The following is a 57,671-nucleotide window of genomic DNA, read 5'->3' as shown; positions in this document are numbered from 1 at the left end:
TCGACAAACGCAGCGCATTCAAACCGGATGGCCAAGCGGCCGCAAGCCGGAGCGACTCTGCATGAATATGCGCCGAAAGCGGTAACAGAAAATCCGATCGTTCCGCCGTTGCAAACAGAACACCGGCACCCAAGGCCCCATGTTCAGGATGGGTCCACCGCGCCAACGCCTCCACTCCCAGAAGCTCGTCATTACCCGTCGCATATTGTGGCTGGAAAACGATATCGATTTCGCCACGGTCGAGTGCGAGCCGCAGGTCTGCTTCCAGACGATCCGGGTCAACCTCCCGGCTATGCCTCTGGCGGGTAAATATGCGAATGCCCTCACCATCGGACTGTCGCGCATCGGCCAGAGCCATCGCCGCATGCCGCAACAATCGGACAGCATCGTCGCCCTTCCTCGCCCCGGCAATCCCGCATCGGCCGGTAAGCCTGATCAGATGATCGCCTGCATTAAATGGCTGACTGATGGTAGCGACCAGCCGTCGCGCCAAGAATTTCGCACGCTCCATCCCGGCTTCACTGCCTACCTCTCCCGATAATCCGATCAGGAACTCCGTGCCGGTGATGCGCGCAAGCAACGCTCCGGTTCCGACTAGTTCGTCAACCAAACGCTCCATTCTGCGCGCAAGCCGTCCCAGCAAGGCGTCACCCGCCATCTGTCCATAGGCAGTATTTACCCGATCAAGCTGACTGACTGAGAGGAGCAATATGATTGGCGGGGTTTTCGCCTCCATCAACGCCTCATCCAACCACGACAGAGCTTCCGCGCGATTGCTGAGGCCGGTCAGATAGTCACGTTGCCCACGCTTGCGCCATATCGTAGCGCCGGGCAGCAATTCCACTTCTCCAACGATGCTATCTTTGTCAGCGTGCAGATGATGCGCTACGCGCTTACGTCCATCCTCAGCCATGTCATGGGCGAATGCAGCAGTTCCTCCACTGTAGGCCACCATACGGATCGCTGCGATTGCAGCAACACGGTCCGATCTGGACAGCGATTTAAGCAAGGAGCGCGGCGTTGGCGCGCAATGGCCTGCTATTTCGGCTGCAAGCGCCTCGCTGAGTTCGACTTCCCCGGTCTCCCGATCAAAGCGCCAGCGCAGCGCGTCGCTTCTCCTGATGGCGCGGCTATCACCAGCCCGCTTCACATCGCCACCCAGCCGTTCGACCAGCCGCTGGGCGGAAGAAAGTGTCGCGGCAAATGCATCCAAGCCAAAAGGCGCTGCAAGATAATGTGTCGCCCCCGCCGCCATGATTTGCGGAACGGCACTCTCAGCGCCCTCTCCCACAAGCGCGATAAGCGCGCCGCCGGTCGCCTCCACCGCTCCAGCAAATGGCTCAACCAACAGCTCGGGTGAAGTGGATCGGCGAGCATCGATCACTACTATCTGGACGTCGCTTGCCAAAAATCTCTGTTCGGCCTCCATCGGACGCCTTGACGCAATGACCCGCCACCCCGCCTCTCCAGCAAAGCCCGCCAATCCATCCCGATCATGCTGGGACAGAATAAACACCCCCGGCCGGCTTTCGTCATGTTGGTCTCTGCGCGTCAATCGGATACCTTCTTACTTTCCGGTCCTGTCCAGGCCGTAGCGCGGCGGTTTAGCACGAGGAGGTTACCGCGGCCTTGCGAACAGCATGCCGGAAAAGACCCGCATGCTTGCGCCCTGCCTTGCCATGCCCTAGCTAAACATGATGCAAAGTACGGAAAAGATGCTGGATCGCGCGATGACCGACGGCTTTGGCCGGCGCATCGATTATCTGCGCATTTCCGTGACCGATCGTTGTGATCTTCGATGCCGTTACTGCATGTCGGAAAAGATGCAATTCCTGCAGCGCAAAGATGTCCTGACGCTAGAGGAAACGGCGATCATCGCGGACAGGTTCATTGCGCGCGGGGTTCGCCACATCCGCCTGACCGGCGGTGAACCGCTGGTGCGCCGCGATTTCCCTGAGCTGGCCCACCGGATCGGACGCCATTTGCGGACCGGAGCGCTCAAAGAACTGACATTGACCACTAACGGCACCCACCTTGCAGAACATGTTGATGCACTTGCAAGTGCGGGCATTCGGCGGATCAACGTCAGCCTCGACAGTCTGGATGCCGAAAAATACGCTTTCATCACGCGCGGCGGCGCGATTGATAAGGTGCTGGATGGGCTCGCGGCAGCGCGCTCAGCCGGGATAGCTATCAAGATCAACATGGTCGCGCTCCGCGGCATTAATGACAGCGAATTTGTACCGATGCTTGAGTGGTGTTCTGTTCAAGGGCATGATCTGACGCTGATCGAGACAATGCCGCTTGGCGAAGTCGGCGAGGATCGGTTTGATCGTTATATGCCTTTGCATGAAGCGGTGGCGGCCATAGGCAAGCACTACGAATTGCTTCCAATGAAATACCGGACTGGAGGACCCGCCCGCTATTTCGCAGTTGACGGCACTGACGTAAAATTGGGTCTTATCACGCCGCTGACGGATAATTTCTGCGCGGGTTGCAATCGCATGCGTCTCACATGTCAGGGTAAGATTTTCATGTGTCTTGGCCATGAGGATCATATCGATTTAAAGGCCGCCTTTCGTGAAAATGGGGCAAGCGCCATCGACGCTCTGCTCGACAGGGCATTGGCCGCCAAGCCGGAACGGCATGGTTTCGCCATCACGCAGGGTAGCACGCAGGGTGCGACCAGGCGTCACATGAACGTGACAGGCGGATGATCGCCGAACCAAAGCGAGCCCTTGTTGCTTCGCCCGCGCCTGCAGCCCGCGCTGCGGAGGAACGGCTGCGCGCTTCCTATGATTTTGTGGAACCGCACGAAGCCGACATGATCATCGCTCTGGGCGGCGATGGCTTCATGCTGCAGACCCTTCACGCAATGCTGGAGGCACGCCGGATAGTACCCGTATTCGGTATGAATTTGGGGACCGTCGGCTTCCTAATGAATGAATGGCGGCTGGAGCGGCTTGAACAGCGGCTCGCAGCCGCCAAGCCGTTCAAGGTGCTTCCCCTGCGCATGACGGTGGACACTGTCGACGGCGAACAATTTTCCATACCGGCAATCAACGAGGTCTCTCTGCTGCGCGAGACACGCCAGACCGCCAAGCTGGAGGTTCACGTCGATAGCCGGGTGGTTCTGCCGGAGTTGGTCTGTGACGGCGTGCTTGTTGCAACGCCTGCAGGATCGACGGCCTATAATCTATCGGCCCACGGCCCTATCCTGCCCCTGGGTTCGGGATTGATGGCCCTGACACCCATCAGCCCGTTCCGCCCGCGGCGCTGGCGTGGTGCAATCCTGCCTGATGCTACGGTTGTGCGCTTCACGGTTCTTGATCCTGTAAAACGCCCCGTTAGCGCTGTTGGTGATCAGCGCGAAGTCCGCGATGTCGCCGCCGTTGAAGTAAAGATTGACCGCACAACGCCGCTCATCCTGCTTTTCGATCCTGAGCACACATTGGACGACCGGATAGCGGCGGAGCAATTTATCGCCTGACGGGACTTGCCTTCGCGCGAAAGCCGCTGCTATAGGCGCGGCCTGCCCAGCGGAAGCCGGGCTGCTCCCCGATAGCTCAGCGGTAGAGCATTCGACTGTTAATCGAATGGCCGTAGGTTCGAATCCTACTCGGGGAGCCAACACCACCCAAAATCAACAATAAATCCTTATATTCCAAAGGTTTATATCGGATTTTCGCTCTCTTTTACTGAGAGGCGCTGAGCCGGGTAAATATCATAACTATTTGGATTATTGAGATAATTTATCTCTCTCCAAGCTTGAATCCGATTCGGACTTTATCGATTGCAGGTCTGAGATACGCTAATATGACCAAGTCATGTCCGCGCTCCAAAGGCCGTTCAGTGACCGATCTAGACTTCTCAACAACGGTCATTCATTCATCTGGCTCTGCGCAGAGAGAGAGAGGACCGGCGACCTTAGATTTCAATTCTGCTTTGCCTAAATCTGGCAAATGGCCGAATTGCTGGCGACCGCCGCAACCGATGACTGCATATCCGCCTGGGTCACTGCTTCGCCGATAAGGATCAGCGTGGGCCGATCATCGGCAAAGGCTTCGGCGACCAACGGCAGCAGATCGAGCCGCGTTCGCAATCGCTGTTCCTGCGGCAGCGACGCGTCGCAAGCGATGAGTGCCGGCGTCATCCCTGGCAGCCCCGCAGCGATCAGCGCCCGACTAAGCTCGGGTGCCGCCTCGCGCCCCATATAGACTGCTAGCGTGCAGGCGGGATCAGCCAGCGCCTTCCAGTCGAGGTCGAGCGCCTGCCCCCTACGGCTGTGTGCCGTGATGAACTGGACCCGGCGCGCAACGCCACGCAGCGATAATGAGAGACCAGCCGAAGCGGCGACCGCACTGGCAGCGGTAATGCCCGGACAGATGCGCACCGTAGCCCCGACGGCGCGCAACGCCGCCATCTCTTCGGAAGCGCGCGCGAACATGGCGGGATCGCCTCCCTTCAGCCGTACAACGCGCTTGTCCGCTAGCGACGCGGCGACCAACATCTGATCGATGGTCTGCTGGTCTTTCGAATGCCGACCCGACCGCTTGCCGACGCTCACGCGCTCGACCCCTTCGGGAATCAGGTCGAGAACGCCCGGCCCCACCAGGGCATCGTAAAACACGACGTCCGCCGCTGTTATCAGCTTTTCTGCTTTGCGGGTGAGCAAGTCCGGATCGCCCGGCCCGGCACCGACCAGCCAAACCTCTCCAGGGGCGATCAGTTCACTCAGCGGCATGAAGCGTCTCCTGCACAGTTTGAACGAGGATGTTAGCGAGCGCGGGACGGCACGACCCGCAATTGGTGCCCGCACCCAGCGCCTTGCCGATAGCGGCGACATCGACCAGTTGCTCGGCGCGGATGGCTGCGACGATCTGGTTAAGGCCGATGTCGAAGCACACGCAGATGGTCGCGCCCTTGTCGGGCTGGCTCCCCGGTCCGCGCGCGGCCAGTACAGAGCCGCCGACGCCTTCAGCCTCCAACTGCCGAATAAGCCAGTCGCGCGAAGGCAACAGACCCGTGCGCGTTATGAACAGCACGCCACCCAGCCTGCCCTCGATGATGGCCGCAACGCGGCGCGTTCCACGGGATACGTCGATTGCTTCCACCCGATCGCCCTTGGGCAGAATAGCTTCGATTCGCGCGGGATCGCTATTGCCGGCAATTTCGAAAAGCGTACCGCCCGGAACTGAGATCCGCGTCGACCACAGACAGGGCAACTTTACGGCATCGTCTCCGCGCAGGATCAGGAAGCCCCTCCATTCCGTTGTAACCTTCTCAACACTTGCCGGCGTGGATTTGAAGCCGGGCTGGCCCGAATGGGGATCGACCAGAGGACGCGGCAACAGACCTGTTCGCCCCCCGCTCGCCACTTGGTCTGTCCAGTGGATCGGAGTGAAGATTTCGCCGACCCGCTGTCCTTCACTCAGTGCGACGCGAAAAATGCTGTCTCCCTGCGGCGTCCGCACGCGGGCAAGGTCGCCATCGCTCAAGCCCAGCGCCTGGGCGTCGTCTGGATGGATTTCCACCAACGGCTCCTCGCGGTGACGGGCGAGTCTGGGCGACAGACCGGTGCGCGTCATTGTGTGCCATTGGTCGCGATAACGGCCGGTGTTGAGCGTCATTGGCCATTGTCCGAGCGGCGCGGGCACATCCATCTGCTTCGTCAGAACGAGCCGCGCTTTGCCGTCAGCCGTCGGGAACCGACCGTCGGCGAAGGGACTTCCCCCGCCCCAGCGGAACGGTTCCATCGCGTCATAGGCTTCGTTGCCAATGGTCGCATGCGCGCGCAGGTTCAGCACGCGCCGGCCTTCATTTCGGTAGGCCGTGAGCCGGGCATGTTCGCGCCAGATATCCGCCGGCCGGTCATAGGTGAAGGCGTTTCGCCAACCCATACGTCGTCCGACTTCCTTGACGATCCACCAATCGGGCATCGTCTCGCCAGGCTGCGCAAGGAAAGGGCGCTGACGACTGACGGTGCGATCCGAATTGGTCACCGTGCCATCTTTCTCGCCCCAACCGGCGGCAGGCAAGCGGACATGGGCGTGGACGCTGGTGTCAGTGTCGGCGATGATGTCCGACACCACCAGGAAGGGGCAGGCTTCCAATGCCTCGCGTACGCGGCCCGCGTCGGGCAACGACACGGCGGGATTGGTCGCCATCACCCATAGCGCCTTGATCCGCCCTTCGCCGATCGCGCGGAAAAGATCGACGGCCTTTAGACCCGGCCCGGTCGCCATCGTCGGGGCCGCCCAGAAGGTCTTTACGCATTCCACATGCTCCGGCGCGAAATCCATATGCGCGGCGAGCGTCGAGGCGAGGCCTCCGACTTCGCGCCCACCCATCGCATTGGGCTGGCCGGTGATCGAAAAAGGCGCGGCGCCCAGCTTGCCGATACGGCCGGTCGCGAGATGGGCGTTGATGATCGCATTGACCTGATCCGTACCGCGGATCGATTGATTGATCCCCTGGCTGAACAAGGTCACGGTCCGGGGCGTCGCGGCAAACAGGCGATAGAACTGCTCCAGCAGCGCCGGTGCGACTTCGCACGTCCTGGCGGTTGTCCACAGGTCATGACCAGTGCGAATATGCTCCCAGAAGCCCTCAGGCGCCGACACATGATCGGCGAGATAATCGGGATCAGTCACACCTTCGCGATCGCACCACGCCAGAAGGCCGTTCATCAACGCGACGTCGGTGCCGGGCTTTACCTGCAGATGCAGGTCCGCACCTTCACAGGTCTCGGTGCGGCGCGGGTCGATAACGACCAGCTTGGTTCCGCGCGTCGCGCGCGCAGCCTGTATCCGCTGATAGACGATTGGGTGGCACCAGGCGGTGTTGGAACCGACCAGCACAATCAGATCGGCTTCGTCAAGATCGTCATAGGTTGCAGGCACCACATCCTCGCCAAAGGCGCGATTATGCCCCGCCACCGCGCTCGACATGCACAGACGGCTGTTGGTGTCGATGTTTGCCGAGCCGATGAAGCCTTTCATCAGCTTATTCGCGACATAATAATCCTCGGTCATAAGCTGGCCGGAGACGTAGAAGGCCACGCTGTCGGGTCCGTAGCGATTGACCGTCTCGCGGAAACGCTTCGCCACAAGGTCCAGCGCCTTGTCCCAACTTGTCCGGCGGTTGCCGATCATCGGGTGCAGCAGCCGGCCTGTCAGACCAACGGTCTCACCCAGATGCGTCCCTTTGGAACAGAGGCGACCGGCATTGGCGGGATGCGCGTCGTCACCCTTAATCACGACCGATCGCGGCCCGGTTGGCGTCGCAGAGATGCCACAGCCGACACCACAGTAGGCGCAGGTCGTGCGGATCGCCGCGTCGCTCACGCCGCGCGCTTTCCGATCACGGCTTCACGCAACAGGAAGATGCGGCCCGCATCGACCTTGAGCGGGATGACCGGAACGCAGCCCTTGTCCTCGCCTAGCGCCTCGCCTGTCCTCAATGAGATGTTCCAATTGTGCAGCGGGCACGTGACCACGCCGCCATGGACGATGCCCTGTGACAACGGACCGTGCTTGTGCGGGCAGAGGTTCACTAGCGCATAAAATTCGCCGGACTTGGTGTGGAAGATAGCGATCTCTTCACCGCCGTCGACGGGCAGCGTACGGGCGTTGCCGGGGGTGATCTGGTCCACCGGACCAATGTCGAGCCAATCTCCAATCATCATGCCATCTCCATCGGGCGCACGTGCGCGATATGCTGGTGCAACTCGGCATGGGCGCCGGCCGCACGCTCGGCCCAGGGGTCTTCCTGGCTGAAACTTTGCGAATAGAGAAAACGGGCGCGCAAAGCCTCGCGCCCTACATCGTCCTCGACAATGCGAGCCTTCACATAATCTACGCCAACGCGCTCGATCCACGGAGCGGTGCGCTCCAGGTAACGCGCTTCCTCGCGATAGAGCTGGATGAAAGCAGCGCAATAGTCGAGCGCCTCCTGCTCGGTCGCCACCTTGCACAGAAGGTCGGTGGCGCGGACATGGATGCCGCCATTGCCGCCGACATGCAGTTCATAGCCGCTATCGACGCATACGACGCCGAAATCCTTGATCGTCGCCTCGGCGCAATTGCGCGGACAGCCCGATGCGGCGATCTTGAACTTGTGGGGCATCCACGATCCCCAGCTCATCCTCTCGATCTTGACGCCCAGGCCCGTCGAGTCCTGCGTCCCGAAGCGGCACCATTCGCTGCCGACGCAGGTCTTTACCGTGCGCAGCGACTTGCCATAGGCGTGGCCCGACACCATGCCTGCGGCATTGAGGTCGGCCCAGACCGCAGGCAGGTCTTCCTTCTTGATCCCGAAGATGTCGAGCCGCTGACCACCAGTCACCTTGACCATCGGCGCGTTGTATTTCTCGACTACATTAGCGATGGCGCGCAACTCGCGCGGGTTGGTGAGACCACCCCACATGCGCGGGACTACCGAATAGGTGCCGTCCTTCTGGATGTTGGCGTGCATCCGCTCGTTGACGAAGCGGCTCTGTTGGTCGTCCTCATATTCCCCCGGCAGCGCGCAGAGTAGATAGTAGTTGAGCGCCGGACGGCAGGAGGAACAGCCTTCCGGTGTCGACCAGTTCATCTTGTGCAGGACTTCGGGAATAGACCGCATCCCCTGGGCTACAATCTCGCGACGAACGTCGTCATGAGTAAAGCTGGTGCATTTGCACATCGTCTTGGGGCCGGACTGAACCTCGCCGCCCAGAGTCAGCGCCAGCAGCTTCTCGACCAGCCCTGTGCAGCTACCACAGCTTGCCGACGCCTTGCATGTGGCCCGCACTGCGTCCAGGCTATGTGCGCCCTTGGCGATGCAGGAAACGACCTGCCCCTTGGTGACGCCGTTGCAACCGCAAATCTCGGCATCGTCCGAGAGCGCCGCAACGGCCGCCTTAGGGTCCAGCGCGCCACCTCCTGAAGCGAAGGCCTGGCCGAAGATCAACAGGTCACGGATGCCGCTGACGTCATCGCCCTTTTTGAGCAAGTCGAAATACCAGCCGCCATCGGCGGTATCGCCATAGAGCACGGCACCGATGACCTTGTTGCCCTTGACGATCACGCGCTTGTAGACGCCGCGCGAAGCGTCGCGCAGGACGATATCCTCACTGCCGTCGCCGCCGGAAAAGTCTCCAGCCGAAAACACGTCTAGTCCCGCGACCTTGAGCTTGGTCGACGTCACCGATCCGCGATAGCCGCTATGCTGGTCGGTCAGGCCATCGGCCAGGCTGCGGCACATCTCCCACAGCGGCGCAACCAAGCCATAGACATTACCATCATGCTCGACGCATTCTCCGACTGCCAGCACACTGGCGTCGCTGGTAACCATATGGTCGTCGACCTTGATGCCGCGTCCGATATCGAGCCCCGCCTCGCGCGCGAGCGCAACCGAAGGGCGGATGCCGACAGCCATCACCACCAGGTTCGCGGGAATTTCCCGCCCATCCTTCAATCGGACCCCCTCGACCCTGCCGTCGCCATAGATCTCAGCAGTATCGGCGCCAGTCAGGATGGTCTGTCCGCGCCCTTCGAGCGCTGACTTGAGTAGCCATGCGGCCGCCTCGTCGAGCTGCCGCTCCATCAGCGTGGGCATGATATGAAGGACGGTCACCTTCATCCCCCGCAGGGTCAAACCGTGCGCCGCCTCTAGTCCAAGCAAGCCGCCACCGATTACGACCGCACTGCCGCCGCCATTGGCCTTGCCCGCTTCAGCAGCGGCAAGCATAGTGTCGACGTCCTTCATGTCGCGGAAGCTGATGACGCCGGGCAAGTCCTTGCCCGGAACCGGAATGATGAAGGGATCCGATCCGGTGGCGATCAGCAGCTTGTCGTAGCCCACCGTCCGGCCTGACCGGCTGGTGACGGTTTTGGCTGCGCGGTCGATCGCCGATACCGGGTCGCCTGCGATCAGGTCGATCGCATTGTCCGCATACCAGGCAGCATCATTGATGACGATCTCCTCGAACGTCTTCTCGCCTGCCAGCACTGGCGAAAGCATGATGCGGTTATAGTTCACATGCGGTTCTGCCCCGAAGATGGTGACGCGGTACCGCCCGGCATCGCGCGCCAGCAGTTCCTCGACCGCGCGACACCCCGCCATGCCGTTGCCGATAACGACCAGATGTTCGCGTACCTCCGGCGCCGGCATGAGCGTCTCCGCCTCGTCGTCCGCTATCGGACTCGCCTTGTCCTGAAATTCCATGCCCCATTCCTTTTCGAAAAAGAAAAAGGCCGCCATCCAGATCCTCGGCTTTAGAACCGAAGGTCTGGATGGCGGCCTTGCCATCATTTGCGCCTCACCAGTTCAACCTTGAACCGCTTCGGCTATGGAACGCAGGACAACATTGTCCTTTTCACTGCAACATAAAGCGAATCGCCAGATCGCTCAAGCGATTCTCGCGTTGGCCCGCAATCAGAGGGCCCAGTCAGCCTGAAGCCATAGTTTGTCAGTGTCAGCAGCCATCGTTTTCGCGTCGTAATGCGCATATCGGACCGCCAACGTCGTCTTGTTCAGTTTCGCCGCCGCAAGAATGTCGATTTCATTTCCATAGTGCTGGTCGAGCCGGTCGCTGTCGAACCGGTGCCAGGTCGCCACCAGCGACACGCCGGTAAATGACCCAAGCTGTTTCCAACCATAGCCTCCGCCGACATAAAAATCGCGGAGGCCGTTCGGCGGCGTGGTCAGGAACTTGTCGGCCCAGCCCTGGAACTTGAAATTGGTTCCTAGCGGTGTCTGAAAGCTGGTCAGCGCCAGCCCTTTGTCCACACCCAGCACTTCATAGCCAGCATTGAGCTTCCAGCCTTTCACATCGAGTGTCGTATCGGCAAGCCAATAGTCCGCCGAATAGGCGTTGGGATTGGCGTGATAATCGGACTGTCTGGCATAGCTGAGTTGATAGCCAAGCTTGACCGCCTTGGAAAATGCCCGCGATCCAGCGAGCCGCGCGCCATAGGTCTGGCTCGACAAGCGGAAGGCCTGAACCGCCGCTTCGTCCTGGTCGACAAGATAGGCGAAGCCCGTCAGCGTCCCGACCGGCGTCGCGTAGGACAGGTTGGCCAGAACATTGTCACCGCCAATAGCCTGCTGCCGTGCGCCGATCCCGTCCGCACCCCATATCGTCCGGACGCTCCAGGCATAGGCGACGTCGAGCTTCAGCCCCTTGGCCGGCGTAATCTCCGCGCGGACCGCGTCGAAGGTTTGCGCATTATCGCGAAAGGCGACGTTGCCGACGAAACGCTCGTCGTCCAGCACGATTTTCTGTCGCCCCGCGGTCAGCGTTGCAGCCTCGGTCCTATATTGGACCTGCGCAATATAGAGAGCGACATTGTCTGGATCGGCAATGATCGGCCGGGTCGCGGCGCCATTCAGTCCGTCATAATAGTTGTCGACGATAGCCAAGGTGCCCTGCCCCACCAGCGTCGCCGACAGCGGACCGCTGGAAGCAGTGAGGCCAGCCCGAACACGGGCCGTCAGAGCGTCGGCCCGCTTGGCGATGCCGTCCTGATCGACATATTCGTAGCGCAGCCGGGCTTCGGCAACTGGCTTGAGGGCGATCGAATTGGCGTAAGCCGGCCCTGCGACGGCCATCACGGCCGCCGATGCGAGAAGCGTTTTCATGGAATTCGTCCCCCCTTAGGACGAGAGATGCAGGATAATTCCGTTTGCTCTGAGCCTATCGAAGGCTGCCCTTCCCCTGAAAGTGCAGGGCTTCGTCAAGCTCAGGCCAAATGGCGCTTGGGTAGATGGCCGGGGCACAGGCAGTCCCCGGCCCTCCCAATCAGATGCGCGCGCCGGTGTTCCAGGTCGCACGCCACTTGGTCTTCACAGCGAGCACTCCGAGCAGGGCCAGCAAGGCAAGGCCCGCGAAGATGAGAAAGCCCGAGGTGAAGCTGCCCGTGAATTGCTTGGCAAAGCCGAGCGAAGATGCGAGGTAAAAGCCGCCGACGCCGCCCGCCATGCCGACAAGACCGGTCATGACACCGATCTCCGCCTGGAACCGCTGCGGGACGAGTTGAAACACTGAGCCATTGCCGGTGCCGAGGGCCAGCATGGCAACCACGAACAGACCAAGCGCCACCGGAAGTGTAGTCGCGAAGGCAACCCCGGCGAGCGCCAGTGCGGCGACCACGAACACCATCATCAGAGCCTTAAGTCCACCGATCGCGTCGGCAAGCGCGCCGCCCATCGGCCGGACAAGCGATCCCGCGAAGACGCAGGCCGCCGTGCAATAGCCTGCGACGATGGGGGTCAGGCCGAACTGGTCGGTGAAGTAGATCGGCAACGACGCGGCAAGACCGACAAAGCCGCCGAAGGTCACCGAATAAAAGGCCATAAGCCACCAGGCATCGGCGAATTTAAGCGGCTCGAGATACTCAACCATCTTTTTAGGCGCAGGAGGATTGGGTGCGTCTTTCGCCATCAACATGTAGGCGACGAACACAATGCCGAGCGGGATGCAGGCAAGGCCCAGCACCGCGTTCCACCCGAAAATCTTGGCCAGCATCGGCGCGAACAGGGCAGCGAGAACGGTTCCCGAATTGCCCATGCCGGCGAGGCCCATCGCCTTGCCCTGATGCTCAGGCGGATACCAGCGACTAGCGAGCGGGAGCGCGATGGCGAAGCTGGCCCCCGCGAAGCCCAAGATGACGCCCAGCGCCAGCGTCCCTTCGAAGCTGTTCACGCCCATATACCAGGCCACAAAGAGGCCAACGATCACAATCACCTGGCTGATCGCGCCCGAAAGCTTGGGTCCGATACGGTCGACCAGCAGGCCGTTGACGACGCGCAGGAATGCGCCCGCCAGGGTCGGCGTCGCGACCATCAAACCCTTTTCGGCCGGTGTCAGCGCCAGCGTCTTCGAAATCATCGGCGCCAGCGGTCCCAACAGCACCCATACCATGAAGGCGAGGTCAAAATAGAGAAAAGCGGCGATCAAGGTCGGCGCGTGGCCGGCCTTCCAAAAGCTCGTCGCGCCGGTGGGCACTGCCCCCTTTCCGTCGCGATCCCAAACAGCGGTAGCCATGTTTACGTCCCCCAATATAAAGGAAATGGACAAAAAAAGCCGCAGGCCGGACATTACCCATGGGGCAAGCCCGATCAGCGGCTTTGCTGCGAAATATGGAGAGGACGGCGATCCCACCCTTGGGACAGCGCATCCGGATAAGCGCGCTTCGTCGCGCGACCCTTATATCATCACGCGATTCGCGTTATGTTGCAAGGCACAAATTTCGCTGTCGATTCAACGCGTCGGCGCAAATGCGGCCAGATACTCGTCGATTTTCTCCGGATCGAACACACGCCCGTCGAAAAAGCGGTCCGGCCCCAGCGTCAATTCCCCGCGTCGCGACCCCACCGCCAGCGGCAGTTCCACTGCGCCTTCCAGCTTCATGCTCGCGCCCGGCATCGCAACATCGCTTTGCGCCAGTGCGCGGCGGTAGACATCGGGGCGAAAAACCGCCGCCGCTTGCGCCGCCGTCACGGGATCATGATCGACCATGCCCCATCGCACGAGCTGGGAATAGATCCACAGCGCTTGGCTGCGCCAAGGGAAAGGCGTCGCCTCACGGCTGAACAACATGAAGTCAGGCGCGGCGATCGGCACATCGCCCGCGCGCGCCACGATTTGCCCTGAAAGTGCGCGCATGATGAGGTGCGCGGGCTGGTCGACATAACGCGGATCGGCGAGAAGATCGGCCAGCGCGGAACGATTGGCGGGCTCGTCGCACCACGCCGCCGCTCGCGCCAGCGCGCGCAGCAGCTTATCGACCGTATCGGGATTTTCCTCCAACCAGGTCTCGCGAAACGCCAGAACTTTCTCGACGCCGCGCCGCCAGATCCTTTCGCCGATCGCAACCGTTTCAGCCAATCCGGCTTCAACCGCCGCGCTTCCCCAGGGTTCGCCGGCGATGAAGCCGTCGATCTCACCCGCCTGCATAGCTTCAACGGTCAGCGACGGCGGCAGAACGCGGAGCACCAGGTCGCGGTCCGGATCGACCCCGGCACTCGCCAGCCAATAGCGCAGCATCAACGAATGGCTGGAAAAGCGATGCACGACGCCAATCACCGGCTTGCGTCGCCACAGCCCGATCGCGGCGGCGAAATCATGTGCCGCACCGACGGGATCGGCCAGCCGCGCAGCCACGTCGGGCTCCAGCGCTTTGGCGAAATCGCTCGCCATCACCAGCATATTGCCATTGACGCCCAACTTATAAGGCGCGGCAAGCGCGGCGGGCTGCTGGCTGAGACCCAGCGTAACTGCTACCGCCAGCGGCGCAAGCATGTGGCAGGCATGTACCTGACCATAGACCAGCCGGTCGCGAAGAGTCGCCCAACTGGTCGTCTTTACCAAGTCGAGCGCCAATCCTTCCGCTTCTGCGAACCCGCGCTCGCGCGCTACAGCCAGCACAGCAGCATCGGTAAGCGGAAGAAAGGCAATTTTGAGGCTCGTTGTCATACCCCTCCTCCCAACAGGTCGCTGGCGGTGATCAGCGCCTGCGCCACCTCCACTATTTTCTTGCCCTGATTCATGGCGCTTGACCGAAGTAGCGCATAAGCATCCTGCTCGCTCAGCGCCCGCTGATTCATCAGGATGGATTTAGCGCGGTCGATGATCTTGCGGTCGGACAGCGCAGTGCGCGCCTCGTCTCGCTCCGCCTGTATCTTCGCAAAGGCGTTAAAGCGCCGCACGGCGAGTTCAAGGACGGGCTTCACACGCTCTTTGCGCAGCCCATCGACGACATAGGCGGATATACCGGCGTCAATCGCAGCGCCGATCATCGTTTCGTCCGACTGATCAACGAACATCGCGATAGGCCGCGCCAGCGCACGGCTCACCGTCAGCATTTCCTCCAGTGTATCGCGGCTGGGACTGCCGAGATCCATCAGCACCACGTCGGGAGCCATACGCTCCAGCCTGGCGACAAAAGCGCCGCGCGGCGGAACGATATGAATATCGTCATAGCCCGCTTCGCGCAGCCCTTCCTCCAGGACAGTCGCGCGCAGTCCGCTATCATCGATGATGACAATCCGCATTGAGGCCCCTTTGGTTAGGAGCATTGCAGGATTTTGAAGGCCCGCGTCAATGTCGAGCGAGGCGGACCCGATCAGGTATCGTGAACCGGTCGCCACCTGAAATGCGGCTTTATCGAGCCAGCCTCATTTCTCAGATTAACGTCGCCAGATTTGAATTTCGGCCGCGACCGAACTGGCGCGTCAGAGCCAAAAAGCCGGGGCGGGCTGACCCGCCCCGCGCATCTCACATACCTTCGACAGCCTTGCTGACCAGAACATTCACCGCGACGCGGCGGTTCTGGGCCTTGCCTTCAGCCGTTTCATTGTCCGCCAACGGATCAGCTTCGGCCATCCCGGTGGGGGTCAGCATGCGATAAGGCTTCCATCCGCAGGCCTGCTGAAGATAGTTGATGACACTACTGGCCCGCTTTTCGCTGAGTACCTGATTGAATTCCTGGCTGCCCGTGGAATCGGTATATCCCACGACGAGAAGCAGCGCGTTATCCATCCCCTGAGCGGTGGTCGCCGCCGTGCAGAGATCATTCTTCGCCTGGGCGGACAGCACAGCCTTGCCGGTTGCGAAGTTCACATTTGTCGTACTTTTCACATTATACTGATCGATATCGCCCACACGGCCACGCAATGCTTCCGTTGCGGCCGTCTGCTCAGCAAAGCGCTGATCGGTGCCGTTGCGGATCATTTGCGCAGTCTTAAGATCCTTGCCGAGCAGTTTGATCTGGCTCGCCATCAGACCCTCAGGCGCCTGCAAGGTCTTGATGGTGACAGGCAGGCCATTGAGCAGCGAGGCCGCGGCAAGCTTGCTGCTGCTGAAAAGACCCTTGCTGGCCTTGATCTGAGTTTGGTCATTAACGACAACGACCGTGCTGGTCCCGTCATCACTCGTGATCTGCACCTTGTCGCCGCTGCGTGCGGAGATGATACCCTTAACCTCCGGTCCCGCAGCGAGGCGGGTGCCATCTACCGTCACAGCGGGAGCGTCGGCTCCGCTGCCTTCCTGTGCCTGCGCAGCCAAGCTGGCAGATGCCGTCCCGGCAAGCATGGCAAGCAATAAAAGAACTTTCGGACTTTTGGAAATACCACTCATTGCGCTTCTCCTTCAAACTCAACTAGCCGGGCCTGCATGATCGCAGCTCTTCGTCCGACTGCCGACCGCATGATGGCGCATTGGCTGTCAGAACCCCTCCCATTTCGCCTCGTAAGATGTGCGGTACGAATCCACACCTGAACGCTATGGATACTCTGCGTGTTCGGCCCAACCTTTCGGGCGCATGAACACTTCGGACAGCTCCCGTAATTGTGTCGGCAATTCGAACCTTTCATGCGACAAACCGATGCCGCCTTAATGATATTTTCGGTAATTGTTGGACGAACAGGCCAGCTATATTTGAGCATGCGCCTAGGTTGCATTCGTTCAGACACGTCTCCGGGATACCCCTGAACCTCTCTGGTATAGCTCTGTCGGCCATCTGACGCTGCCACCTGATCAGCGCTGACCGTCGCACAACTACTGCACCTCCGTAACAGACGGGAGCCTTAGTGGCGCGGCCCCCTGGATACTTCATTCTCAACGGGTCCGAAGAACAGCATTGCCGGGCGGGCCAAGCTCTCATGCCAAACGAGCAATATTAAAGCGCGCAAATCAGCCCAAAGACTTCACCCAGGGTTCCAAGAAAAGATAGCCCGATCACAATTTTCCGAGAGGTCACACATGACAACCATCACAGCCACAAAACCCAATCCGGTGCTGGAATTTATGCGCCTGATCGACAGTGGGCAGTTCACTGAATCCCTGAAGCTATTTTCGCCGGATGCCATGATCGCCACGCCGCTGTTCAACGATGGCGTGCCGATGAATTTCGAAGAGTTTCGCGAATTCGTCCATGAGTATGAGCGGAACGCCTCTCCTGAGGAGCGCGCCGGTAATCATGAAGTCGACAGAGTGTTTGAAATCGAAGGCGCCAGCATCATCGAAGGCTTCATCAAGGCGCCGGGAATAAGCCGCTATTACATGACAAGCGCCCGGTACAATTCGGAAGGGCTGATCACGAAATATGGCTTTCTGATCTGGGCTGTCGAAGACCCCGAAACCATCAAGATTCTGCGCGGCTAAGACACAGCATGGAATGGTAAGGCGATATCGGTCGGAGCCAAGCTCCCGCCTTACCTATCAGCCAACCGACTTTGGGTGCCGAAGCCCGCACCATAATAGGAGGCGCTGAAAAGCAGCAGCCTCCATGCATCATAGGAGTTGAGATATGTCCACAAACCATGTGCTTGAATATCTGAGGCTGATCGACACCGGCCATTTCGCCGAGGCGCTGACCCACTTTGAGCCTGACGCCATGATCATTTCCCCGTCGCTGCGCGGCGGCGAAGCGCTCAACTTTCAGGATTTTAGCGAACTCGTCTATGACTATGAGCGAACTGCGACGCCTGAACAGCTTGCGGAGGACCATGAAGTCGACAAATTCGTCGCATCCGGCGACACAGTGATGGCCGAAGGCTTCGTGACTGGCCCCTCGTCCAACCGCTATTTCCTCATCAGCACGCGCCTCGCCCCTTCCGGTCTGATCCAGCGATACAGCTATCTGACCTGGCAGGTGGAGGACGAGAAAGTCGTCAAGGTTCTTCGCGCCTGAACTGCGCCCCTTCTAGGGGCATAATGAATATCGTGCGTTGCGCGCTTAATCGTCAACTTTAGCCGCAACGCACATTTTATGGGCCATAGCTGAGCAGCTACCCCGAAGTTCAAAAACCTCAGACTGCGCGCCCGGCGGTTTCGCCCTGAAGGAAGGCGAGCATGGCGTCGCGAGGCGCATTCGCATCGCCAATGACGTGGACATCTCCGCAAATCTGGCGCGCCGCATCTTCAAGCGTCACATCCGGCAAGCGGCTATGCCCCCATATCAAAGCGTCGAACGGGCGGGTCTTTTTCTGAGCGCTGAGTTGATCCACGGTCATCACGCATCCGCCGGCGATGCCCGTTACCATGGTCCGCTCCTCAATGGCGCAGCCCAATGCCAGCAAGCGCGGCACATGATCGCCCATATGGGTCCAGCCCAGAAATTGCCCCACTGACGGGTTGGGAGTGGTCGTGGTGACTTTGACGCCCGCCGCAGCGAATTGCTCCACTACAACCGCAATTTCCTCACTACCCAACACGTCATGCACAAGCACATTCGTAAATTGTGCGTCGGACAGCGCTTCCATCGCCTCATCGGTGCTTAGAACAGGAACGCTGCCGTCAGTGTCCAACCGATGCTCAGCGGGTTTGGAGCCGGTGGCCAGAATGACGGTATCGAACTTCTCACTCTCCAGGAGGGCTGCGTTCACCTCGGTGCCTAGACGCATCTCCACGCCAAGCAATTCCAGCTCCTTGCCGATCCAATGCACTGCGCCCAGCATTTCGTAAGCGCTGGTCCTGTCAGTGATCGTCGCCAGCCGCCCTCCGGGATATGTGCGCTTATCCATGATCACAACATCATGTCCTCGGCGGGCCGCGATCTCAGCGGCTTTAAGTCCGGCCGGTCCAGCGCCAACAACCAAAATTCGACGAGGCGCATCCGCCTGCGACAGATCTTCTATCTCGCTTTCGCGCCCCGCCTCTGGATTGTGGAAACATCGCACCGGCAGACCCAGGGCGTTGCGATCGATGCACCCTGTATTGGCGCCCACGCAGGGCCGGATGCGATTGCGCTCACCTCTGAACAGCTTCTTCACAATGTCCGGGTCGGCGATATGGGCGCGCGTCAGTCCCACAATATCGCAGTCGCCCCGCGCCAGGGCAGCCTCAGCATGATCTACGTTGGTAATGCGTCCAACGCCAATTACAGGAACTTTCGCGCCGATCGCTTGGCGCAGCGCCGACGCGCCGGGCAGGAAATCTCCATGAGGCCGGCGATAAGTGCCAATCGCATGGGAATAGTGATAGGATGCGGAACCCTCGCTGGGGTTAACATAGTCAATCTGGCCGCCGGATACGAGCTCGACGGCGATTTCCCGTAACCTGTCCCGCCCCAGGCCGCCCTGTTCTGGCGGGCGGAGATCATCGGTCGCATAACGCAGCCCCAGAATGCCGTCCGGCCCTATGGCCGCGCGCGTCCGGTCGAGGACCGCCTTATAGAAAGCCAGGGGCTCGCCCCATTTATCCTTCCGGAAATTCATCCAGGGGCTGATCGACTGCTGCAAGAGGTAGCCCTGCGCCCCGTGCAGTTCGATCCCATCGAGACCGGCGGCAACGGCAACTTCGGACATCACCCCCCAGCCCTCGATGAGGGACTCGATCTCGCCGGAACTCATGGCATGCGCCACTTCAGTTCCCAGATCGGATTGCACCGGCGAAAAAGCCCAAAGCGCCTCCCCCTTCCACGGCACCCGTTTTCCGAACAGGCCGCTGCGCCACTTTGCGCCTGTGCCCAGGATCTGGATGACGGCCACCCCGCCATGTTCATGAACAATGTCGGCAAGCCGGCGGAATTTTTCGGCAAAACCTTCGAGCATGCCCGGCCTGATTTCATCGGCTGTCGGGGGAACGATACCGGTAATGCCGATAAGACCCGGCCCCTCGGCCCGGCGCGCTATATAAGCGGCGTGACTGTCCCCGCTCTCTCCAGGATCATAGACCTCCAGGCCATAGACGTGACAGGTAATGGCGACGCGGTTCTTGAGCGTTCTTGTACCGACCCGAACCGGTGTTAAGAGCCTGTTGCCCTGAATTTCCTGCGCCTCAGCAATCATATGATGTCTTTGCTCCAATACGGGGAGCGGGAATTGCAGCGCATCCAACCACTCCCATGTAAAACGTCATGCGGCGGCGGCGATGTCCCTGGCCGCGATATAGGCAAAGGTCATCGCCGGACCGATGCTCGCGCCCGCTCCGGGATAACAGCCGCGAAAGAGGCTGTTGCTGTCCAGGCCAACGGCATACAGGCCCGGAATAGGGTTTCCCGTCCGGTCCGTAACCCGCGCATGCGCATCGGTCTCCAGACCCGCAAAGATGCTCAGGTCGCCGGGCACTATGGGCAGCGCATAAAATGGCCCGGTCTTCAGCGGCCCAAGCGCTGGATTGGGTTTGTGTTCGGGATCGCCAGCGCCCGCCGATATGCTGTCCTGACCACGCTGAAAATCCGGGTCCTCACCATTCACTGCATGCCTGTTGAAATCGGCTATCGTCTTGTTGAGGATGGATGCGTCGAGGCCAATCTTGCTGGCCAGTTCACTGACCGTATCGCCTTCGATCACATATCCTTTTTCCACCCACGGCCGGACGGAGAAGGGCGCGGGTTTGACCATGCCGAGACCATATTTTCTGACGGCCGGGGCGTCACTCAGAATATAAGCCTTTCTTATGTCATGCTTGATCGCCGTGCGGCCGAAATGCTGATAGCTAAGCCCCTCGTTCACGAACCGCCGGCCGGTTGCCGCATCGACCATGATCGATCCGGGGCAATGACGCTCCAGGATGAGCGAGGGTAGTTTGGCGATGCTGCCGTCCTTGCGTTGCGACACCGATACGGGAACCCAGATTCCGTTATCCTCATTGTCATGCTCGATGCGGCCTCCGGCGGCCTCTCCCATCGTCAATCCACCCCCGGTGCACCCTTCAGGCTGGAGAGACAGGTCAGATATCGTGTCGGGAATATAACGGCGCCGCATTTCAGGATTGGCCCCACAGCCGCCGGTAGCGAGAATGACCGCGCGGGATACATTGATTGTCTCGCTCCTGCTCTCGCGACGGCAAACTACGCCAGTGACGCGCACCTGGTCCTTGATCAGTTCTTGAGCGGGAGCATCGGTCCAGATCTCCACGCCACTATCGATGGCGCTACGCAAGAGTCCGGCCACCAGCGCATTGCCATTTCCCAGCCGGGCACCTTTGCCATGCCTCAGCTTATCCCATGCATACCGCGCGAGGAGCGAGGCTGTGCCGGCAAAATTCGACACCGACCGGTTCCAGTGCCGTAAAATAGCCAGATCAAGAAAGGTGACCTGCATCGCGCTAAAGAGGCCCATTTCGGGTATGGGCGACCGGAGCTTTTTCAGAAGAGAACCAAGCCGGTTGCCATCATAGGGACAGGGTATGAGGGTGCGGCCTGCTGTCCAGCCAGGCATTCCGAGGACATAGTCGCCGACCGCCACGGGCATGAATTTGGCATCCGTGGCATCTTGAACATAGCGGAGCATATCCGGCGCATTCTCAAGGAATGCGTCGATCTTGGCGGCATCATAGCGATTGCCAAGAACAGCGCGGAGATATGCCTCGGCCATCGCCTTGCTGTCCTCGACACCCGTGGCGGCAGCCAGATGATTGTTGGGGATCCAGATACCACCGCCAGCGATTGCGGACGTTCCCCCAATCACCGATGTGCTTTCAAGCACGAGAACCGAAAGGCCAGAACGCGCCGCAAGAATGGCTGCGGTCAAGCCTGCCGCACCGGAACCAACAATCACCACATCGGCTTGCATTACAAGGCTCCTGCTTCGAGACCGATCTGGCCAATATATCGTCGTACTGACCGCCAATAATGTCGGGCCTGAATCTTCCCGTCCGCCGGCAGGTCAGCCATTACAAAGCCAATCCCAAATCAGTGCATCACCGTGCCGCCATCCGCCGTAAGCGTCTGACCGGTCATGAAAGAAGCATCTTCGGTAGCAAGGAAATGCATGACATTGGCGACATCCGGAGCCAGCGCGTCCCGCTTGATGAAGCGCGCCGCAATGGCTGGCGCCATATAGTCCCCCCATATTTCGGGAGCCGATTTCACGCTTTCGGTAATGGTAAAACCCGGAGACACGGCATTCACCAGCACATTGTCTATGCCAAATTCATTGGCGAGCGTGCGGGTCATGGCGATGATCGCTCCCTTGCTGGCGACATAATGCATGATCCCGGCCGACCCGACAAAGGCCGCACCGGACGTCACATTGATGATGCGTCCCCATTTGGCCGCCCTCATATGGGGGGACACCGCCTTGCACATCCGGAAGGCCCCAACGACATTGACGTCGTAAATCCGATGCCATTGCTCGGCAGTCGCCGTTTCAAACGGCGCGGGCCGCAATTCGGCGGAAATGGCGGCGTTGTTGACCAGAATATCGATACGCCCCTGTTGCGCCATCACCTGTGCAACTACGCCGTTCACATCTTCGTCGCTCGTCACATCAACCGTGGCAGCCAACGCGTTCAGACCCTCCGCCCGCAAACTCTCGGCCGCAGCCTCATGCCCCTTAATATCCGCGATGACGACAAAAGCGCCTTCCCTCGCAAAGCGTTGCGCAGCGGCAAAACCGATACCGTAGGCCGCGCCGGTCACAATCGCGCATCTGCCTTCGAGTGAACCCACCACTCTCTCCCAAGCATGGCATCATGGCCTATCCGGCGGATTGGCTCACCGTAACGTACGCTCAATATTCGCCTGCCGCTGCCGGTCGCGACCGGCAGCGGCAGGTTAGTCCTTGGTTCAGAACTGCTTCGTGACGGACAGACCATATGTGGCCGGCGGAGCAGCCTGACCGAGCATGGCGGCGCCAGACCAGGTCGAGTCCGGCACGTTCGTCAGGAAGTAGAGCTTGTTGGTCACGTTCCGGCCATAGGCGCTGATCGTCCAATCATTCTTGCGCACTATATCCAGATACAGGTTCAGTTCCCAGCGAGAGGGTTGGGACTGGAAGTCATAGTTGAACTGAGAGAACTGGACCCGGCTTGTCCAGCTCAGTTCCGCACGCGGCGTGATGTCCGCAAAACCCGCATGGAAGGTATAACCCGCTTCACCCACCAGCTTGTATTTCGGCGCCGAGGTGAGCTGATTGCCAGCGAGATTTTCGACCTGCCCCGTGTAAATATTCGTGTCGAAAAGTTCGAGATATTCACTGTGCAACCAGGCCAGATTGAACGAGAGCCTCAGATCATCGACCGGAACCGCGGTGATTTCCGCTTCTGCGCCATAGAGCCTTGCCTTCGCCGCGTTAATCGTGACCGGACCGGGCGTCGGCGGTTCCAGGTTTACGATCGTGATCTGAAGGTTGCTGTAATCATAGTAGAAGCCGGACAGGTTCACGCGGAGCCGGCGATCAAACATGTCGGCCTTGATGCCAGCCTCATAGTTGGTCAGCCTTTCAGGATTGAACGCCGGCTTCAACTGGGTGAAATCGAACCCGCCGCTCTTGAAGCCGCGAGAATAGGTCGCATAGGCCATGACCCGGTCGCTGAACTGATAGTGGATTGTGGCCTTCGGGTCGAAGGAGGACCAGGAAGCCCCGTCTACACCGCTGCTGCTGCAGCTTGTGACGCCGAACACGAAACCGGTGATCGGGGGGGCGACGCAACCGACGACACGAGGGGCGTTGAGCCGATAGAGATTCACGAAATCGAGCTGGTTATACCGGCTGATGTCGCGCTTTTCGTGGCTGTAGCGTGCGCCAAGATCGATCCCGAGCTTGTCCGTGACGTGGATGGTCGCCTGAGCAAAGGCGGCATAGGCGTCGGTCTTTTGCGTGCCGCCCTGGCCGAAGCTTTGGTAGATCGGCGAATTGGTGCCCCCGAAAAAGAGTGGGGAGACGCCAGCGTTCAACGAGAAGCTGTTCTTTTCATGGAAGTAGAAACCACCCAGAACCAGGTCCACCGGACCCTTTTTGAGCGATAGACGCAGTTCCTGCGACCAATGGTCGGATTTGGTGTTGAGATCGATCGCCGTGCTGACCGCGGTCGAGTCATCGCCGCCATTGCCTGCGCTTACCTGGTCGAGATGGCGATAGCCGGTGACCGAGGTAAGATCGACATCATCGGCAAGGTTCAGCGTGGCGTTCGCAGTCAGCCCATAATTTTCCATGAAAAGGCGCTGATCGAGACCGCCGCGGTCACGCCTGCTGGCGGCATGCGCAAAGCCCTTTGCGACATTGACGTCGGCAAGGAAGGGGTTGGGACGGACATAGGCGTAGCCGCCGGAAGCGTCCTTCTCCCAGCGATAGTCGCCGGTCAGGGTCATGTGAAACTTGTCGGTCGGTTCAAAACGCAGCTTGGCGCGAACCGCCCTGCTCCGCTCATTGTCGACGGGATTGCCGGTTACGATATTCTTGCCGAAGCCGTCCCTGTCATTGGTCTGGAAAGCGAGCCTGGCCGAGACGGTATCGGAGAGCGGGCCGCTGATCGCGCCTTCCGCCCGGATCAGGTTATAGTTGCCGGCTGTGAGCGAGGCATAGCCCTCCAGGGAATCGGTAGGATCATTGGAGATGATATTGACCGCACCCGCGGTGGCGTTCCGGCCATATAGGGTGCCCTGCGGACCGCGAAGCACCTCGATGCGGTTGATATCGAACAGGGAAGCCAGCGCTGCCTGCGAACGGGCGTTGATGACGTCATCGGTGTAAACAGCCACACGCGGGTCCGTGCTTGCGTCCAGCCCCTCGATGCCGATGCCGCGAATGAAGATACGCCCGTCACCGCCGATGCGGGAGAAGCTGACATTCGGAATTGCGCGCGTCAGCGCATCCAGATTGGCGATGCCGCGATCCTTGAGCATGTCACCGCCGATAGCCGTGATCGACAGGGGCGTCTGTTGTACGCTCGATACCTGCCGCTGTGCGGTTACGACGATGTCTTCGATTTTTGCGCCCTGATCAGCGGCCGCGTCCTGCGGTGCGACACCCGCTTCCTGAGCGTTTGCAGCCGCTGCACTCAGCATAGCCACAGTCAAGATTGCGGATGACGTCAAGAATTTGCAAAGCATCAATTTACCCCCTCCCAAAATATGTGCCCGCTGCTCCTTCTTGCGGGGAGCGGTGCGCTTGCATTGGTGGGATTATGTTCACAGCCACAAATCGATAACGCCATCGCCGGTTGAGCAAGCGAGCCTTGCCCATGTCCAATCCGAAGAATTGAACAGATATTTCTGGCGTTAAAACAGTTACCTACCAGTCACCGAAAATCTGCTCGCGACCCTAAAACGGGTCAACATGCGGCAAAGGAAAGGCTCCCTTGCCCAACGGGCGATAGAGTTCCGCCTGCATCTTTGTGATCATGCGCCAACCAATTTCAGGCGCACCTCTCGCGGCAAAAGAACGAGCGGGCATGTGGATTTGGCACAGTCTGGGAGGGGATCTATGACGGACATTCTCGCACGGCGCGTTCGCCCTGCCGGAACCCTTGTCACTCCCCATCTCGAACATTTCGCGGCTGCAGGCGCCATGGCGGATTTCAACCCTCCGCCGTCCGGCTCCGGCCGTGGGTCAGGTTCAGCACTCTCTCCAATTTTGCGGAGAAGCAATGACCGGATCGCCGGGACGATATTGGGAGAAGGATGTGGGCCGAGTTCTGAAAATATACGCTGCTGCCCCACTGCTTTTGACAATGATCATCGGCGCCGGTCCCATGTCCGCCATGCACGGCGTCAAGCCCAGCGAGCGGTTGCTGGACAATTCGGGCGGCGCTGACTGGTCTGGCTATGGGCGTACCTATGGCGAGCAGCATTACAGCCCTCTGGATCAGGTAAACGCTGGCAATGTAGAACGCCTTGGCCTTGCCTGGTCGTTGGATCTTCCCGCGGGCAACACGGTCACCCAACCGATCGCAGTGGATGGCGTCATCTATTTCGCGATGGGATACAGCTTTGTGCATGCGGTGGACGCCGTTACCGGCAAGCTGCTGTGGAGTTATGACCCGGAGGTCTACAAGACTGCAGGTCCCAAGCAGCATGCCGGATGGGGAAGCCGGGGCATCGCGTGGTGGAACGGCAAGGTCTACACGGTCACGCATGACGGCTTCGTTATCGCCCTCGACGCAAAGACCGGCAAGCCGCTCTGGAAAGTGCCGACGCTCGACAAGGATGACAGCAGCTATGTGACGGGCGCGCCACGCATTTTCGACGGAAAGCTGATCATCGGCAATTCCGGCGATTATGGCGCGGTGCGCGGTCATGCGACGGCGATTGACGCCGAAACAGGCAAAACGCTGTGGCGGTTCTGGGTCGTTCCGGGCGATCCCGCAAAGGGCTTCGAGAATGAAGCCATGGCAATGGCGGCGAAAACCTGGTCGGGGGAATGGTGGAAGTTCGGCGGCGGAGGAACGCCGTGGAATGCATTCACCTACGACCCTGAAACCGACACCGTCTTTATCGGCACCGGCAATGGCTATCCCTATAATCACCGGGTTCGCAGCCAGGGCAAGGGAGACAATCTGTTTCTTGCCTCCGTCGTCGCTGTCGATGCGAAAACCGGCAAATATAAGTGGCATTATCAGGCCAATCCCGGCGAAACCTGGGATTTCACCTTCACTCAGGACATGCCGCTGGCCGACCTGATTATCGACGGCAAGCCGCGCAAGGTGCTGATGGCGGCTCCCAAGAACGGTTTCTACTATATTATCGACCGGATCACCGGAAAGCTGATCTCCGCTGAGCCCTTCGTGGACGTCAACTGGGCGTCCAAGATCGATCTGAGCACGGGTCGTCCGGTCGAAAATCCTGAGGCGCGCTATGCGAACCCGGCAGTGGTCCGCCCGACCTCGCTTGGCGGACATAATTGGCAGCCCATGTCGTACAACCCAAAGACGGGGCTGGTGTACCTGCCGGCAAATGAGCTGTCCGCCAGACTCTCCGATGACGGCTCCGGCGCGGGCTGGCTGCCTCCAACCGACGTCACCGTCGGCGGCGGGCCGGGATTTGCGGCGGATTTCAAGGTGAAGGACGGCGGACCGCGCAACTACACCTCCTCGCTTATCGCCTGGGACCCGGTCCGGCAAAAGCTGATGTGGCGGGTGCAGGCCCCCCGCATGGTGCCCGCAGGCGTGGTTTCGACAGGCGGCGGCCTGGTATTTCAGGGCGGGATCGACGCCAGGTTCAGCGCCTATTCGGCTGTCGATGGGAAACGCCTCTGGTCGTTCGATACGCAGGCCCCGTCGGTCGCGCCACCCATCACCTTTTCCGTAAAGGGGCGGCAATATGTCACGGTGCTCACGGGCTTCGGGACAAGTTCCAGCAGCGGCGGAGCGATGCTTCAGCGGTACAGGCTGGACTATCGCACAATGGCGCGCCGCGTCCTGACCTTCGCGCTCGATGGCAAAGCGGTCTTGCCGCCCAAGGTGGAACCGGACTGGTCGAAACCGGCCGATCCCGATTACAGGCCGAACCCGGCGCTGGCCAGCCAGGGCGCCGCTATCTACGCCCAGCATTGCACCCTGTGCCACGGCTTTGGCGCTGTGGCCGCCGGCATGGCGCCCGATCTGCGGCGGTCCTTCATCCCCTTGTCCGAGGAAACCTTCCTCGCGGTGGTGCGGGACGGCATTCTCCAGCCCAACAACATGCCGAAGTTCGACAATATCTCCGCCAAGGATCTGGCCGCTGTGCGCCAATATATCCGGGCGCAGGCGCATAATCCGGAAAGCGACAAGGAAACCGAGGATTTCGGCCAGGCCATGTAGTCATTTGCCGGTGGGCAGGGCCACACCGGGTAAAGAGGGGATGAAGTGATGAAAATATACAAGCGCAAGAGCGGCTGGCGCGGCGCGATAATGTCTGGCGCTGGCGCAGTGTTCGCGCTGTCGGTAATCGGCTCATCGCTGGCCGCGCAGGAAATCGGGCATCACCCGATGGAGGGCCCTCCCCCCCTTCCCGAAGTCACCAGTTGGCCGCTCTACAATGGCAGTCTTGGCGGGCAGCGCTTTTCCGATCTGACCGCGATCAACGCTGACAACGCGGCGAATATCCAAGAGGTGTGTCGCGTTCAGGTCGGAGAGCTTGGCTCTTTCTACCCCGGCCCGGTCCTGGCCAACGGCATGATTTATATCACCATTGGCCGGGTGACGATGGCGATCAATCCGACGACTTGCGCGATCATCTGGAAAAGCACCTACCGGCCCATGGCCAAGGAGGGCATCCCGGTAAACCGCGGCGTCGCTTATTCTGACGAAAAGCTTTTCCGTGGCCTGCCCGATGGCAGCATCATCGCCTATGATGCGCTGACGGGTCAGCAGATATGGCGAAAGCAAGCCATCGATTGGGCAAAGGGAGAATTGTTCACCTCAGCGCCGATCGTCTGGAACGGCATGCTGTTCATCGGCATCGCCAACAGCGAGGGCGGCATTCGTGGGCGCATGTTCGCATTCGACGCCAATACAGGTGAGAAACTCTGGCAGTTCAACCTTGTCCCGCAGGAGGGAGAACCCGGCACCGAAACCTGGAAGGGGCGTTCCTATGAACAGGGCGGCGGCGGCACATGGACGTCCTACGCGCTTGATCCCGATACTGGCGAGCTGTTCGTTCCGGTTGCCAATCCGGCCCCCGTTCTGGATACCGCCCCGCGTGTCGGGAACAAGAAGCACACCAATCTCTACACCAATTCCATTGTCGTGCTCGACGCCAAGACGGGCAAGCTGAAATGGTTCTATCAGACCCGGCCATCGGACAATCACGACTATGGCGTGACGTCGCCACCGATGCTGTTCGAGGGTAAGGACGGGCGGAAGCTTGTCGCGCTGGGCAACAAGGACGGTCATGTCTATGTGATCGACCGGACAAGCCACAAGATGGTCTTTAAACGGCCAGTGGTGCGGTTGCACAATCTGTTCAAGACGGCGACGCCCGAAGGAATAACCATCTGTCCGGGCGTGCTGGGCGGGATCGAATGGAATGGCGTTGCCTTTGACCGCCTGAACCGCTCGCTGATCGCGGGCGCGGTCGACTGGTGCCACAAGATCACTCTGGCGCCGCAGCCCTATGTTATGGGCCAGGTCTATTATGGCGGACGCATGATGGCCGATGGCGACAAGCCGGACGGCACCATTACGGCGATCGACCCGGATGATGGCCATATCCGGTGGCAGTTCAAACCCGGTTTCCCTGTCGTCTCGGCAATTACGCCGACTGCGGGCGGCGTGACCTTTGCGGGAGATCTGGGCGGGAATTTCTACACGCTGCGAAGCTCCAATGGCGAAGTGCTTCGCAAGATCGCCACGGGCGGCGCGCTGGCGGGCGGCATCGTCACCTATGAGGTCAACAAGAAGCAATATGTGGCGCTGACCTCAGGCAATGTATCGCGGTCGACCTTCGGCGCTTCGGGCATTCCGACGATGGTCATCTATGCCGTAGGCGCAGCGCCAGCCCCGGCGGCTGCCACATCCGCAGCGACGCCAAAGGCCGCTGCCGTTCTGGAGAAGCCAGACGCGGAAAAAGGCAAGGCGCTGTATGAGACCATGTGCGCCGCATGTCATGGAGCGGCGGGAGAAGGCCAGGCAGGTCCGAAACTCGCAGGCATATCAGGCCGGGCGACCAGCGATCAGGTCGCGGAATGGATCCGCAATCCGAAGTCGGAAGCCATGCCGCGCATGGTGCCCGATGTCGTATCGGAATCGGATGTGGGCCACCTCACCGCTTTCCTGATGAGCATGCCCGGCAAGCCATAGCCGCGCCGCCCACGCAGCCTGAGCATTGCCCGGCGGCGAGCAATGCTCAGCCTCTCAAATGCCGTGCCGCCCGGCTTGCGGGACCGCCGGCTGACCCGGACCTGCACGCGCGCTGTCGATGGTCCTGAACCCCAGATGGGAGGCCGCATAGAGTTCGTCCTGCGCGTGCCTGGCCGCCGGGCGGTAGCGGGCGCAATAATTGGGGGCGCAGAGGAACGAGCCGCCCTTGATGACGCGAGCGCGCGCATCGGGCTGGGCGGGATCGAAACTGGGATTGTCCGGCGCGCTCTCATTCGACACCATCGGACCGTGACCGGGCAGGTACCAGCTTTTCGTCCATTCCCAGGCATTGCCGATCATGTCCTGAAGGCCGAACGCATTGGGTTTATAGCATCCGACAGGGGCCAGCCCCTTATGGCCGTCAACCGCGTCGTTCTGGACGGGAAACTCGCCCTGCCAGCTATTGGCCGCATCCGGTCCCGGCTGCGTCAGCGTATCCGGTTGCCCGGCCCCCGCCGCACGCTCAAACTGCTCCTCGCTCGGCAGGGACCGGCCTGCCCAACGCGCATAGGCAAGCGCGTCGGCATAGGAAAGCTGAACCACCGGATAGTCATCGCGGCCTGCCAGGTCACTGCCCGGCCCTTCAGGGTGCCGCCAGTCCGCACCCTTGACGATATGCCACCATTGGCTTGGTTCAACGGGTCGCTCGCCCAGCCCTGGCGGCCGGAATACCACTGACTCCCCCTGCCGCTCCACCTGGGTCACATAGCCGGTAACGGCGACGAAACGGGCATATTGCGCGTTGGTCACTTCATGCCGGTCGATCCAGAAGCCGGGCACCTTGACCCGATAGGAAGGCCGTTCCTCTGGATAGCCCCGATCGTCTCCGATCAGGGCTTCTCCAGCGGGCACCCATATCGCCTGGTCTCCCCCACGCTCACACACACTGCCATAGGCCGGCCGGTCGATAGCAGCGGTGGTGAGCGGCAGAAGCGCCACGAGGGAGATTATGGGCAGCAACCGACGGATGATCACGGCTGATAAATCCGCTGATCGGGAATGATCACGCCCACATCCTTGGCATAAACATCCCATGCCGCGATCAGGTCCTTGCGCCGGTCGGGCTGCTCCAGCGACAGGTCATTGGTCTCGCCTGGGTCCTCCGCAATATTGAACAGCCGCCATTTGCCGTCGCCAATGTCGGTGATCTTCCAGTCCCCTTGCCGCAATGCGCGGGAGCCGAACAGCTCCGTCCCGAAACTGTCGTTTGGCGCGTAGACGCGATCGGCCTTCCCGCTGAGATAGGACACCCAGCTTTTGCCGCGAATGGGTTCAACGCTCCGGCCCTGGAAGCTGCCTTTCGGATCGGCCACGCCCGCCAGTTCGAGGAATGTCGGGCTGACGTCCGCGACGGAGAGGAACGCGCCGTTCACGCCCTTCCGCTCGAACCCCTTATAGCTGATGAACGACACCGCGCGGGTTCCGCCCTCCGTCGCATAAGCCTTGTAGAGCCAGGACGGCGCGGTTGCCGCCTGCGCCCAACCGGGGCCATAGCTGACATAGCTCGTCGCAGCGCCGAGATTGTCGAAGCTGTTGTCCGCTGCGGCCGCGGCCTTGTTGATGCCCACCATCTCCGTGCGGGCAACGTCCAGCCCTTCCGCGCCATTATCGGCCAGGAACAGGATGACGGTGTTGTCATATTCGCCGCTGCGCTTCAGCGCATCGATCACGCGGCCGACATTCTTGTCCAGCCGGTCGACCATCGCTGCGTAGATTTCCATGTCGCGTGCGGCAACGCGCTTGTCATCCGCGCTGAGCGAGTCCCAGCCGCCGCTGCGCAGTGCGGGGATATGCGCCGCCTTTGCGGGGTCGATCAGGCCCAGTTCCGCCTGACGCTTCAGCCGCTGCGCGCGAAGCACATCGAAACCGGCGTCATAACGGCCCTTATATTTGGCGATGTCGGCCTTTGGCGCTTGCAACGGCCAGTGCGGCGCGGTGAAGGCAAGATAGGCGAAGAACGGCTTCTTGCCCTCCGCGCCCTTGCCGCTGGCCTTGAGCTGCTCAATCAGCTTGGTCGCAAAATAGTCGGAGGAATAGAAATCGTCCGGCAGCTTGGTGACGGGCTTGCCGTCCTGGGTGTAGGTGGCGGTGCTCGGCCCGCTATTATTGCCGAAATGATTATGGCCGCCCTGCAACAGAGCGAAGCTGTGCTGGAAACCACGGGCGTGCGGGTCCTGCTGCGCCGTCAGGCCGAGATGCCATTTGCCCGACAGGATGGTGCGATACCCCCCGCTCACGAGCAGTTCAGGAAGCGCCGCGACCTCCGGCCGCAAATAGCCCTCATGGCCCGGTTGCCCCTTCTGGTTCGGGGAGATCAGTTCCGCCATCGTGCCAAGACCGGCGCGGTGATTGTCGGTGCCGGACAAGAGCATGGAACGGGTCGGCGAGCAGGTCGGAGCTGTGTGGAAACCAGTCAGCTTAAGGCCCGACGACGCGATCGCATCCAGGTTCGGCGTGTCGATTTCCCCGCCAAATGCGCCGATGTCCGAATAGCCAAGGTCATCGGCCACAATCACTAGAAAATTGGGCTTTTTCTCCGCCGCATGAGCTTGGAATGCGACGGTGAACGCGAGGGTGTAGAGCATATTTTTCAGTCGCATCATCCACCTGTTGGATTGTTGGAATATAGGGCCGCACCGGTCCTGTTGGACCGATGCGGCAAAAATGGCCGGAGCGTCGTGGAACGCCGGGCGGAGCGGTTATTCCGCCGGCTGCAATTCGACCGCGCGCTCCTTCTTCACCGTGCGGCTGGGGCGGCCGTCGATCGAGACGGGCACCGTGCCGGCGACGGTCGCGCGGCGCAGCGTCCGGCGCTGGAGACCGAAGTCGGCAATGGCGCGATGCTGGGTTGCGCGATTGTCCCAGATGGCGACGTCACCCGCGCGCCAGCGCCAGCGCACCGTGTTTTCCGGACGGGTGATGTGATCCTGAAGGATCGAGAACAGCCGCTGCGAATCCGCGCTGTTAAGACCGACGAACTGCTTGACGAAATGACCGACCAGCAGGTTGCGCTCGCCCGATTCCGGATGAACGTGAACAACCGGATGCTCGGTTTCATACACGGTCGACGCGAAAATCTTGCTATATTCCTCGGACCGCTTGGCGTCCTTGATGCTGAGCGCGCCGGCATAGTCATATTTGTTGGAATGGGTCGCCCACAACGTGTCCACCAGCGGCTTCAACGCCTCCGGCAAATCCTCATAGGCCGTCGCGGTGTTCGCCCACAGCGTATCGCCGCCAGCCTGCGGAATGGTGATCGCCCGCAGGATCGACGCCTGCGGATAGGCTTCGACGAAAGTGACATCGGTGTGCCAGCTCGACGCGGCATAGCCTTCCTTTGAGTCCAGTTCGAGCAGGTAGCGCGATCCTTCCGCCACCGGCACGGTCGGATGCGCCACGGGTTCGCCGAGCAGGGCGGCGAAATCCTCATGCCGCTGATCGTTCAGGGCGTCCTGATCGCGGAAAAAGATCACCTTGTGCCGGACCAGCGCTGCGCGGATCGCGGCAAGCGTCGCCGGATCGAGATCGCCAGAGAGCGCAACGCCCCTGATTTCCGCGCCGATCCGTCCGGCGACCGGCACGATGTCGAGTGGGCTGGCCGCGTCGGCGGCGTTGATGAAATTGTTGATCTGAGCAGTCATGGCATTGTCCTTCCGTGGGATTGTCGGGTTGGGGGTTGGCGGGGTCATTCGGCGGGCTGGAGCGCGTGGTCGCGTTCATCCAGCGCCCGGCGAATTCGGCTGTGCTCTGCCTCATCCAGCGGAAAGCCGTGGATGAAGGCGGCGGAAATGAGGTGGGCTACGGCGGGGCCAAAGGCGAACACGTAGAGAAGGCCGTTCAGCGCCGCGGGAGTGTTGGCGGGCGCGGCGGGATCAAAGCCGAGCCAGCCGACCAGAGGCAGAGCGATGCCCACCGCCAGCGCCATGCCGCCCTTCATCGACAGGCTGAATGCCGAGAAAAAGAGCGCGGCGCGATCATGCCCGGTTTCCAGGCGGTGACGGTCAGCGACGTCCGCGACGATCGCCCGGAGCATCAGATTGCCCGATCCCTGGGCAAAGCCCTGCGCCACGGTGAGGCCAAGCAACAAAGGGAGATTGCCGGGCGTGACGAGCAGCAGGCCGAGATTTATGGCGATCTGCACCACTTCTCCGGCGACGGCCGCGCGATGCTTGCCGATGCGGTAGCCGATCTGCGCCCATATCGGCCCGGCGACGATGCCGAAGATGAACTGCAGCAGGAACAGGCCACTCGCCCATTGCGGCAGGCCCATATAATGGGTGACGAAAAAGACGATCAGCACGGAGCGAATGCCCTGCCCCGTCGTCACGGCAAGGTCGGACGCCAGCACGCGCAGCAGAAGGCGGTCGGCGAACACCACGCGAAGCGCTTCCCGCAGCGGCAGGCGGGCCGGCTGGGTCAGGGGAGCGGGCTTTTCCGGGAAAGCGCGGAGGGCAAAATTCAGCGACAGGATGAGGCTGACGATCACGACCGCGCCCATCGCGCCCAGTTTCAATGCGCCATCCTGCGGATCGACCTGATCGATGATCGTGGGCAGGACCAGCACGAGCAGCAAGGAGGATGCCCCCGCCACTGCCTGGAACGTGGCGATCCGGGTGCGCTCATGATATTCCCCGGAAATCTCGCCCGACCAGGCGAGATAGGGGATCTGGATCATCGACCAGCCCAGATACATGATGAACAGCGACACCGCGAGATAGACGGGCGTTACGCCGAAAACGGGAAAGAACAGGGCTATCGCCGCCAGCCCGAAGGCGATGGCGCCGGCGACGATCCACGGCCTCCTCCTGCCGAAGCGTGACCGGGTGCGGTCGCTGAGCGCGCCGATCAACGGGTCCGCCGCAGCGCCCCAGAGCCGCTCCGCCAGGAAGATGGCGCCGATCGCCGCCAGCGAAAGACCGAAATGCTGGCTGTAAATGGCCGGCAGGTGCACCGCCAGCGGCATCTGCGCTGCGTAGATCGGCACGGTGAGCGAGGCGAAGCCCGCCAGCCGCCACGGGCTGAGTTGCCCAGTGGAGCCGCCCTTTCGCCTGCCCGGCGAACCGGACGCAGCTTTGGCCGTGACAGTGCTTCGCAGAACAGTCGCCATGATGACCTCACAATTTCGTTCGAAGGGTGACACCGATGGTGCGGGGATCGCCTATCGTGCCGGTGACGAGACCGAAGGCGCCCGGAGACAGGGCCTGGAAATAGTTCTTGTCCGTCAGGTTGCGCGCCCAGAGGGACACATCCCACAGCCCGTCATCCACCCGCAGGCCGATGCGCGCATTGAGCAGGCCGTAACCCGGCACATCGGCATAGCGGCTGTTGGTCGAGGAGGTGTTGAACCCCGTGCGGTGCGAAAAGTCGGCATGGCCGTAAATCTCGACCCCCCGCCCTTCCCATTCCGTCAGCGGCTGAGCGACGTCGACGCCGAGCGTGTAGGTGAATTTCGGCACCCCGCCCAGTTGCACGCCGGACAGGTCCTGCGTCGGGCCGGATGTGGGATCGCCCGGCGTGACGACCGGATTATGCTCCTGCGCATTGGGGGCATTGGTATAGTTGCGGTAGGTCGTCTCGATATAGGAGCCGGAGGCGGAGAAGCTGATCCACTTGCTCGGCGCATAGCTGAGGTCCGCCTCCAGCCCGCGCGAGCGGACCTTCGGGATGTTGGAGATATATTGGATGACCGGACCAGAGGCCGGGATGACGGTGATCGCGGTCTGATAATCGCTGACCTCCGTCCAGAAGCCCGCAGCGTTGAAGGTCAGCTTCTTGTCGAAAAACTGGCTTTTCAGGCCGACTTCGAAACTGTCGACGGTTTCCGGCTCCACCTCTGCGGTCGCGCCGGCGGGCAGGACCGTCAGATTAAGGCCGCCAGACTTGTTGCCCCGCGAATAGGAGCCGTAGAGCAGGACATCCTGCGTCACCTTCCAACTCAGCGTGGCGAGGCCCGAAACGCTGTTGTCGGTGAGGCCGACAGTGTAGCTGGTGACGGGATTGAAGCGGGTGCGGATGGCGCGCGCCGCAGTCGCCTGAGCGGCGGTCAGGCCGGACAGGTCATTCCCGGCATACCAATATTGGTCATAGGCTCCGTTTTTCTTCTCATGCGTATAGCGCAGGCCGCCGGTGAAGCTGAGGCTGTCGCTGATGTTCCAGGTCGCCTGGCCGAACAGGGCGTAGCTCTTGGTCTCCGGCGTCGATGTCGACCGGGCCTCGAAACCGTTCAATGCCGCATTGGCGATGACCGGATCGGTCGCCCCCGCCACGCCGGGCGGCGGGAAGTTCCAGTTGGCCGCAGCCGAGCCATAGGCCGATGCGCCATAGCCGCGCACGATCTGCCAGAAATAATAAGCGCCAACGACATAATCGATTGTATTGCTCCCGGTCGAGGCAAGGCGGATTTCCTGGCTGAACTGGCGCTGGCGATTGGCCTGCTGCGCCTTGGTGATGACCGGCAGGCCCGTGGAGTCGCCGTCATTGGCCGGGTCCCAGTCCCACCAGCGATAGGCGGTGATGGAGGTCAGCGCAGCAGGGCCCAGGTCCCAGTCAACCTGACTGGACACGCCATAGCCCTTCATGAAGGCCTGGTAATGGCCATCCGAGTCCCCGTTGCGCGCAAAGGGATCGACAGGCAGCGGCGTGTAGCCGGCGCGTCCTACGCGGGCGAGGAAGTTGTTCGCGATCGTGACGCCGTTATCGTAGGTCGAGAAGTAATTGACCGGGATATTCAGCGCAAAATGTTGTTTCTGATGGGAATAATCCCCGATGATCTTGACCGACAGCGTGTCGGTGGGCTTCACCAGCAATTGGCCGCGGACCGAGAAATTGTCGTAATCCTGCGCCTTTGATCCATCATGCAGGTTGGTGAGGAAGCCGTCGCGATGCGTGTCGGCAACGCTCAGCCGGAACGCCACCTTGTCCGCGACCAGCGGCGCGGAAACCGACGCCCGGACCTGATGATAGCCATAGGTGCCGAGCGTCACTTCGCCGAAAAAGTCAGGATCGAAGCTCGGTTCGCGGGTCGTGATATTGATCGCGCCAGCGGTCGTATTCTTACCGAACAAGGTCCCCTGCGGCCCGCGCAGCACCTCTATCTGTTGCAGATCGACCAGATCGAACTGCGACTGTCCGGGGCGGCCGTAATAGACATTGTCGACATAGAAGCCGACGCCGTTCTCCAGCCCGTCATTGGTCAGCGCGACGTTGGAGCCGAGACCGCGAATATTCACATTGGTATTACGCGGGTTGAAGCTGAACACCTGAAGGCTCGGCACAAGCTGCTGCACCTGGCCCAGAGTGAAATTGCCGGTCTTTTCGAGCGAGTCCGCGCTGACGACGCTCAGCGCGATGGGGACATCCTGCGCATCCTCCTCCCGGCGGCGGGCGGTTACGAATATCTCGCCGCCCGCTTCCGCATCCGCGGCATCGGCTGCGGCGGCCACCGCCACCGGCGCGACCGTGGGCTGCTCTGCCGCCAGGCCCGGCGTCGCCGTCAACGCGCCAAGGAAAGCGCCGGAGAGCAGAAAGCGCCGGAAGGCAAGGCGATCACTTTTGGAAACATCATTATAGGTCACTGTTTTTCCCTGATTTCTTTTATGAATGTTGAGCCCCGCGCGGTGGACGGACGGGCTTATGAGACGGTTCGCCGTCAATCAGGGCGACGCCGAAAATGGCGGCCGCGGCCTGTTGAAGGGACACGGAATAGGTGCGCGGCGAAGCGCCCTTGGATGGAATTCTACCGGGCATGACGCCTCCTTTCCGAAAGGCGCCGGGCGCTTTTCGGATGGCTTGGACATGCAGGACCCGTTCGCCGCGACCCTGTCGCGACGGGACGATCTCCTGATGTCGAAGTGCGGCTGCAGTCAGGCGACCGGCGGGCGGACTGGCCAACGGAAACCGCGCGAAAGGATGCTGCAGGTCGGTGACAACCGGCAGCCGCTATCCCCCGATCCGGTGTCTAGTGAAGCTTATGCATCGTTACTTCCCCTACATTGGGGGGAACACGATCCCTGGCGTGGTCGCCTTAGCATCGTGCGCTTTAGCCGTTGATAACGCGGAGCAAGCTGCATCCCGATCAAAACCCGCGTGCCCTGAACATCCGGCCTGATGAGGCTGGTCATACGGGGGCAAGCCGCATGGCCTTTCGAATGATGTCTACTTACGTGATAGAGATATTATCGGTCAATGCCGTTCGGACGAAGATTTGCTATCCCGTGCGCAATCTGCGCTGTTTCACATATCGAACATCATTCTCAGCCAATCTGGCGCTTGCCGAGTTTCCGCGCGAGCGTGCGGCGGTGCATGCCCAGCCGCCGGGCCGTTTCCGAAATATTGAAACCGGTTTCGGCCAAGGTTTCGTGGATGCGTTCCCACTCCAGGGTCTTGATCGAGGTATGGCGCTCGGTCAGCGGGGCGGTGACATCGCCATCGGTGCGGCCGAAGGCGGCCTCTATGTCGTCCGTATTGGACGGCTTGGCGAGATAGTGGGACGCGCCAAGCTTGATCGCCTCGACGGCCGTCGCAATGCTGGCGAAGCCGGTCAAGACGACGATCTTCATCGCCGGGTCATGGGCATGGAGCGTCTGAACGCAGACGAGGCCGGATGCGCTGCCCAGTTTCAGATCGACGACCGCGAAGCCGGGACTATGCTGCGCGAGCAATTCGACCAGCGCCTCATGGCTGTGGGCGAGATGGACATTATAGCCGCGCCGTTCAAACGACCGGGCAAGCGTATTGGCGAACGCCTCGTCATCCTCGACGATCACGATATGGCGATCAGCGGACATCGCCATCCCCCCGGCGAACGCCCAACGTGTCGAGCGGGAACAACAGCGTCACGATCGCCCCGCCCATGACGCCATTTTCGGCCGTCACCTCTCCGCCCAGCTTGCGCATCACGTTGAGCACCAGGAACAGGCCAAGCCCCCCGCCCTGCTTGCCCTTGCTCGATTGATAGGGCTTGCCCAGATTTTCCAGCATTCCGGGCGCAAAGCCGGGGCCGTCGTCGCGAACCACAAGCCGCAGTAAATCCCCCTGCTGATCGACCGAGAGGCTGATCCAGTCGGGCGAGGCCTCCGACGCATTGTCGAGGACATTGTATATGACCTGCTTGAGCACCGGATCGGCAACGATCTCCAGCCCGGCGTCGGCGCTGTTGTCATAATCGACCTCCACGCCCGCATGGGCGACGCTCCATTCCTTGACGATATAATCGAGGAAGATGCGGATGGAAATGATCGTCGGGGCCTCACCCCGCGCTTCGCCGGAGGAAAGGAGAATGCCGGAGAGGATGGTCTTGCAGCGCTGGACCGCGACCTGCATCTCCTCAATCTCCCCAATGATACCGGGCTGGGCGGCAAGGGCCGGCATGCGTTTCCAGTCGTTGAGGATGACGGCCAGTGAGGAGAGCGGCGTGCCCAGCTCATGCGCGGCCCCGGATGCGAGCAGGCCCATGCGGACAATATGATCCTCCTCCGCCGCACGCTGGCGCATATCGGCGAGGCGGGCGTCGCGCGCCTGCAAGTTGCGGTTGATGCGGGTCACGAAAACGACCAGCAGCACGGCAATCAGCGCAAAGCATATCCACGCGCCGATGATGTGCATTTCGAACAGAGATTCGGCGAGCGCCGTCGGCAGAACCAGGGGCCAGTAGAATTTCGCGAGGATGGCGGCGAACACGCTGGTCGCAAAAACGATCGCCCATGCAGAAAGCGTGTCCAGCAGGATCGCGCCCAGCACCACCTGAAGCAGATAGAGATAGATGAACGGATTGGTCGCGCCGCCGCTGAGATAGAGCTGGATAGTCAAGGCGACGACATCGAAAAGCAGGGCCAGAAACAGCTCCGCATTTGCGACCGTCTGGCGGCGGCGTAGGACCGCGAGACTGCCGAGGTTAAGGCCCGTGGCGGCGACCGGAACGATCATCATGACCAGCAGCGGCAGGCGGATGCCCATGCCGTAATGCACGATCAGAATGGTGAAAAGCTGTCCGGCGGCGGCGATCCAGCGAAGCTGGATGAGCAGCAGCATATTCTTGCGCCCGGCAGCCTCCGCAGGCCAGTTGCGCAAAATCGGTCGTGTCTGGCTAATGATCTTCAGCGCCCTCATGCCGCGCCTCCACCCGCCGCGCGGAGCCTGCGTTCCTCTCTCAGGAACAGCATGTAACCGCCCGCCGTCATAAGGGCCAGAGCGAACCAGGTGATCGCATAGACAAGATGGTTGTTGGGAAAGGAGACGACGGTCATGCCGCCCACCGGCAGCGCGTCCCGGCCGCCAGCCGCCTGCGCGTCGATGAAATAGGGGGCGGTGCGGTCCAGGCGAAGCGCTCTGGAGATTGCAACGACATCGCGGGAATACCAGCGCCCTGTGGCGGGATCATTGGCGCGCAGGAAACCGCCGCCGGGTTCCGTTATGCGCAGCAGGCCAGTGACAGCGGCGGGCCGGTTTCCACTTTCCGCTTTCCAGCCGGGGGGCACAAAGCCGCGATTGACGAGGATCGTGAAGCCCCGGCCGGTGTCGAGCGGCGTCATCACCCAATAGCCGCTGCCCCGCGCCGTGGAGGCACGAACCAGCGCCTGCCGGTCGAAGCGATAGACGCCTTGCGCGCTTATCCGGCGATATTCGGACGCCTGCGCCGTGATTGAAGGCCATTCCGCCGGGGCAGGCGCGGCAATGGGCGGGGCGTGGATGCGGGCGTCTACGCTGGCGATGAGCGCGCGTTTCCACGCAAGACGCTGCACCTGCCACACGCCCAACGCCACAAAGCCCGCAACAAGGAGCAGCGCAAGCAGCCCCGTCAGCGCCACCGTCATGCCGGACCGTGGCGACCGCCGCCCCTCCCCCGCTGGGAGGGCAGCGGGGATCACGGCATCTGGCTCATGTCATGCGCCGACACGGGCATCATATTGTGATTGAGATGATACATGACCCACATCGACCCGGAGAGGGTGATGACGACGATGACGATGGTGAAGATCAGCGCCATCATCGTCCAGCCGCTTTCCGACCGGGCGCTCATGTGCAGGAAATAGATCATGTGGACGACGATCTGCACCACGGCGAACGCCATGATGACGAAGCCGGTCAGTTGCGCATTGCCCAGCGCGCCGGTCATCACCAGCCAGAAGGGAATGGCGGTCAGTATCACCGACAGGCCAAAACCGATCATATAGCCGCCCATCGTGCCATGGGCGTGGCCGTCATCATGATGATCATGGCCGTGATCATGGCCATGATCGTGGCGCGCGTGCTGTTCAGCGCTCATCGCAGCATTCCCATCAGATAGACGAAGGTAAAGACGCCGATCCAGATGACGTCGAGGAAGTGCCAGAACATGCTGAGGCACATCAGGCGGCGCTTGTTGGCGGCGATAAGGCCATGCTTGCCCACCTGAACCATCAGCGTCACCAGCCAGATGATGCCGAAGGTGACGTGGAGGCCATGGGTGCCGACCAGCGTGAAGAAGGAGGAGAGGAAAGCGCTGCGCTGCGGCGTTGCACCCTCGTGGATCAGATGCGCGAACTCGTACAGCTCGATCGAAAGGAAGGCCAGGCCGAACAGACCGGTAATGGCCAGCCAGCCCTGGGTAGCGCCCACCCTGCCCTTGTCCATCGCCAGCATGGCGAAGCCATAGGTGATGGATGAGAATAGCAGCATCGCGGTGTTGAGCGCGACGAGCGGCAGGTCGAACAGATCCTTCGGCCCCGGCCCGCCCGCATAGCTGCCGCCCAGCACGCCGAAGGTGGCGAACAGGCAGGCGAAGATGAGGCAATCGCTCATCAGATACATCCAGAAGCCCAGCGCGGTGCTGCTCCCTTCGGGATGATGGGGTTCTTCGGCCAGGTGAAAGACCGTGTTGGCGCCTGTCGGCATGGCTGTTGCTTCTGTCGACATGCCGGTCAGCCCTGCGCCGCGAGCAGCTTCGTGCGCTCGCCCTCTGTGCGCACCACATCCTCGACCGGAATGTGGAAGTCGCGCTTATAGTTGAAGGTATGGCCGATAGCGACGGCGAGGATGCCGACGAAGCTGATCGCCGCCAACCACCACATGTACCAGATCATGCCGACCGAGAACGCGACGCTGAGACCAGCAAGGATGATGCCGGTGCCGGTGTTGCTCGGCATGTGGATGGAGCGGAAGCCATCCACCGGCCGCTGATAGCCGCGCTTCTTCATGTCGGCCCAGGCGTCGCCGTCATGGATGACTGGCGTGAAGGCGAAATTATAGTCGGGCGGCGGCGAACTGGTCGCCCATTCCAGCGTGCGGCCGTCCCACGGATCGCCCGTGGTGTCGCGCAGCTTTTCCCGGTCGCGGATCGACACATAGAATTGCATCAGCATGCAGGCGATGCCGGCGGCGATCATGAACGCGCCGAGGGCAGCGATCATGAACCAGATCTGCAGCGAGGGATCATCGAACACGCGCATCCGGCGGGTGACGCCCATCAGGCCAAGGATGTAGAGCGGCATGAAGGCGAACCAGAAGCCGACGACCCACAGCCAGAAGCTGCGCTTGCCCCAGACCGTGTCGAGCTTGAAGCCGAACGCCTTGGGCCACCAGTAGTTGATCCCGGCGAACAGGCCGAACAACACGCCGCCGATGATCACATTATGGAAATGCGCGATCAGGAACAGCGAGTTGTGCAGCACGAAGTCGGCGGGCGGCACGGCGAGCAGCACGCCGGTCATGCCGCCGACCACGAAGGTCAGCATGAAGGCGACCGTCCACATCATCGGCAGCTCGAAACGGATGCGACCGCGATACATGGTGAAAAGCCAGTTGAAGATCTTCGCGCCGGTCGGAATGGAGATGACCATCGTGGTGATGCCGAAGAAGCTGTTGACGCTGGCCCCCGAACCCATGGTGAAGAAGTGATGGAGCCACACGATATAGGACAGGATGGTGATGACCACCGTCGCATAGACCATGGAGGTGTAGCCAAAGAGCCGCTTGCCCGAGAAAGTCGAGGTGACTTCCGAGAAGATGCCGAAGGCGGGCAGGATGAGGATGTAGACCTCTGGGTGACCCCATATCCATATGAGGTTCACATACATCATGGCGTTGCCGCCAAAATCGTTCGTGAAGAAGGCGGTCCCGGCATAGCGATCCAGGCTGAGCAGCGCGAGAACGGCGGTCAGCACCGGGAAAGCGGCGACGATCAGGACGTTGGTGCAGAGCGAGGTCCAGGTGAAGATCGGCATCTTCATCATGCTCATGCCCGGCGCGCGCATCTTCACGATGGTCGCGATCAGGTTGACGCCGGATAAGAGCGTGCCGACGCCCGCTATCTGCAAGGCCCAGATATAATAATCGACGCCGACATCCGGGCTATAGGCTATGCCCGACAATGGCGGATAGGCGAGCCAGCCGGTGCGGGCGAATTCACCAACGAACAACGACATCATCACCACTGCGGCGCCCGCGCTGGTCATCCAGAAGCTGAAATTGTTGAGGAAGGGGAAACTGACGTCGCGCGCGCCGATCTGCAGGGGGACGATATAGTTCATCAGGCCCGTCACCATCGGCATGGCGACGAAGAAGATCATGATCACGCCATGGGCGGTGAAAATCTGGTCGTAATGATGGGCGTTGAGATAGCCCTCCGACCCGTTGAAGGCCATCGCCTGCTGCAACCGCATCATGATGGCGTCGGCAAAGCCGCGCAGGAACATGATGATGCCCAGGATCATATACATGATGCCGATCCGCTTGTGATCGACGGTGGTGAACCATTCGGTCCACAGATAGCCCCAGAGCCTGTATTTCGTGATCGCGCCGACGACGCCGATGCCGCCGATCAGCACCATGATGAAGGTGCCGATCAGGATCGGTTCGTGGATGGGAAAGGATTCCCAGGTGAGGCGGCCGAAGATGATCTTCGCCAGGGTGTAGGAGTCGGACATAGGGATCTCTGACGGCCTCTACGATGTGTGGGCGTGGGCCGGCGCTGGCGCGTCGGGATGATGCGGGGCGGCTGGCCGGGCGGGCATGTCCATCGTCATCTCCCGGTTATCGTGCTGATGACCCGTGGGGGTCTTGCCGGGCGGCGGCCGGTCGCCATCCTTCATGAGATGCGGCGAGGCGCCTTTTTCCTCCGGCTCCTTCTGGAGCGCGCCGCGTTCGAGAGGGTCGTGGCCATTGGGACCATCATGGCGCAGGCCGCGCGTGTCATGGGCCGATTCCTTGCCCGCCCCGCCCATCGCATCAATGTGCATCAGTTCTGACATGCAGCGCTGGCCGGGCCGGGCGCAGAGGTTGACGACCGAGTCGAACAGGCTGGCGTCCACGGTGGAGAAGCGGCGGACCGGGTCCTTCTCGCTCGGCTTTTCAAGAGCGAGATAGGCAGGACGGTCAAGCGCGCCGCCGCCGGACTTCACGCCCGCGACCCAGCGGTCGAAACCGCCTTCATCCAGCGCGTGGAAGCGGAAACGCATGTGGGAGAATCCGGCGCCGCTGTAATTGGCCGAGAAGCCCTCATAATTTCCGGGCTTGTTGACGACGGCGTGGAGCACCGTCTGCATGCCGGGCATGGCGTAGATCTGACCGGCGAGCGCGGGCACGTAGAAGGAGTTCATGACCGTCGAGGAGGTGAGCTTGAAGCTGATCGGCCGATCCACCGGCGCGGCCAGTTCGTTGACCGTTGCAATGCCGAGTTCCGGGTAGATGAACAGCCATTTCCAGTCCATCGCCACCACCTGCACCTCCAGCGGCTTGACGCCGGGCGCAACCTTGCGGCCAGCATCGATGCGCTCGACCGGGCGATAGGGATCGAGCAGATGCGTGCTGGTCCAGGTGACCGCGCCAAGGCAGATGATGATCAGCAGCGGCGCGGACCAGATGATCAGTTCCAGGCTGGTCGAATGATCCCAGTCAGGGTCGTAATCCGGGTTCTTGGCCGAGTGGCGGTAGCGCCATGCGAACAGCACCGTCAGCGCCATCACCGGCAGGATGATGAGCAACATCAGCCCGGTGGAGATCAGGATCAGGTCGCGCTGCTGCACCGCAACATCGCCGGCCGGGTTCATCACGACCCAATTGCAGGCCGACAGGGGCAGCAGCAGCAAGGGAGCCAGAAACCGCATGGAACGGCGCTGGACGGAAGGTTGGCCAGGGATCGGGCGGGTGCTCATGCCTGCCGCCTAGCCGCTGCGCACGGCTATCGACATTGGACACTTTGTCCAATCACGCTGCAGGCGCGAAAAGTGCATTGGCACAGTCATCTGGCAAATCGGCCCCCATATGCTGCTATATGGCCGGGTCGGTTTGGTAGTATGAAACGCACACGACCCAGGATCGTTTCGACCCTAACATATGCGCAAGGATTGATCAGCCCCATGAGCGCCCAGATTGCCGCCCCCTCCTCCACCGACATGGAGCGCGACGCCCGGAACATCACCGCGCGGCACAAGCAGGTGGTGCCCGGCGAGATCGCCATCGGTGTCATCATCGGCCGCACCTCCGAATTTTTCGACTTCTTCGTCTATGCCGTCGCCTCCATCCTCGTCTTTCCCCGGCTGGTCTTTCCCTATGTCGATGCGCTGACCGGCACACTCTATTCCTTCGCCATCTTCGCCATCGCCTTCGTCGCGCGGCCGATGGGGTCCTTCTTCTTCATGTGGGTCGACCGCACCTATGGCCGGGGCGTGAAGCTGACTATCGCGCTGTTCCTGCTGGGCGGATCGACAGCCGCCATCGCCTTCCTTCCCGGATATGAGACAATCGGCCATGCCTCCGCCGTGCTGCTGACCCTGTTCCGCGCCGGGCAGGGCTTTGCGCTGGGCGGCACATGGGACGGCCTCGCCTCCCTCCTCTCCCTCAACGCGCCGCAGAACAAGCGCGGCTGGTATGCGATGATGCCGCAGCTTGGTGCGCCGCTGGCGTTGACCGTGGTGGCGGCGCTGTTCGCCTATTTCTGGTCGACGCTCTCGCCCGCCGACTTCCTCGACTGGGGCTGGCGCTATCCTTTCTTCGTCGCCTTCGCGATCAATGTGGTGGCGCTGTTCGCCCGGTTGCGCATCGTCGTGACGCATGAGTTTGAGCGGCTGTTCGAGAGCAGGGACCTTGTTCCCTCCCCCGTTATCCCGACGGTCAAGGCGGAAGGGCGCAACATCATCATCGGGGCATTCGCGCCGCTGGCGAGCTTTGCGCTGTTCCATATGGTGACGGTGTTCCCCCTCTCCTGGGTGGCGCTGTTCACCAAGGAATCGATCGAACGCTTCCTGATCATCGAGATCATCGGCGGCGCTGTGGGCGTGCTGGCCATCGTTGCATCGGGCTTTATCGCAGACCAGATCGGCCGCCGGTCTCTGCTTGGCTGGTCGGCGGGCGGGATTGCGCTGTTCAGCATCTTCGCGCCGCTGCTGCTCAATGGCGGCGATCTGGGCGAAGTGGGCTTCATGGTGCTGGGCTTCATGTTGCTCGGCCTGTCCTTTGGCCAATCGTCCGGCGTCGTCGCGTCGAACTTCTCGCAACAGACGCGCTATACCGGATCGGCGCTGACGTCTGACCTAGCATGGATGTTCGGCGCGGGCTTTGCGCCCTTCTGGGCGCTGTGGCTGTCCAGCAATTTCGGGCTGTTCTCATCAGGTGCCTATCTGCTGTCCGGCGCGATCTGTACGCTGGTGGCGCTGCGGGCCAACAAGGAGCTGGCGGCCGCGCGCGACTGAACCGGCAGTTTTTCGGCGCAACGCTATGCTGCAATTCCAACGAAGTTGCGGAAGTTGCGGGTTGTGACGCATTTTGACCCGGAAAGTCGCAATAAGGTCGCATGTAGGTCTCATGTGCGTCTCACCTTCGTCGCATATGCGTCTCACTTGAGTCTCATGTGCGTCGCACTTGCGTCGCATCTGAGTCTCATGTTGGTCGCACCTGAGTCTCATCCACGTCGCAGTCGAGTCCCAGTCAGGTCTTGATTTCGTCGCACGGACGCAACGCAGAGGCGCGGTCGATATGGCTGAGACGGGCTGAAGCATGGCAATGGAATAACAGGATGGCCGGACTGTAGGACAGCGGAGCGGAAGGTCCGCCATTCTTCCTTCATTCGTCATTCCGGCGAAAGCCGGAACCCATATCGCCTCAATATAAGCAGCTTGCCGGAGGCGTGTTGGGTCCCGGCTTTCGCCGGGATGACGAACTAAAGGCGCTAATCAACGCCGATATTCACGCCTTCACCAGCCGGTCCGGCGACTGCGCCTGCGCGACCCGTCCTGTGCGCTCCAGCTTACCCCAGCCCACCCATGGCCCGCCGATCGCGGTAGCGACAGCGCGAATGACGACGCCGTACATGATCTGGCGGTAGATAAAGCGCTGGGCCACGAGCAGCAGCGCCGGATAGCGGGGCGCGCGCGGTTCAAGCCGGTAGGCGACCCAGCCGCAGGCGACATCCACGGCCGTAAAGGCCAGCCAGTAAAGCGCCATGCGCAGCAGGTCGCTCTGCGTCTGCGCCCAGCCATGCTGATGCACGCGGACGGCCGTGTCGATCATGCTGAGGACCAGCGCAAGGTCGATGATCGGCGAGATCATGGCGAAACCGATCTGGAACAGCCATGCCTGGGGCAATCCTACCCATGACAGGCCGGCCGGTCGGCCGTTTCGCCAGATGCCGCGATGCTTCCACAGGCACTGCAGCGTGCCATAGGCCCAGCGGAACCGCTGTTTGGACAGGGCGCGGAAGCTTTCCGGCGCTTCGGTCCAGGCGACCGCCTCCGTATCATAGGCGATGCGCCAGCCCTGACGCTGGATGGCGATGGTGAGGTCCTGATCCTCCGCCAACGTGTCGAGCGGATAGCCGCCGACATCATCCAGCGCGGCCCTGCGCCATGCGCCCACCGCGCCGGGGACGACCGTGATCGCGTCGAACCGGGCAAGCGCGCGGCGTTCCAGATTTTGGGCCGTTACATATTCCACCGCCTGCCAGCGGGTGACAAGGTTGACCCGGTTGCCCACCATCGCGTTGCCCGCCACTGCGCCGATATCCGGATCGGCGAACCAGCGGGCGAGACGCGCGATCGTGAGCGGTTCGAACTGGGTGTCGGCGTCCAGCGCGACGATGATCGGCGCCCTGGCATATTGGAGCGCGGCGTTGAGCGCGGCCGCCTTGCCCCCATTTTTCAACGTGAGCAGGCCGACCCGGTCCTCGTTCGCAAAGGCGGCGGCGACGATATCGCTGGTGCCGTCCGTCGACCCGTCATCGACGACAATGACCTCCAGCGAGACGTCCCGGCTTTCCAGCACCCGGCGCACCGACGCCTCGATCACCTTTGCCTCATTGAAGGCGGGGATGAGGACGGAGACGAACAGGCCCGTATCAACCGGCGGCGGCGTGACGCGGTTGCGCTTCATCCGGCTGCCCAGCGCCAGCGCGGCCAGCATCACCGCCCGCGCCATGCCGAACAGGATGACGGCGAAGAACAGCCATTTGAGCGCGACCGAAATGGCCGCCAGGGTCAGGAATATGCCGACATCCACCCGGACGGCGAGCAGGTCCGCGCCCCTGACCGGCGGCATGACCTGAGCGGGGGTAAGCCCGGCGAGGCTGGAGACGGGGACGAACTGATAGCCCCTCGCCCGGAGCGCGGCGATGATGCGGGGGAGCGCGGCCACCGTCTGCGCCCGGTCTCCGCCGCTGTCGTGGAGCAAGATGATCTGGCCGGAGCGTTCGGCGTTGCCCGCTTCCACTTGCGCGATGGTGCGCGAAACGATGGCGTCTGCGCCGGGCCGGGTCCAGTCGCCGGGATCGACATGCAGGCCGACATTCACATAACCGGCATTCTGCGCCTCCAGCGCCGGGCCGATCTCGTCCGCAGTCGTCGGTTCGGCGTCGCCGAAATAGGGTGCGCGGAACAGGCGGACGGAACGGCCGGTATAGGCCTCTATCAAGCGCTGGGTAGAGTTCAGCTCAATCCGCGCGCCTTCGGGGGAAACCTGCGCGAGATTGGGGTGGGTGTAGCTGTGGCTGCCGATCTCGCTGCCCTGCGCAAGGATCGCGCGCAACAGGCCGGGGTGCGGCATCGCATTCTCGCCGATGACGAAGAAGGTGGCGGGGACATGCGCGCACTTCAGGATGGACAGTATCTGCGGCGTCCACACCGCGTCTGGACCGTCATCGAATGTCAGGGCGACCTGTCCCGGACGATAGCCGGTGCGGCGGATGACATAGGGCGTCGGCAGCGCGCGATATCGTTCATCCACGACCAGACCATGATCGAGGCGCAGGGTACGGTTGCCGGTGGTCGGCACATCATCGATATGCAGTATCTCGCCATTGCCCTCCACATCGACGGAATTGAGGCTGGTGAGGCGATTCATCCCCGCCGGGATAGCGCCCGTGCGATCCTTGAGCGCTGGCCAGAAACCGGGATCCTCCGACCCCAGCCGCCAGAGCGCCACGCCCCCCGCCCCCGCCTGCCGCGCGGCGCGGATCTGGTTCCAGGCGCTGGCGGCGTCCAGCATCCAGACATGGTGGGTGCGGCCGTCCTCGACATAATCGAACGCGGCGTTGCCGGTAGCGGCGTCGAACCGGATCGGCGCGCCGGAATCATGGGCGGTCAGCCATGCATCCTCTATCGAAACCGCATCGGCGGCGGGCTGTCCGTCCGTCCAGTCATAGCCATAATTGCCGACAGCGACGATTGCCCTGGCGGCGGGCACTTGTTCCAGCGCGCGGCGCAGATGCGCGACGAACCAGGGCTGGGCGGCGATCGGGCCGGGGGCGTCGCCGATATAATGCTGGTCATAATCCATCAGGAACAGCCGGTCGGCGGCGCGGGCATAGGCCGACAGGTTCCAGTCCATATCGTCGACCGGGACCGTGGCGGTCACCAGCCAGCCATGCGGACGGAAACGGGCGGCCGCCTCGTTCAGGAAGGCGAGATAGTCATGCTGGGCGGAAGCGGGCAGCGCCTCAAAATCAAAGACAACGCCCCGCGCCTTCATTGCGGTCAGGACCGGAACTAGTCGGTCGAGCAACGTCGCGCGGGCGGCGGGAGAATGGAGCAATGCGGCCATGTTCGCCCCTTCCCAGGCGCCATCGACGACATTCTGGACGACCGGCAGGATGCGGGGACGGCGCGCGCCGTGGCGGACGATGGCGTCGAACTGCGGATCGCGCGTCACGCGAAGCTGGTGAGCGGGGCCAGTGACCGACAGGAGCGAGGGCGCGACCCAATCGAGCGCGCCAACATGACGGCGCAGCGAAGAGCGGCTTGCGTCATCCCAGGGGACATAGAAGCCGACGCTGACGGGATGCGCCGGATGGGCGGCCAATGCGGGAAGCCAGTTGCGCAGCGTCTGTCCCGCCGAATAGGCGCGCTTGCGCAGGGCGTGGCCGATGCTGCCCACTTGCTGCGCCAGCGGCTCCGGGTGCGGGCGCTCCATATCGAGCGCGAGCGCTGCGGGCGTCGGCACGTCAAGGATCGTGATAGCGAAGGCGGTTGCGGCGGCGAGGATCAGCAGGATCAGCGCGAACAGCAGCGGCAGGGTCAGCCGCTTACGGCGGCCGCTCTCGTCATAAAATACCGGACGGTGCATCCCTGTTCCCCGAAGGCAAAGATGGCGGCCGCCGAGAGGAGCCGGCGACCGCCACCTGGGTCTGCCGGTCGAAGGAGCATAAGATCGGCGAGAACCGTCCTAGCCCAGCGCGGCCAGCCGGGTGCTGACCGCAGCATTACAAAATCGTCATGTGGGGATCAGCATCAACCGCACCGTCAGCCAGGCGGGCACCGCTGCCAGGCAGAGGAAGGTACCAAGCGGGATGCGCGTGGTCATACTCACCGACCTGTGCATGACTGCCGAGACGGCGACGGTCAGCAGGGCGAGAATGCTGGCGATGAGCAGCAGGAACGGCAGGCTTTGCCAGCCGAACCAGGCCCCAAGCGCGCCCAGCAGCTTAGCGTCTCCCAGCCCCAGCCCCTCCCGGCCCCGCAGGCGGCGATAGGCGAGCGAGATGGCCAGCAGGCTGAGATAGCCCCCCGCCGCGCCGACGATCCGGCCTGTCAGGGATATGTCCGTCACCCATTGGCCGAGCGTAAGGCCGAGAAAGGCGAGCGGGAGCGTCAGCTTGTCCGGCAGCCAGAAATGCCGCCAGTCGAGAATGGCGAGCGGAATGAGGAAGAAAGCGAGAATGAGGGAGCCTAGCCCCGCAATGTCCGGCATCAGGGCGAGAAGAATGGCGCCCGCAACCGCGCAGGCGAGTTCGACCCGCCAGTGAAGCGGATCGATACGCGCGCCGCATGACCGGCATTTCCCCCGCTGGACGAGGATGCTGAGAAGCGGGAACAGCTCCACAGGATCGAGCGTCTTGCCGCAACCGTCGCAGGCCGATCGGCCGCCAAGCGCCGAGCGGCCCTGCGGCCAGCGCAGTATGCATGTGGCGATGAAACTGCCGACAATCGCCCCCAGCACGCCGCCCAATAAGGACCAGATGGGCAGCGGCAAGGCGAGAGGCGTCACAATATGCCTTCGACCTTGATCACGGAGGCGTCGTCCGATTGCGCGAAACCCTGATTGCCGAGCGCCTGCTGAAGCGCGGGATCAGCCGTCGTCACGCGCATTTCGGCGGCATAGCGGCCATCGGGCGATATGCGCAGGGTGATCTTTTCCATGCCGGACTGGCTGACGAGCGGCAGGAGCAGAGCTGGACCCTCGCACCGGGCCGCGCCGCTCAAACCCTGCGACAGATTGAGGCCGGGAATCTGCGTCGACAGATGGGCGCGAACCTGCCCCTCGGCCGCGCCGCAAAGGCCGCCGGAAAAGCGCACGGACACGTCACTGAGATCGGCCGAGGCGATCGGCAAGGGCGCGGCGGCCGCGCCAAGCGGCAACATGCCGGTGGCGTCGTCTATGCCAATCCGGCCGAAACCCGCCGTCAACGCGCCCTCTATATCGTCCGCCTGCCCATCTTTCCGGCTGACGCCTATGCGGGCGCGGCCGATGAGCAGTGAAAGCGGGGACAGACCGGCATCCACGGTGCCGAGCGACACGTCGCTGAGGCTGAGCTTGCCGATGCGGCCCCACCAGATGCTTCCCGTCACCGAGCGGGCGGCAAGGCCGTAGCGGTCCATGCCGAAGATGCCGAAAGCCAGGCGCATCGGGAACAGGGCAACCAGCGCGATCAGGAATATCGCGAGCAGGCCGAGACGGGCGCGGCGCGAAAGCGCAAGCCCCATCATTGTCCCGCCGCCTTCAGCACCGCCTGCATGGAGACCGCGCCCGCGGTTCCCGAAGGCTGGGCGGAGAAAGTCTCCACAACAACGCCCTGCGCCTCAAGGTTCGCAAGCCATGTGAACAGCGCCTTTGGCCTGATTGACGCGATCGCGATATCGACGCGGCCCGGCCCCTGTTCCTGGGTGCGCTCAAGGGTGAAGCCGCCCTCACCCGCGCTCTGGCTGACAAGTTGGGCAATCGGCGTAGCGGGACGAGCGGCCGCGCCGCGCGGCAGGGCTTTCAACGAGGCGACCTTGACGCGGACGGCGGCGTTGCGGTCCAGCGCCACGCCATGCCGCTCTATCGCGCTTTTCAGGCCGGACTCGACCGGGCGGGCAATGCCGAGCCAGAGGATGACGATCGCAAGCAGCACGGCCATGATTCCGACCAGCACTTGTTCGCGCTTGCTGAGTTCCTTGTACCAGGCGGCGAGATTCGCGATCATGGCTTCACCGTAATGTCTGCAAGCACGCGGCCGTCAGTGCCCTGTGAGGATGTTGCCGTGATCGTGAAGCCCGCGTCCTGCAGGGCGAGCAGCACAACATTGATGTCAGCCGCCTGCGCGCTGGCGAGCGTGGCCGTCAACATGCCGTCCGCGCTTCGGCCAAGCTTGGTCAGGCTGACATTCTCCGTCCGCTGCATGGCGGTGAACAGGCCCGCCACCGGCCCGGAGAAAGTGTAGGCGCCCGCCCCCCGATCGGCCAGGCGGGCGTCGAGATCAGGCTCCAGCCGTTCCGGGTCCGTGACGCCGGGGAGGACGGTAGAGGCGAGGGCGATACTATCCCGGTCAAGGCTGCTGGCGGCGGCGTTATACCGAATGATCGCGATCAGGGAGAGAAGCAGACTTACCAACGCGATAAAGCCGATCCAGATGGCGATGCGGGTCAGTTGTTGCCGGTCAAGCGGGCGTCGGGCGCGCTTGGCGAAATCCCCCTGACGCATGTTGAGCGCCGGATCGGCGAGCATGGCGATGGCGGCGCGGCTGACCGTTTCGGGGGAAAGAACCGCCACCGGCGCATCGGCCACAAGCAGTTCCGCCATCGGTTCGTCGGCGGGAAGCGCAGCCTCCCTGCCCCGCAGCAGGCTGGTCCCGCCCACCGTGCCCATGACATAGCCCTCATCAGGCTCCGGCAGGATCAAGCCAGCCGGCACCACGAAATCGGGGTCCAGGCCGTTATGCTGCGCCCAGAGCAGCCAATGCTGCATGTCGGCGCGCGCGGCGACCGCCACAATATGCGGCCGGGCGGGATCGTCATTCTCATTGGCGGCGGCGATCAGGGTTTCCGGCGGGTCTATACTGTCCGACAGGGCGGCCAGGCGCGCCGCCGCCCTGCCCTGCCGCGCGGGCATGCCGTCATTGGATATCCAATGGAGCGTGGTGAGTCCGGCGGGCGGCACCAGCATGACGCTGCACCCGTCCGGCAGGCTGGAAAGACCGCAGGCGTCAAGCCAGTGGGTGCCGGAACCGCCCTGCACCACAGTTCCGTCAATGACGCGCATCCACAGCGGCTGACCCTCGGCCGTTTCCGGCAGGGTAACGATAAGGCCCTCACGCGCGGTCATGCGCCCTCACCCCACTCGCGGCTGACAAGCCGGGCCGGTTTCTGCGGCTGCGCGTCTATCAGCGCGGTCTCGTTCAATTCCGTGCCCCCAAGGTCCACCAAGATTTCAACCCGGAAAAAGCGGGTCACAAGTTTCGTCTGCGCCTGCACATCGCCCATCGGCGTGAGTTTCTGAAGCGCGGGAAGCGCCCAGAAGGCAACGGTGCTGCCATAGCCATCGGCAGGGCGGCGCGCCAGCATTTGCCGCGCCTGATCGACAGTCAACTGACCAGGTAGCAGCATAGCGAACAGAGGCGCCTGCGCGGGCAGCAGGGTATTGACGTTGATCGGTGACAGATCAGCCGTCGGCAGCGCGCATATCCATGGCCGCAATGTCTGATAAATGGCCGGAGTAACGCCATTTACCGACCGCAATTCGCTGGCCGACGCCATGAAGCGATTGGCCGTGCGATAGGGCGTGGGCGCGCGGGCATAGGTTTCATCCTCCGCCCCGCCCGGCTGGGGCACTGTGTCGGTATCGATCCAGTCGGCGAGCGACGCCGCCACTGTCTGCGCCTGCCGGTCATCAATGCCGAGAAGCCGCATCAGCGCCTGAAACTGGGTCACGCCGGTCGGGCGCACCTTCAGATTCTCCTCCCCCTCGCCTTCATTGGCCGCGACGACGCTGTTGAGGTTGAAGCAGTTACCGCCATCCGTGACCCGCGCCGTCGCTGTGCCGGCGGGGACAGGCAGCGGCTGCGGCGCGCCGAGCCACCCGCCCTGCAGTGTGACCTTACCCGGCTGCGCGGCGACAAGATCGCCGATACGCAGGCGCGCGACATTCTCCGCAGCTTCGGCAAAGGCGCGCGCCTGATCCAAGGCGCCCGCATTGGCGGTGAGGCGCGTCGCGATGGTCAGGCGCTCAAGCGCTGTCGCGGCGACTATGGCCATCACCGCCACCAGCAGCAGCACAGTGAGCAGGGCCATGCCCGCCTCGCCCGATGCCGAGTCTTTCCGCCGCCGGTCAGCCATTGACAGGCGCCTCCGCTTCATCCTGTTTTTCGGCAGGACCGGGACCGACCAGGAATTTGAGCGTGAGCGACGGCGCGCCTGTACGGGACAGCACAAGCTCCACCGCGCGGGGCAGCAGGTCCGGCTGGGTCGACGCCCAATTGTCCCTCCAATCACCCCGCGCATCCCGAAAACGGAGCACAGCGCCATCGACCCCTTCCAGAAGCGTGGCGGGCTGAGCGCCCTGCGCGCCGTCGACCAGTGGATAGGTTCGCCGCTCCAGACGGCCCTGCCTCACCCAATATTCGACCTTCTGCAAAGTCGGGCGCGGCGACTCGTCCATATTGGTCCATCCGGCCCGGACGAACTGCATGACCGGGGCATTCTCCCCTTGAGGTTGCGCGAAGAAGGCCGGGGCGAGCAGGCCATTTTCAGTGCGGCTGATACGCGGAACCGCCTGGGCGAGATCGGCGGTCAGCGCGCCATTGGCGCGCTGAATCGCCGCCATTCCATCGAGGTGGCCCCGAATGGCGCCCTGCGCCGATACGCTGTTGCCGAGCAGAAGCACGCCCGCCGCAGCAAGCATGGCGAAGATCACCAGCGCGACCAGAAGCTCGATCAGCGTGAAGCCGCGTTCATTCGTCCCTGGACTCCTGCTTTCGCAGGAGAACAGATGGCGTGTGCGGTCCATGCCCATCATTGTGTGGCCCGCATGAAGGTGAGCGCGGCGGGCGACTGTCCGAAACCGCCATTGACGACAAGGTCGACGCGCAGCAGGCGGGGATCGTCGGTCGCCGTCGCGACCCGAGTCCAGCGCCAGCGATGGCCGCCATTATCGACCTCGCCCTGTTCTTCGCCAGTGCTGGGTGGCGTCGGATCGCCCTGAATATCGACCATCAGATTATGGGCGACGATCTGGCCCATAACCTTGCTGTCGAGATCAGCGGCGGTGCGGACCGTCACGCTCTGCAGCCGGATAAGCGCAAGCGCGGCGAGCGAGAAAACGGCGAGCGCGACCAGCATTTCAAGGAGGGTGAACCCTTGCTCGGACCGCCTGTCAGCCACCGACCATCACCTTTCCGGCCATGTCGACGCTGACCGAAGCGCGCTCCCCCTCGCGCACCAGGCGGATGACGAGCGGCTCGCTGGGCAGGCCGGTGCTGTCGAAGCTGATCTGGGCGCGGCCGCTTTCCCCCACCAGCGCGCCCGTGCCCTGCCACCATTGCGTGGTGGCGAAGGGGCGATCCTCCAGCGGCATCCACCGGCCAGCGCCCCTCTGTTCAAAGCCATAGCCGGAGGCTGAAATCCACACACCCATAGGCCGCGCCTGAATGACGGCATTGTCGCGCGCGGCGGACACGCGGGCGGCGAATTTCTCCGCATCCTCGATCACCCGTCCGCGCGGATCGGGCATGGCGAGGACGACGGCGGCCGACACGAAGCCGATGATCGCCACCACGACCATCAGTTCCAGCAGGGTGAAGCCGCGTTCGGTGGCGCGTGAGGGCCACGGACTGTCAGCCTCATGAGCCGTGCGACCTTTACCAACGGAGGTCTGGTCAATCCGGAGCGGATGGTTCCTAGATATCGCTGGAATAGATATCGGCATTTTCCTGGTCCCCGCCCGGCTGGCCATCGGCGCCCAGCGAGTAGATGTCGAACGCGCCCTTTCTGCCCGGAACGGCGTAATTATAGTTACGGCCCCAGGGGTCCTTCGGCAGCTTCTTGATATAACCGCCGCGACGGTAGCGCTGCGGCTGCGCCAGCGAAGGCGGCGGCGTCAGCAGGGCCTGCAGACCGTCAGTGCCGGCCGGATAGGTCAGATTGTCGAGCCGGTATTGCTCCAGCGCCTGCTCGATGGTGGAGATATCCGCCTTCGCCTTTTCCACCCGCGCCGTGTCAGTGGCGGGGATGACGTTGATGGCGACGATGGTGGCAAGGAGGCCAATGATGACGATAACGACCATCAGCTCGACCAGCGTGAAGCCGTGTTCGGCGGAACGCCTCACTGGCGTGAAGCCGTGTTCGGCGGAGCGGCGGGCGGGAATTGCGCCTTCTCCGTCACCCCTGCGGAGGCAGGGGTCCCGCTTCTCTCCCCGCACATAAAAGGCAGCGGGATGCCCGCCTTCGCGGGCATGACGGACTAGAGAGGAAAAAACAGAAAGCATCACACACCCGTAAGGCTTTGAAGCTGCAGGATCGGCAGCAGAATGGACAGGATGATGACGGCGACGATGCCGCCCATCAGGATGATGATCGCTGGCTCCAGCATGGCGAGCGCGGTCGAGGTGAAGCTGTCGAACTCCCGCTCCAGATAGTCGGCGGCGCGCTCCAGCATCGTGTCGAGGCGGCCCGCCGCCTCTCCGCTGGCGGCGAGATAGACGAGCAGCGGGGGTAAGATGTTCGCGCGGCGCAAGGCCGCCGAGAGACTGCCGCCGCCCCGGATCGCCTCGACGATCTGATCCGATGCGCGGCGCAAGGCGCGGTTGTGGATGGTGTTGGCGGTGAGCGCGAGGCCCTCCATCAGCGGCATCCGGCTGGCGATCATGGTGGACAGCGTACGCGCCATGCGGGCGGCATGGAGGTCACGGATCAGACGGCCGATGATCGGCAGGCGCAACAGGAAACTGTCAAAGCGGTACCGGACGCTCTCCACCTTCAACGCGCGCCAAGCGCCGAACCCGGCAAGGCCGATGACGATCAGCAACGCCCACCACCAGCCCGCCAGGAAGGCGGAAACCGCCATGACCATGCGGGTGAGGAGCGGCAGGGTCTGGCCCACCGTGTCGAACTGCTCCACAACCTTGGGCACGACGAAAATCATCAGCGCGGCGACCACGAACACCGCGAAACCGGCAAGGACGGACGGATAGGCGATGGCGGTCATCACCTTCGACCGGATCACCGCCTGCCGCTCCATCAGTTCGGCAAGACGCTCCATGATCGTGGGGAGACTGCCGGAGCTTTCGCCCGCGGAGATCATGGCGCGATAAAGCGGCGGAAAGCTGCGCGGCTGGGTGCCCAGCGCCTCGGCAAGACGGCGGCCCTCCATCACCCCGGAATGCACGCTGCCGACGATGGCGCGGACATGTTCAGTCTCGCTCTGGCGACCGATGGTGCGCAGGGACTCCTCAAGCGGGCTGACCTGAATCAGCGTGGAAAGCTGGCGGGTGAAAAGCGTCAATTCCTTGGGCGAAAGCTTTTTGCCGCCAAGCGAGAAAAGCGCCCTGCCCTTTGACGCCTTTTCCTGGCCGGGGTCCATCTTGACGACGAACAGGCGGCGGCTGTCGAGCTGCGCCCTGGCCGCGTCCATGCTGTCCGCCTTGACGCTACCCCGGCGTTCCCGTCCGGCAGTGTCGATGGCGAGATAGTCATAATCAGGCATCGCCCAGAACCTCGTCCGGGACATCCATCGCATCGCGACGGGA

45 protein-coding genes and 1 tRNA gene (2 of these 46 running past the window's edge) are annotated in these 57,671 nt (G+C 62.2%); 8 read left to right on the top strand and 38 right to left on the bottom strand.

The features are described 5' to 3' along the window. Nucleotides 1-1,429: the 5' portion of a putative bifunctional diguanylate cyclase/phosphodiesterase gene (locus tag KFK14_RS10435; RefSeq protein ID WP_212610737.1), read on the bottom strand. The gene continues 476 nt to the left of window position 1, outside the view; the window shows 1,429 of its 1,905 coding nt (coding positions 1-1,429); its start codon is at nt 1,427-1,429; its stop codon lies beyond the left edge, outside the window. A gap of 301 nt (nt 1,430-1,730) precedes the next feature. Here KFK14_RS10435 and moaA point away from each other — a divergent pair, with 301 nt between their 5' ends. From moaA to KFK14_RS10420, 3 genes are all read left to right on the top strand, one after another. Further along, nucleotides 1,731-2,717, top strand: coding sequence for a GTP 3',8-cyclase MoaA (gene moaA / locus KFK14_RS10430; RefSeq protein WP_246524988.1), 987 nt, complete (start codon nt 1,731-1,733; stop codon nt 2,715-2,717). Continuing rightward, the gene (locus KFK14_RS10425; protein WP_070151262.1) at nt 2,714-3,490 is read left to right on the top strand and encodes an NAD kinase; all 777 of its coding nucleotides are present in this window, start codon (nt 2,714-2,716) and stop codon (nt 3,488-3,490) included. Before moaA ends, KFK14_RS10425 begins: the two co-directional genes overlap by 4 nt. Before the next feature lie 65 nt (nt 3,491-3,555). After that, nucleotides 3,556-3,630: transfer RNA gene (locus KFK14_RS10420), tRNA-Asn, on the top strand. 319 nt (nt 3,631-3,949) lie between these two features. Here the strand turns inward: KFK14_RS10420 and cobA are convergent. The 9 genes from cobA to KFK14_RS10375 all read right to left on the bottom strand — a co-directional run bounded on the left by cobA (nt 3,950) and on the right by KFK14_RS10375 (nt 16,123). Next, the gene (gene cobA / locus KFK14_RS10415) at nt 3,950-4,744 is read right to left on the bottom strand and encodes a uroporphyrinogen-III C-methyltransferase (RefSeq protein WP_212610736.1); all 795 of its coding nucleotides are present in this window, start codon (nt 4,742-4,744) and stop codon (nt 3,950-3,952) included. Next, complete coding sequence (locus tag KFK14_RS10410; protein WP_212610735.1) at nt 4,731-7,346, bottom strand: nitrate reductase; 2,616 nt, start codon at nt 7,344-7,346, stop codon at nt 4,731-4,733. The genes cobA and KFK14_RS10410 overlap by 14 nt, the downstream gene beginning before the upstream one ends. Continuing rightward, a complete protein-coding gene (gene nirD / locus KFK14_RS10405) occupies nt 7,343-7,684 on the bottom strand; it encodes a nitrite reductase small subunit NirD (RefSeq protein ID WP_212611118.1) in 342 nt (113 codons plus the stop codon). The genes KFK14_RS10410 and nirD overlap by 4 nt, the downstream gene beginning before the upstream one ends. Then, a complete protein-coding gene (gene nirB, locus KFK14_RS10400; RefSeq protein ID WP_212611117.1) occupies nt 7,684-10,209 on the bottom strand; it encodes a nitrite reductase large subunit NirB in 2,526 nt (841 codons plus the stop codon). The genes nirD and nirB overlap by 1 nt, the downstream gene beginning before the upstream one ends. Nucleotides 10,210-10,419: 210 nt before the next feature. After that, nucleotides 10,420-11,625, bottom strand: coding sequence for a hypothetical protein (locus tag KFK14_RS10395; protein WP_212610734.1), 1,206 nt, complete (start codon nt 11,623-11,625; stop codon nt 10,420-10,422). Between the two features lie 160 nt (nt 11,626-11,785). Further along, nucleotides 11,786-13,030: a nitrate/nitrite transporter gene (locus KFK14_RS10390; protein WP_212610733.1), complete on the bottom strand. Its 1,245-nt coding sequence runs from the start codon at nt 13,028-13,030 to the stop codon at nt 11,786-11,788. A 216-nt stretch (nt 13,031-13,246) separates the two neighbouring features. Continuing rightward, complete coding sequence (locus tag KFK14_RS10385; protein ID WP_212610732.1) at nt 13,247-14,461, bottom strand: CmpA/NrtA family ABC transporter substrate-binding protein; 1,215 nt, start codon at nt 14,459-14,461, stop codon at nt 13,247-13,249. Then, nucleotides 14,458-15,039 carry an ANTAR domain-containing response regulator gene (locus KFK14_RS10380; protein ID WP_212610731.1) on the bottom strand — a complete coding sequence of 194 codons (582 nt, stop codon included), beginning with the start codon at nt 15,037-15,039 and terminating at the stop codon, nt 14,458-14,460. The genes KFK14_RS10385 and KFK14_RS10380 overlap by 4 nt, the downstream gene beginning before the upstream one ends. 223 nt (nt 15,040-15,262) lie before the next feature. Then, entirely contained in the window at nt 15,263-16,123 is an 861-nt protein-coding gene (locus KFK14_RS10375; protein WP_212610730.1) for an OmpA family protein, read from the bottom strand. A gap of 669 nt (nt 16,124-16,792) precedes the next feature. On the opposite strand from KFK14_RS10375, the gene KFK14_RS10370 reads away from it, so the two are divergent. Beyond that, nucleotides 16,793-17,149: a hypothetical protein gene (locus tag KFK14_RS10370; RefSeq protein WP_212610729.1), complete on the top strand. Its 357-nt coding sequence runs from the start codon at nt 16,793-16,795 to the stop codon at nt 17,147-17,149. Between the two features lie 145 nt (nt 17,150-17,294). Beyond that, the gene (locus KFK14_RS10365; protein WP_212610728.1) at nt 17,295-17,678 is read left to right on the top strand and encodes a nuclear transport factor 2-like protein; all 384 of its coding nucleotides are present in this window, start codon (nt 17,295-17,297) and stop codon (nt 17,676-17,678) included. Between the two features lie 118 nt (nt 17,679-17,796). On the opposite strand, the gene KFK14_RS10360 is transcribed toward KFK14_RS10365, so the two are convergent. From KFK14_RS10360 to KFK14_RS10345, 4 genes are all read right to left on the bottom strand, one after another. Further along, nucleotides 17,797-19,776: an oxidoreductase gene (locus tag KFK14_RS10360; RefSeq protein WP_212610727.1), complete on the bottom strand. Its 1,980-nt coding sequence runs from the start codon at nt 19,774-19,776 to the stop codon at nt 17,797-17,799. 66 nt (nt 19,777-19,842) lie between these two features. Further along, complete coding sequence (locus KFK14_RS10355; protein ID WP_212610726.1) at nt 19,843-21,504, bottom strand: FAD-dependent oxidoreductase; 1,662 nt, start codon at nt 21,502-21,504, stop codon at nt 19,843-19,845. Nucleotides 21,505-21,623: 119 nt separating this feature from the next. Beyond that, nucleotides 21,624-22,382, bottom strand: a complete 759-nt coding sequence (locus tag KFK14_RS10350) for an SDR family NAD(P)-dependent oxidoreductase (RefSeq protein ID WP_212610725.1) — start codon at nt 22,380-22,382, stop codon at nt 21,624-21,626. A gap of 117 nt (nt 22,383-22,499) precedes the next feature. Next, nucleotides 22,500-24,719, bottom strand: coding sequence for a TonB-dependent receptor (locus KFK14_RS10345; RefSeq protein WP_246525040.1), 2,220 nt, complete (start codon nt 24,717-24,719; stop codon nt 22,500-22,502). 686 nt (nt 24,720-25,405) lie between these two features. Between KFK14_RS10345 and KFK14_RS10340 the strand changes: the two genes are divergently transcribed. Next, nucleotides 25,406-27,451 (top strand): PQQ-dependent dehydrogenase, methanol/ethanol family, encoded by a 2,046-nt coding sequence (locus KFK14_RS10340; protein ID WP_212610723.1) that lies wholly within the window; start codon nt 25,406-25,408, stop codon nt 27,449-27,451. Nucleotides 27,452-27,499: 48 nt separating this feature from the next. Beyond that, the gene (locus KFK14_RS10335) at nt 27,500-29,431 is read left to right on the top strand and encodes an outer membrane protein assembly factor BamB family protein (RefSeq protein WP_212610722.1); all 1,932 of its coding nucleotides are present in this window, start codon (nt 27,500-27,502) and stop codon (nt 29,429-29,431) included. A 54-nt stretch (nt 29,432-29,485) separates the two neighbouring features. On the opposite strand, the gene KFK14_RS10330 is transcribed toward KFK14_RS10335, so the two are convergent. From KFK14_RS10330 to cyoA, 12 genes are all read right to left on the bottom strand, one after another. Continuing rightward, the gene (locus KFK14_RS10330; RefSeq protein WP_246524987.1) at nt 29,486-30,466 is read right to left on the bottom strand and encodes a formylglycine-generating enzyme family protein; all 981 of its coding nucleotides are present in this window, start codon (nt 30,464-30,466) and stop codon (nt 29,486-29,488) included. Further along, the gene (locus KFK14_RS10325; protein WP_246524986.1) at nt 30,463-32,094 is read right to left on the bottom strand and encodes an arylsulfatase; all 1,632 of its coding nucleotides are present in this window, start codon (nt 32,092-32,094) and stop codon (nt 30,463-30,465) included. The genes KFK14_RS10330 and KFK14_RS10325 overlap by 4 nt, the downstream gene beginning before the upstream one ends. A gap of 96 nt (nt 32,095-32,190) precedes the next feature. Continuing rightward, entirely contained in the window at nt 32,191-33,132 is a 942-nt protein-coding gene (locus KFK14_RS10320) for a TauD/TfdA dioxygenase family protein (RefSeq protein WP_212610720.1), read from the bottom strand. 44 nt (nt 33,133-33,176) lie between these two features. Continuing rightward, entirely contained in the window at nt 33,177-34,598 is a 1,422-nt protein-coding gene (locus tag KFK14_RS10315; protein WP_212610719.1) for an MFS transporter, read from the bottom strand. Nucleotides 34,599-34,605: 7 nt separating this feature from the next. After that, nucleotides 34,606-37,065 carry a TonB-dependent receptor gene (locus tag KFK14_RS10310; RefSeq protein ID WP_212610718.1) on the bottom strand — a complete coding sequence of 820 codons (2,460 nt, stop codon included), beginning with the start codon at nt 37,063-37,065 and terminating at the stop codon, nt 34,606-34,608. Between the two features lie 678 nt (nt 37,066-37,743). After that, complete coding sequence (locus KFK14_RS10305; protein ID WP_070151432.1) at nt 37,744-38,277, bottom strand: response regulator transcription factor; 534 nt, start codon at nt 38,275-38,277, stop codon at nt 37,744-37,746. Continuing rightward, the gene (locus KFK14_RS10300; protein WP_212610717.1) at nt 38,267-39,598 is read right to left on the bottom strand and encodes an ATP-binding protein; all 1,332 of its coding nucleotides are present in this window, start codon (nt 39,596-39,598) and stop codon (nt 38,267-38,269) included. The genes KFK14_RS10305 and KFK14_RS10300 overlap by 11 nt, the downstream gene beginning before the upstream one ends. Further along, the gene (locus KFK14_RS10295; RefSeq protein ID WP_212611115.1) at nt 39,595-40,302 is read right to left on the bottom strand and encodes an SURF1 family protein; all 708 of its coding nucleotides are present in this window, start codon (nt 40,300-40,302) and stop codon (nt 39,595-39,597) included. The genes KFK14_RS10300 and KFK14_RS10295 overlap by 4 nt, the downstream gene beginning before the upstream one ends. 50 nt (nt 40,303-40,352) lie before the next feature. Continuing rightward, entirely contained in the window at nt 40,353-40,754 is a 402-nt protein-coding gene (gene cyoD / locus KFK14_RS10290; protein ID WP_212610716.1) for a cytochrome o ubiquinol oxidase subunit IV, read from the bottom strand. Continuing rightward, nucleotides 40,751-41,362, bottom strand: coding sequence for a cytochrome o ubiquinol oxidase subunit III (gene cyoC, locus KFK14_RS10285; protein WP_212611114.1), 612 nt, complete (start codon nt 41,360-41,362; stop codon nt 40,751-40,753). Before cyoC ends, cyoD begins: the two co-directional genes overlap by 4 nt. 26 nt (nt 41,363-41,388) lie before the next feature. After that, a complete protein-coding gene (cyoB, locus tag KFK14_RS10280) occupies nt 41,389-43,392 on the bottom strand; it encodes a cytochrome o ubiquinol oxidase subunit I (protein WP_212610715.1) in 2,004 nt (667 codons plus the stop codon). A gap of 18 nt (nt 43,393-43,410) precedes the next feature. After that, nucleotides 43,411-44,619: a ubiquinol oxidase subunit II gene (gene cyoA / locus KFK14_RS10275; protein ID WP_425516669.1), complete on the bottom strand. Its 1,209-nt coding sequence runs from the start codon at nt 44,617-44,619 to the stop codon at nt 43,411-43,413. A 204-nt stretch (nt 44,620-44,823) separates the two neighbouring features. On the opposite strand from cyoA, the gene KFK14_RS10270 reads away from it, so the two are divergent. Continuing rightward, on the top strand, nt 44,824-46,155 hold the full coding sequence (locus KFK14_RS10270; protein WP_212610714.1) for an MFS transporter: 1,332 nt from the start codon (nt 44,824-44,826) through the stop codon (nt 46,153-46,155). Between the two features lie 493 nt (nt 46,156-46,648). Here the strand turns inward: KFK14_RS10270 and KFK14_RS10265 are convergent, their stop codons facing one another. From KFK14_RS10265 to gspE, 12 genes are all read right to left on the bottom strand, one after another. Beyond that, nucleotides 46,649-50,017 carry a trifunctional glycoside hydrolase family 18/polysaccharide deacetylase/glycosyltransferase family 2 protein gene (locus KFK14_RS10265; protein WP_212610713.1) on the bottom strand — a complete coding sequence of 1,123 codons (3,369 nt, stop codon included), beginning with the start codon at nt 50,015-50,017 and terminating at the stop codon, nt 46,649-46,651. Nucleotides 50,018-50,164: 147 nt separating this feature from the next. Continuing rightward, nucleotides 50,165-50,938 (bottom strand): prepilin peptidase, encoded by a 774-nt coding sequence (locus tag KFK14_RS10260; protein ID WP_246524985.1) that lies wholly within the window; start codon nt 50,936-50,938, stop codon nt 50,165-50,167. Further along, nucleotides 50,935-51,657 (bottom strand): type II secretion system protein N, encoded by a 723-nt coding sequence (gene gspN, locus KFK14_RS10255; RefSeq protein WP_212610712.1) that lies wholly within the window; start codon nt 51,655-51,657, stop codon nt 50,935-50,937. The genes KFK14_RS10260 and gspN overlap by 4 nt, the downstream gene beginning before the upstream one ends. After that, nucleotides 51,654-52,136 (bottom strand): type II secretion system protein GspM, encoded by a 483-nt coding sequence (gene gspM / locus KFK14_RS10250; protein ID WP_212610711.1) that lies wholly within the window; start codon nt 52,134-52,136, stop codon nt 51,654-51,656. The genes gspN and gspM overlap by 4 nt, the downstream gene beginning before the upstream one ends. Continuing rightward, complete coding sequence (gene gspL, locus KFK14_RS10245) at nt 52,133-53,254, bottom strand: type II secretion system protein GspL (protein WP_070151220.1); 1,122 nt, start codon at nt 53,252-53,254, stop codon at nt 52,133-52,135. Before gspL ends, gspM begins: the two co-directional genes overlap by 4 nt. Continuing rightward, nucleotides 53,251-54,264, bottom strand: coding sequence for a type II secretion system minor pseudopilin GspK (gene gspK, locus KFK14_RS10240; protein ID WP_212610710.1), 1,014 nt, complete (start codon nt 54,262-54,264; stop codon nt 53,251-53,253). The genes gspL and gspK overlap by 4 nt, the downstream gene beginning before the upstream one ends. Continuing rightward, nucleotides 54,257-54,934, bottom strand: a complete 678-nt coding sequence (gspJ, locus tag KFK14_RS10235; protein ID WP_212610709.1) for a type II secretion system minor pseudopilin GspJ — start codon at nt 54,932-54,934, stop codon at nt 54,257-54,259. Before gspJ ends, gspK begins: the two co-directional genes overlap by 8 nt. 5 nt (nt 54,935-54,939) lie before the next feature. Next, nucleotides 54,940-55,308 carry a type II secretion system minor pseudopilin GspI gene (gene gspI / locus KFK14_RS10230; RefSeq protein ID WP_083276602.1) on the bottom strand — a complete coding sequence of 123 codons (369 nt, stop codon included), beginning with the start codon at nt 55,306-55,308 and terminating at the stop codon, nt 54,940-54,942. Continuing rightward, nucleotides 55,301-55,852 (bottom strand): GspH/FimT family pseudopilin, encoded by a 552-nt coding sequence (locus tag KFK14_RS10225; protein ID WP_212610708.1) that lies wholly within the window; start codon nt 55,850-55,852, stop codon nt 55,301-55,303. The genes gspI and KFK14_RS10225 overlap by 8 nt, the downstream gene beginning before the upstream one ends. Further along, entirely contained in the window at nt 55,824-56,411 is a 588-nt protein-coding gene (gene gspG, locus KFK14_RS10220) for a type II secretion system major pseudopilin GspG (RefSeq protein WP_425516668.1), read from the bottom strand. The genes KFK14_RS10225 and gspG overlap by 29 nt, the downstream gene beginning before the upstream one ends. Beyond that, nucleotides 56,411-57,628: a type II secretion system inner membrane protein GspF gene (gene gspF / locus KFK14_RS10215; protein ID WP_212610707.1), complete on the bottom strand. Its 1,218-nt coding sequence runs from the start codon at nt 57,626-57,628 to the stop codon at nt 56,411-56,413. Before gspF ends, gspG begins: the two co-directional genes overlap by 1 nt. Continuing rightward, nucleotides 57,621-57,671: the final stretch of a type II secretion system ATPase GspE gene (gene gspE / locus KFK14_RS10210; RefSeq protein WP_246524984.1), read on the bottom strand. It continues 1,533 nt past the right edge of the window; only the last 51 of its 1,584 coding nucleotides appear in the window; its start codon lies off the right edge, out of view; the stop codon is at nt 57,621-57,623. Before gspE ends, gspF begins: the two co-directional genes overlap by 8 nt.

This window comes from Sphingobium phenoxybenzoativorans (assembly GCF_018286635.1).
GTDB lineage: Bacteria > Pseudomonadota > Alphaproteobacteria > Sphingomonadales > Sphingomonadaceae > Sphingobium > Sphingobium phenoxybenzoativorans.
This window is presented reverse-complemented; position numbering and strand designations above follow the sequence as displayed.

Excerpts from the sequence above, each read along its gene's own strand:
- moaA (WP_246524988.1), top strand. The coding sequence starts at position 1,731 with ATGACCGACGGCTTTGGCCGGCGCATCGATTATCTGCGCATTTCCGTG.
- KFK14_RS10425 (WP_070151262.1), top strand. The coding sequence starts at position 2,714 with ATGATCGCCGAACCAAAGCGAGCCCTTGTTGCTTCGCCCGCGCCTGCA.
- cobA (WP_212610736.1), bottom strand. The coding sequence starts at position 4,744 with ATGCCGCTGAGTGAACTGATCGCCCCTGGAGAGGTTTGGCTGGTCGGT.
- nirD (WP_212611118.1), bottom strand. The coding sequence starts at position 7,684 with ATGATTGGAGATTGGCTCGACATTGGTCCGGTGGACCAGATCACCCCC.
- nirB (WP_212611117.1), bottom strand. The coding sequence starts at position 10,209 with ATGGAATTTCAGGACAAGGCGAGTCCGATAGCGGACGACGAGGCGGAG.
- KFK14_RS10395 (WP_212610734.1), bottom strand. The coding sequence starts at position 11,625 with ATGAAAACGCTTCTCGCATCGGCGGCCGTGATGGCCGTCGCAGGGCCG.
- KFK14_RS10390 (WP_212610733.1), bottom strand. The coding sequence starts at position 13,030 with ATGGCTACCGCTGTTTGGGATCGCGACGGAAAGGGGGCAGTGCCCACC.
- KFK14_RS10385 (WP_212610732.1), bottom strand. The coding sequence starts at position 14,461 with ATGACAACGAGCCTCAAAATTGCCTTTCTTCCGCTTACCGATGCTGCT.
- KFK14_RS10380 (WP_212610731.1), bottom strand. The coding sequence starts at position 15,039 with ATGCGGATTGTCATCATCGATGATAGCGGACTGCGCGCGACTGTCCTG.
- KFK14_RS10375 (WP_212610730.1), bottom strand. The coding sequence starts at position 16,123 with ATGAGTGGTATTTCCAAAAGTCCGAAAGTTCTTTTATTGCTTGCCATG.
- KFK14_RS10370 (WP_212610729.1), top strand. The coding sequence starts at position 16,793 with ATGCGCCTGATCGACAGTGGGCAGTTCACTGAATCCCTGAAGCTATTT.
- KFK14_RS10365 (WP_212610728.1), top strand. The coding sequence starts at position 17,295 with ATGTCCACAAACCATGTGCTTGAATATCTGAGGCTGATCGACACCGGC.
- KFK14_RS10360 (WP_212610727.1), bottom strand. The coding sequence starts at position 19,776 with ATGATTGCTGAGGCGCAGGAAATTCAGGGCAACAGGCTCTTAACACCG.
- KFK14_RS10355 (WP_212610726.1), bottom strand. The coding sequence starts at position 21,504 with ATGCAAGCCGATGTGGTGATTGTTGGTTCCGGTGCGGCAGGCTTGACC.
- KFK14_RS10345 (WP_246525040.1), bottom strand. The coding sequence starts at position 24,719 with ATGCTGAGTGCAGCGGCTGCAAACGCTCAGGAAGCGGGTGTCGCACCG.
- KFK14_RS10340 (WP_212610723.1), top strand. The coding sequence starts at position 25,406 with ATGTCCGCCATGCACGGCGTCAAGCCCAGCGAGCGGTTGCTGGACAAT.
- KFK14_RS10335 (WP_212610722.1), top strand. The coding sequence starts at position 27,500 with ATGAAAATATACAAGCGCAAGAGCGGCTGGCGCGGCGCGATAATGTCT.
- KFK14_RS10325 (WP_246524986.1), bottom strand. The coding sequence starts at position 32,094 with ATGATGCGACTGAAAAATATGCTCTACACCCTCGCGTTCACCGTCGCA.
- KFK14_RS10320 (WP_212610720.1), bottom strand. The coding sequence starts at position 33,132 with ATGACTGCTCAGATCAACAATTTCATCAACGCCGCCGACGCGGCCAGC.
- KFK14_RS10315 (WP_212610719.1), bottom strand. The coding sequence starts at position 34,598 with ATGGCGACTGTTCTGCGAAGCACTGTCACGGCCAAAGCTGCGTCCGGT.
- KFK14_RS10305 (WP_070151432.1), bottom strand. The coding sequence starts at position 38,277 with ATGTCCGCTGATCGCCATATCGTGATCGTCGAGGATGACGAGGCGTTC.
- KFK14_RS10300 (WP_212610717.1), bottom strand. The coding sequence starts at position 39,598 with ATGAGGGCGCTGAAGATCATTAGCCAGACACGACCGATTTTGCGCAAC.
- KFK14_RS10295 (WP_212611115.1), bottom strand. The coding sequence starts at position 40,302 with ATGACGGTGGCGCTGACGGGGCTGCTTGCGCTGCTCCTTGTTGCGGGC.
- cyoD (WP_212610716.1), bottom strand. The coding sequence starts at position 40,754 with ATGAGCGCTGAACAGCACGCGCGCCACGATCATGGCCATGATCACGGC.
- cyoC (WP_212611114.1), bottom strand. The coding sequence starts at position 41,362 with ATGCCGACAGGCGCCAACACGGTCTTTCACCTGGCCGAAGAACCCCAT.
- cyoB (WP_212610715.1), bottom strand. The coding sequence starts at position 43,392 with ATGTCCGACTCCTACACCCTGGCGAAGATCATCTTCGGCCGCCTCACC.
- cyoA (WP_425516669.1), bottom strand. The coding sequence starts at position 44,619 with ATGAGCACCCGCCCGATCCCTGGCCAACCTTCCGTCCAGCGCCGTTCC.
- KFK14_RS10270 (WP_212610714.1), top strand. The coding sequence starts at position 44,824 with ATGAGCGCCCAGATTGCCGCCCCCTCCTCCACCGACATGGAGCGCGAC.
- KFK14_RS10265 (WP_212610713.1), bottom strand. The coding sequence starts at position 50,017 with ATGCACCGTCCGGTATTTTATGACGAGAGCGGCCGCCGTAAGCGGCTG.
- gspN (WP_212610712.1), bottom strand. The coding sequence starts at position 51,657 with ATGATGGGGCTTGCGCTTTCGCGCCGCGCCCGTCTCGGCCTGCTCGCG.
- gspM (WP_212610711.1), bottom strand. The coding sequence starts at position 52,136 with ATGATCGCGAATCTCGCCGCCTGGTACAAGGAACTCAGCAAGCGCGAA.
- gspL (WP_070151220.1), bottom strand. The coding sequence starts at position 53,254 with ATGACCGCGCGTGAGGGCCTTATCGTTACCCTGCCGGAAACGGCCGAG.
- gspK (WP_212610710.1), bottom strand. The coding sequence starts at position 54,264 with ATGGCTGACCGGCGGCGGAAAGACTCGGCATCGGGCGAGGCGGGCATG.
- gspJ (WP_212610709.1), bottom strand. The coding sequence starts at position 54,934 with ATGGACCGCACACGCCATCTGTTCTCCTGCGAAAGCAGGAGTCCAGGG.
- KFK14_RS10225 (WP_212610708.1), bottom strand. The coding sequence starts at position 55,852 with ATGCCGATATCTATTCCAGCGATATCTAGGAACCATCCGCTCCGGATT.
- gspG (WP_425516668.1), bottom strand. The coding sequence starts at position 56,411 with ATGCTTTCTGTTTTTTCCTCTCTAGTCCGTCATGCCCGCGAAGGCGGG.
- gspF (WP_212610707.1), bottom strand. The coding sequence starts at position 57,628 with ATGCCTGATTATGACTATCTCGCCATCGACACTGCCGGACGGGAACGC.